49 protein-coding genes and 3 pseudogenes (2 of these 52 cut by a window edge) are annotated in these 57671 nt (G+C 39.8%); 7 read left to right on the top strand and 45 right to left on the bottom strand.

The genetic code is table 11. The features are described from left to right. The 5 genes from HFK82_RS05705 to HFK82_RS05685 form a co-directional block, all read right to left on the bottom strand. On the bottom strand, window positions 1–801 hold the 5' portion of the coding sequence (locus HFK82_RS05705; RefSeq protein ID WP_148525821.1) for an extracellular solute-binding protein. 462 nt of this gene lie to the left of the window's left edge; only the first 801 of its 1263 coding nucleotides appear in the window; its start codon is at window positions 799–801; its stop codon lies off the left edge, out of view. Between the two features lie 22 nt (window positions 802–823). After that, window positions 824–2287 (bottom strand): sucrose phosphorylase, encoded by a 1464-nt coding sequence (gene gtfA, locus HFK82_RS05700; RefSeq protein ID WP_148525823.1) that lies wholly within the window; start codon window positions 2285–2287, stop codon window positions 824–826. Beyond that, window positions 2280–3215, bottom strand: coding sequence for a carbohydrate kinase family protein (locus HFK82_RS05695; RefSeq protein ID WP_148525825.1), 936 nt, complete (start codon window positions 3213–3215; stop codon window positions 2280–2282). The genes gtfA (HFK82_RS05700) and HFK82_RS05695 overlap by 8 nt, the downstream gene beginning before the upstream one ends. 46 nt (window positions 3216–3261) lie before the next feature. Continuing rightward, on the bottom strand, window positions 3262–4680 hold the full coding sequence (locus tag HFK82_RS05690) for a glycoside hydrolase family 32 protein (protein ID WP_168261116.1): 1419 nt from the start codon (window positions 4678–4680) through the stop codon (window positions 3262–3264). 145 nt (window positions 4681–4825) lie between these two features. Beyond that, window positions 4826–5788, bottom strand: coding sequence for a LacI family DNA-binding transcriptional regulator (locus HFK82_RS05685; protein ID WP_168261115.1), 963 nt, complete (start codon window positions 5786–5788; stop codon window positions 4826–4828). Window positions 5789–5976: 188 nt separating this feature from the next. On the opposite strand from HFK82_RS05685, the gene HFK82_RS05680 reads away from it, so the two are divergent. The 3 genes and pseudogenes from HFK82_RS05680 to HFK82_RS05670 all read left to right on the top strand — a co-directional run. Beyond that, on the top strand, window positions 5977–7230 hold the full coding sequence (locus HFK82_RS05680; RefSeq protein ID WP_148525831.1) for an ISL3 family transposase: 1254 nt from the start codon (window positions 5977–5979) through the stop codon (window positions 7228–7230). Between the two features lie 169 nt (window positions 7231–7399). Beyond that, window positions 7400–8505 (top strand): IS3 family transposase gene (locus tag HFK82_RS05675; protein ID WP_168261114.1). Its coding sequence is split into 2 segments (ribosomal slippage): window positions 7400–7676 and window positions 7676–8505, totalling 1107 coding nucleotides; the frame shifts between segments, so codons are not numbered across the junction. A gap of 43 nt (window positions 8506–8548) precedes the next feature. Beyond that, window positions 8549–9562, top strand: a pseudogene (locus HFK82_RS05670) (site-specific integrase); the annotation flags it as partial. A gap of 325 nt (window positions 9563–9887) precedes the next feature. On the opposite strand, the gene HFK82_RS05660 reads toward HFK82_RS05670, so the two are convergent. From HFK82_RS05660 to HFK82_RS05560, 22 genes and pseudogenes are all read right to left on the bottom strand, one after another. Beyond that, window positions 9888–10172: a hypothetical protein gene (locus HFK82_RS05660; protein ID WP_232043651.1), complete on the bottom strand. Its 285-nt coding sequence runs from the start codon at window positions 10170–10172 to the stop codon at window positions 9888–9890. Window positions 10173–10241: 69 nt separating this feature from the next. Beyond that, window positions 10242–10376, bottom strand: a complete 135-nt coding sequence (locus tag HFK82_RS09150; protein ID WP_002889641.1) for a hypothetical protein — start codon at window positions 10374–10376, stop codon at window positions 10242–10244. Between the two features lie 45 nt (window positions 10377–10421). Next, complete coding sequence (cadX, locus tag HFK82_RS05655; protein ID WP_158185422.1) at window positions 10422–10760, bottom strand: Cd(II)/Zn(II)-sensing metalloregulatory transcriptional regulator CadX; 339 nt, start codon at window positions 10758–10760, stop codon at window positions 10422–10424. An 11-nt stretch (window positions 10761–10771) separates the two neighbouring features. Next, the gene (locus HFK82_RS05650; protein WP_168261113.1) at window positions 10772–11386 is read right to left on the bottom strand and encodes a CadD family cadmium resistance transporter; all 615 of its coding nucleotides are present in this window, start codon (window positions 11384–11386) and stop codon (window positions 10772–10774) included. 706 nt (window positions 11387–12092) lie between these two features. Further along, the gene (locus HFK82_RS05645) at window positions 12093–14162 is read right to left on the bottom strand and encodes a heavy metal translocating P-type ATPase (RefSeq protein WP_168261112.1); all 2070 of its coding nucleotides are present in this window, start codon (window positions 14160–14162) and stop codon (window positions 12093–12095) included. A 19-nt stretch (window positions 14163–14181) separates the two neighbouring features. Further along, entirely contained in the window at window positions 14182–14631 is a 450-nt protein-coding gene (locus HFK82_RS05640; protein WP_158185419.1) for a CopY/TcrY family copper transport repressor, read from the bottom strand. Window positions 14632–14878: 247 nt separating this feature from the next. Then, complete coding sequence (gene rpsI / locus HFK82_RS05635; RefSeq protein WP_154455316.1) at window positions 14879–15271, bottom strand: 30S ribosomal protein S9; 393 nt, start codon at window positions 15269–15271, stop codon at window positions 14879–14881. 22 nt (window positions 15272–15293) lie between these two features. Further along, window positions 15294–15740, bottom strand: coding sequence for a 50S ribosomal protein L13 (gene rplM / locus HFK82_RS05630; protein ID WP_154455317.1), 447 nt, complete (start codon window positions 15738–15740; stop codon window positions 15294–15296). Window positions 15741–15930: 190 nt separating this feature from the next. After that, window positions 15931–16887, bottom strand: a complete 957-nt coding sequence (locus tag HFK82_RS05625) for a ketopantoate reductase family protein (protein WP_168261111.1) — start codon at window positions 16885–16887, stop codon at window positions 15931–15933. A 114-nt stretch (window positions 16888–17001) separates the two neighbouring features. Then, the gene (locus HFK82_RS05620; RefSeq protein WP_168261110.1) at window positions 17002–17517 is read right to left on the bottom strand and encodes an NYN domain-containing protein; all 516 of its coding nucleotides are present in this window, start codon (window positions 17515–17517) and stop codon (window positions 17002–17004) included. Between the two features lie 30 nt (window positions 17518–17547). Then, window positions 17548–18297, bottom strand: a complete 750-nt coding sequence (rlmB, locus tag HFK82_RS05615; RefSeq protein ID WP_154454091.1) for a 23S rRNA (guanosine(2251)-2'-O)-methyltransferase RlmB — start codon at window positions 18295–18297, stop codon at window positions 17548–17550. A gap of 61 nt (window positions 18298–18358) precedes the next feature. Beyond that, a pseudogene (locus tag HFK82_RS05610) lies at window positions 18359–18916 on the bottom strand (NADPH-dependent FMN reductase). 70 nt (window positions 18917–18986) lie between these two features. Continuing rightward, entirely contained in the window at window positions 18987–19211 is a 225-nt protein-coding gene (locus HFK82_RS05605; RefSeq protein ID WP_168261109.1) for a hypothetical protein, read from the bottom strand. A 419-nt stretch (window positions 19212–19630) separates the two neighbouring features. Next, the gene (locus tag HFK82_RS05600; protein ID WP_167829241.1) at window positions 19631–20029 is read right to left on the bottom strand and encodes a Mini-ribonuclease 3; all 399 of its coding nucleotides are present in this window, start codon (window positions 20027–20029) and stop codon (window positions 19631–19633) included. Continuing rightward, on the bottom strand, window positions 20022–21368 hold the full coding sequence (gene cysS, locus HFK82_RS05595; RefSeq protein WP_154454094.1) for a cysteine--tRNA ligase: 1347 nt from the start codon (window positions 21366–21368) through the stop codon (window positions 20022–20024). The genes HFK82_RS05600 and cysS overlap by 8 nt, the downstream gene beginning before the upstream one ends. A 25-nt stretch (window positions 21369–21393) precedes the next feature. Next, window positions 21394–22011 (bottom strand): serine O-acetyltransferase, encoded by a 618-nt coding sequence (gene cysE / locus HFK82_RS05590; protein WP_154454095.1) that lies wholly within the window; start codon window positions 22009–22011, stop codon window positions 21394–21396. Between the two features lie 12 nt (window positions 22012–22023). Further along, window positions 22024–22773 carry an SseB family protein gene (locus HFK82_RS05585; protein ID WP_168261108.1) on the bottom strand — a complete coding sequence of 250 codons (750 nt, stop codon included), beginning with the start codon at window positions 22771–22773 and terminating at the stop codon, window positions 22024–22026. A gap of 72 nt (window positions 22774–22845) precedes the next feature. Continuing rightward, entirely contained in the window at window positions 22846–24978 is a 2133-nt protein-coding gene (gene pnp, locus HFK82_RS05580; RefSeq protein WP_168261107.1) for a polyribonucleotide nucleotidyltransferase, read from the bottom strand. A gap of 203 nt (window positions 24979–25181) precedes the next feature. Then, window positions 25182–25412: a GlsB/YeaQ/YmgE family stress response membrane protein gene (locus HFK82_RS05575; RefSeq protein ID WP_154454098.1), complete on the bottom strand. Its 231-nt coding sequence runs from the start codon at window positions 25410–25412 to the stop codon at window positions 25182–25184. A gap of 119 nt (window positions 25413–25531) precedes the next feature. Further along, window positions 25532–28213, bottom strand: coding sequence for a bifunctional acetaldehyde-CoA/alcohol dehydrogenase (gene adhE / locus HFK82_RS05570; RefSeq protein ID WP_168261106.1), 2682 nt, complete (start codon window positions 28211–28213; stop codon window positions 25532–25534). Between the two features lie 387 nt (window positions 28214–28600). Next, window positions 28601–28870, bottom strand: a complete 270-nt coding sequence (rpsO, locus tag HFK82_RS05565) for a 30S ribosomal protein S15 (RefSeq protein WP_003063161.1) — start codon at window positions 28868–28870, stop codon at window positions 28601–28603. A 159-nt stretch (window positions 28871–29029) separates the two neighbouring features. Beyond that, on the bottom strand, window positions 29030–30205 hold the full coding sequence (locus HFK82_RS05560; RefSeq protein WP_168261105.1) for an MFS transporter: 1176 nt from the start codon (window positions 30203–30205) through the stop codon (window positions 29030–29032). Between the two features lie 89 nt (window positions 30206–30294). Here HFK82_RS05560 and HFK82_RS05555 point away from each other — a divergent pair, with 89 nt between their 5' ends. Further along, on the top strand, window positions 30295–30939 hold the full coding sequence (locus HFK82_RS05555; RefSeq protein ID WP_168261104.1) for a cyclic nucleotide-binding domain-containing protein: 645 nt from the start codon (window positions 30295–30297) through the stop codon (window positions 30937–30939). A 67-nt stretch (window positions 30940–31006) separates the two neighbouring features. After that, window positions 31007–31621 (top strand): peptide deformylase, encoded by a 615-nt coding sequence (gene def, locus HFK82_RS05550; protein WP_168261103.1) that lies wholly within the window; start codon window positions 31007–31009, stop codon window positions 31619–31621. A gap of 58 nt (window positions 31622–31679) precedes the next feature. Here def and HFK82_RS05545 read toward each other — a convergent pair whose 3' ends face one another. From HFK82_RS05545 to HFK82_RS05490, 11 genes and pseudogenes are all read right to left on the bottom strand, one after another. Further along, the gene (locus tag HFK82_RS05545; protein WP_168261102.1) at window positions 31680–32225 is read right to left on the bottom strand and encodes an NADPH-dependent FMN reductase; all 546 of its coding nucleotides are present in this window, start codon (window positions 32223–32225) and stop codon (window positions 31680–31682) included. A gap of 72 nt (window positions 32226–32297) precedes the next feature. Continuing rightward, window positions 32298–32750: a MarR family winged helix-turn-helix transcriptional regulator gene (locus tag HFK82_RS05540; protein WP_168261101.1), complete on the bottom strand. Its 453-nt coding sequence runs from the start codon at window positions 32748–32750 to the stop codon at window positions 32298–32300. Window positions 32751–32817: 67 nt separating this feature from the next. Continuing rightward, window positions 32818–37212, bottom strand: coding sequence for a PolC-type DNA polymerase III (locus tag HFK82_RS05535; RefSeq protein WP_168261100.1), 4395 nt, complete (start codon window positions 37210–37212; stop codon window positions 32818–32820). A 195-nt stretch (window positions 37213–37407) separates the two neighbouring features. Next, complete coding sequence (locus HFK82_RS05530) at window positions 37408–39264, bottom strand: proline--tRNA ligase (RefSeq protein ID WP_206151238.1); 1857 nt, start codon at window positions 39262–39264, stop codon at window positions 37408–37410. Between the two features lie 136 nt (window positions 39265–39400). Then, window positions 39401–40663, bottom strand: coding sequence for an RIP metalloprotease RseP (rseP, locus tag HFK82_RS05525; protein WP_168261099.1), 1263 nt, complete (start codon window positions 40661–40663; stop codon window positions 39401–39403). Between the two features lie 87 nt (window positions 40664–40750). Then, on the bottom strand, window positions 40751–41545 hold the full coding sequence (locus HFK82_RS05520; RefSeq protein WP_168261098.1) for a phosphatidate cytidylyltransferase: 795 nt from the start codon (window positions 41543–41545) through the stop codon (window positions 40751–40753). A gap of 11 nt (window positions 41546–41556) precedes the next feature. Further along, entirely contained in the window at window positions 41557–42306 is a 750-nt protein-coding gene (locus tag HFK82_RS05515) for an isoprenyl transferase (RefSeq protein WP_168261097.1), read from the bottom strand. A 147-nt stretch (window positions 42307–42453) separates the two neighbouring features. Continuing rightward, the gene (gene yajC, locus HFK82_RS05510; protein WP_168261096.1) at window positions 42454–42819 is read right to left on the bottom strand and encodes a preprotein translocase subunit YajC; all 366 of its coding nucleotides are present in this window, start codon (window positions 42817–42819) and stop codon (window positions 42454–42456) included. 156 nt (window positions 42820–42975) lie between these two features. Then, the gene (gene galE / locus HFK82_RS05505) at window positions 42976–43974 is read right to left on the bottom strand and encodes a UDP-glucose 4-epimerase GalE (RefSeq protein ID WP_168261095.1); all 999 of its coding nucleotides are present in this window, start codon (window positions 43972–43974) and stop codon (window positions 42976–42978) included. 9 nt (window positions 43975–43983) lie between these two features. Beyond that, window positions 43984–45586, bottom strand: a pseudogene (locus HFK82_RS09310) (UDP-glucose--hexose-1-phosphate uridylyltransferase). Window positions 45587–45605: 19 nt separating this feature from the next. Then, window positions 45606–46778: a galactokinase gene (locus tag HFK82_RS05490; protein ID WP_058813612.1), complete on the bottom strand. Its 1173-nt coding sequence runs from the start codon at window positions 46776–46778 to the stop codon at window positions 45606–45608. A gap of 153 nt (window positions 46779–46931) precedes the next feature. On the opposite strand from HFK82_RS05490, the gene HFK82_RS05485 reads away from it, so the two are divergent. Then, window positions 46932–47930 carry a LacI family DNA-binding transcriptional regulator gene (locus HFK82_RS05485; protein ID WP_058813611.1) on the top strand — a complete coding sequence of 333 codons (999 nt, stop codon included), beginning with the start codon at window positions 46932–46934 and terminating at the stop codon, window positions 47928–47930. 36 nt (window positions 47931–47966) lie between these two features. On the opposite strand, the gene dexB is transcribed toward HFK82_RS05485, so the two are convergent. The 6 genes from dexB to HFK82_RS05455 all read right to left on the bottom strand — a co-directional run bounded on the left by dexB (window position 47967) and on the right by HFK82_RS05455 (window position 56428). Continuing rightward, complete coding sequence (gene dexB, locus HFK82_RS05480) at window positions 47967–49577, bottom strand: glucan 1,6-alpha-glucosidase DexB (protein ID WP_168261094.1); 1611 nt, start codon at window positions 49575–49577, stop codon at window positions 47967–47969. A 121-nt stretch (window positions 49578–49698) separates the two neighbouring features. Then, window positions 49699–51144, bottom strand: a complete 1446-nt coding sequence (gtfA, locus tag HFK82_RS05475; protein ID WP_014293867.1) for a sucrose phosphorylase — start codon at window positions 51142–51144, stop codon at window positions 49699–49701. Between the two features lie 112 nt (window positions 51145–51256). Continuing rightward, on the bottom strand, window positions 51257–52090 hold the full coding sequence (locus HFK82_RS05470) for a carbohydrate ABC transporter permease (RefSeq protein ID WP_168261093.1): 834 nt from the start codon (window positions 52088–52090) through the stop codon (window positions 51257–51259). A 13-nt stretch (window positions 52091–52103) separates the two neighbouring features. Beyond that, window positions 52104–52970, bottom strand: coding sequence for a carbohydrate ABC transporter permease (locus HFK82_RS05465; protein ID WP_154454112.1), 867 nt, complete (start codon window positions 52968–52970; stop codon window positions 52104–52106). 12 nt (window positions 52971–52982) lie between these two features. Further along, window positions 52983–54254, bottom strand: a complete 1272-nt coding sequence (locus tag HFK82_RS05460; RefSeq protein ID WP_168261092.1) for an extracellular solute-binding protein — start codon at window positions 54252–54254, stop codon at window positions 52983–52985. An 11-nt stretch (window positions 54255–54265) separates the two neighbouring features. Then, window positions 54266–56428 carry an alpha-galactosidase gene (locus HFK82_RS05455; protein WP_168261091.1) on the bottom strand — a complete coding sequence of 721 codons (2163 nt, stop codon included), beginning with the start codon at window positions 56426–56428 and terminating at the stop codon, window positions 54266–54268. Between the two features lie 109 nt (window positions 56429–56537). On the opposite strand from HFK82_RS05455, the gene HFK82_RS05450 reads away from it, so the two are divergent. Next, window positions 56538–57371, top strand: a complete 834-nt coding sequence (locus HFK82_RS05450) for an AraC family transcriptional regulator (RefSeq protein ID WP_143887853.1) — start codon at window positions 56538–56540, stop codon at window positions 57369–57371. Between the two features lie 45 nt (window positions 57372–57416). Here the strand turns inward: HFK82_RS05450 and HFK82_RS05445 are convergent, their stop codons facing one another. Then, window positions 57417–57671 carry the 3' portion of a hypothetical protein gene (locus HFK82_RS05445; RefSeq protein ID WP_239472517.1) on the bottom strand. It continues 297 nt past the right edge of the window, so 255 of the gene's 552 nt are visible here — the last part of the coding sequence; its start codon lies beyond the right edge, outside the window; the stop codon is at window positions 57417–57419.

The raw sequence follows: 57671 nt of genomic DNA, 5'->3' as shown, positions 1-57671 counted from the left end.
TATCAAAGCTTGCTCGGTATCAAAAGCTGTAATAGCATCATTATAAGACGCACCAGAAGCATTCGGCTGACCATTTTCTCTGATTAAATCCAGATAGTTTAATGTTTCTTTAAAAATTTTATCTTGTGGATTAATACTTGATAATGATGAATATCTAAGATAGTCTTGTGCTTTTTTACTACTACCACCATTTCCTAATACCCATGCAATTTGGCCGTAGCCCTTCAATGTCCAAGAATCAGCAGATGACAGAGATAAAGCGAATGGCACCTCTCCTTTAGCTTTGATTGTTTTAATTAAGTCTTTAAACTCTGCATACGTTGTTGGTTCTTTTAGTCCCAACTCTTTAAATTTTGTTGCATTGTAGAAGAAACCATAACCATTTACATTCAAAGGAATAGTATACTCTTTTCCATCAATAGCATAACTATCAGCAGTTCCCGGTTTAAGACGTTTCATGAAAGATTCATTGGACAAGTCTTCAAATAGACCTTTTTTAGCCCACATTTTAAATTCAGTATTAATAGGGAATAAGTGAACAATATCTGGAGTTTTATTAACAAAGACACGTGATTTTAACATTTCACCTGGATTAGGAACATTAGTAAATTTTACCTTTATATCCTTATTGTCTTTCTCAAAGTCATTGATAATACTCTGTAGTACATCTTTTGTCTCAGGCTTTTGCGAGAATACTTCAATCGTGGTCACTTTTTGTGATTCTTGTTGTGAACAAGCAACTAAAAATGTACTTGCTAGCGCTAAAATTCCAAATCCCAAAAGTAATTTTTTTACCTTCATAAGGTTACATCCTTTCCAGAACTTAAATATCAAAGCTTGCTTCTTTATTACCATCTAGGTAAGTTACTCTAGAAGTCTTATGAACTAGGTCAACGCTTAATCTACAAGCGACATCGTCTTTTTTCCAACTTAGTTCCAAAATATTATTTTGTGAACCATCTACTGAAAATTCACCATCAAAGGCAGCATAAGTATTTCTAAATTGGATTAATTTTACTAAGCGCTTAACTACAGAACTTTCAGCAGCTTGTGAAATCTCTGCTTCATCAAAATTGTGACGATTTATTTCACGACCTTCACCTGTTTTTTCCACAGCCTCATTATCATTTTTTCCTGCTAACAATCCCACATAGTAAATCTGAGGAATACCAGGAGCAAAGAGTTGTAAGGCTCTAGCAGCCAGATAAGTGTCATCATCCTCCCCAAATAAAGAATAGATAGTAGAGCGAATTTGATGAACATCAAATCCATCTGCATCTTTATGCTCCTCTGAAAGGATCAAACTCAAATTAGCTCCACGTTCAAGTGACAAATCAACTAATTCACGCGCTTCTTTACTATCGATAAGACCATCTAAATCAGGTTTAACCGGTAAACCATCATGACAATCTAACATCGTAAACTGCTTATGTGGTCTAGTTTGGAGATAGTGCGCTAGTGCTTCTCCATTTTCTCTACTCAAAGCTTCAAAAATTCGATAAGGTAAAATAAAATCATAAATCCAGCAACCATGCTCAGCTAGTCGGTATTGAATAGAATAATGCGAATGTACCTCTGGTAACAACTCAATCTCATAAGACTCCGCAACAGCCATAATCCAGTCTAAAAATTCATAAATATCCGGTTCAACAAAGAAACAAGATGTTCCTAATTTCTTCAACACGTAGCCCACCGCATCCAAGCGAACAATCTTAATCCCATTTTCATGGAAATGTTTAAAAATATCTATAAATAATTGCTTAACCTGCTCCGAATGCACATCTAAGTCAATCTGCTCTGAAGGTGTCGTTTTTCCAAAAGTAGTCCAAACCTTTTCAACCTCACCCGTCTTTTCAATCACAAATTCAGAATAAGGTTGTTCACGACGAAGAAACATTTGATCAATATCAGATTGAACAGGTTGACCATCCTTCCAGATTTTTTCAAGTGTTAAGAAATAATCAGCATACTGAGAATCACGCCCATTTTTCAAAAAATCTTGGAAATAAGGGGACTGTTGTGAAATATGATTCACCATGATATCAAGTAACAAATCATAATCTTCAGCTAAATCCTTAATATCTGACCAATCTCCAAACTTAGGATCAATTTCAAAATAAGTTAGTGGAGCAAACCCTCTATCACCAGAAGATGGATAAGGCGGTAAGATATGAATGCCCCCTTCAAAGACCTTTGGAAAATAGGTATCCAAATGATGTTTCAACGCCTTTAAATCACCGCCCAATGAATCTGGATAAGTAATCAGCTGTACCTTATTTTTAACCATTTAAAGCATCCTCCAATGACTCTAATTTCGGTAGATCTACTACCGCTCCCACATATCTTAATTTATAAGCAGATGTACGACTACCATCATCAACAGCATCCTCTATCTTATGCCCCTTACATAAACTAGTGTAAAAACCTGACCAAAAGGCATCACCAGCACCAGTCGCATCAACCACCTTCGTAGCTAGACTAGCTTTCTTAAGTCGTTGATCTTTAGTAGCAACAACTAAGCCATCCTTACCTAGAGTCATCACAACTAATTTGGCACCTAAATCCAAGAATTTTTGCAACTGATTATCGACTGTGTCGGGACCAAAAATACGCTCAGCATCATCTTCAGATGGTTTGATGATATCAATATCTTTCAACAACTGTTTAATATAAGCAATACCGTCATGTCCTTCTTCCCAGATATCTGGATGATAATTAGGATCAAATGAAACCAAGATACCTTCTTGCTTAGCCTGTTGAATCATCTTTTCAATAGTTGCACGAGAATGTGGTTGAGAAATAGGCCAAGATGAAAAATGAAGAATTTTACTGTTGGAAACCAAGTTTTTCAACTCATCTGTGTAGTCTATTTGAAAATCTGCCCCACGATAAAAAATCGGTAGCGGAGTTCCTTGAGTCTTATTCACCAAAACCATACTCGTTGAGGCATTTTTTTCTTGAATTAGGCCATCTTTAAGACCTCTTTCGTCGATTGTTTTCTTGAGAAAATCGCCTAGTCTATCACGACCAACAGCAGCTACTAAAGCTGAGCGTCCCCCTAAAGCTTTGATATTCATAGCAATATTGGCTGGAGATCCTCCAAAAAATGGATGGTAAGCACCGTCAAGCTCAATCATATCAATCAAAACCTCTCCAACAGTCAAAACATCTATATCATGAGTATTTAATGGAAGTTTTTTGTCTAATGTTTTCATAATATCCTTCTTTATTATCAATCGGTTGACAATTTATTTTAAAAAATTAATGAATAACTTGATCTAATTGGTAAACTACACAGTCTGTATCTGTTAATTCTCGATTCTCAAAAGTCAATTTAAGATTTCCCACCGGAAAAATACGGCTACTAAAAGTTACTTGACCACCTTGTAAAAAGATTTCAACAGATGATGAATCTAAGAACACCCTAACTTCGATAGTGTCTTCAATCTCTAAATTGGTTCGTCTTACTTGACCATTTCGAATGAGAGCTACCTTATTGTTATTATGATCAAAATCCAAAGATAGCTCTAAATCTTCTTGATCTGTAATCTTGATGCTTTGATGGTTACCTGTTTTTCCCATCTTTAGCAACACCTCAGCCTGGTGGGTATCAAGAGAAACTTCTTTTGAATTTAGGTGTTCCTGAATATGAGTAATTTCTTCTAGTCTCAGATTCTCAAGTTCTGCTACAGGACTTTGCCAAATCTTACCATCAGGACCAATACTTAGTTCTCTTGGTAATGTCAGCATTCCTGACCAACCATCAGCCTCCTCATAAAAGGGAGTCTCCCACATATCCAACCACGCTACAGCAATCCGTCTATGCTTATCATCTTCAAAAGTTTGCAAGGCATAAAAATCATGACCATGATCCATTTCATAAAATTGACCTGCCTGAAGATGATGCTCATCTTTGTCATAGCTGCCAATCATATAGCCTGTTTGGAAAATATTAGCAAATCTATCTCCTGATTGCTTCAATCCCATAGGGGAAAAACTCAAAACATACTGATCATCAAGAGGAAAGAAATCCGGACATTCCCACATGAACCCTAGTGGTTTAGTATCATTTAGAACCCCTACATATTCCCAGTCAAGTAGGTTATCAGATTGATACAAGATGACTCTCCCATGCTCATCAGGAGTTGCATTCCCTAAAATCATATAGAAAGTGTCATCTTCTTTCCACACTTTTGGATCTCGAAAATGATGAGCTGAATCACTTGGAGGTGCAGCAATTACTGGATTACCTTGGTATTTTTCAAAGTGAACCCCATCGCTACTAATAGCGATATTTTGATTTTCTGTAAAAATATCTGGCTCGTTTTCTCCAATGGTATAAACATGCCCTGTATAAATCAGATAAAGCTTATCCTCGTGTACAATAGCACTTCCTGAAAAGCAACCATTTTTATCATAGTCATTGCCAGGCTCTAAAGCAATCGGACAACGTTCCCAGTGCACCAGATCCTTACTCTTAACATGCCCCCAGTGCATAGGTCCCCACTTAGCACTATAAGGATGATGTTGAAAGAACACATGATATTCTCCCTTGAAGTAAACCAAGCCATTGGGGTCATTAAGCCAACCGGACTCTGCACTAATATGATAATGGGGCTTAAAGCGTCGCTCTATTTTGTTAGCCTCTTGCTCCACAAATTGATTTGGATCTTGTTTCATATCACTCCTCCATTTTCCGAGTGTTGCAAAGAAAGTTTTTGATAACGCTTTCTTTTGACTATATTCTACTGCTAATCTACCAAATTGTCAACCGGTTGACAAAATATTTTTTGAGATTTTCACCTCCTTAATACTCTTTACTAAATTAACTCAAATGAACCGGTAAAATAATTTCCATCTCATCTTCTGATAGTTCTTCACCATCGATTAATTTTTCCAAAGTGGTAATTAAAACCTTTGATAAATCCTCAATTGGCTGAACTACTGTAACGAAATCAGGATAAAGTCCTCGAATCAGCCTTGTTCCATCATAACCCACAATATCTATATCTTTTTGACTATGATTGCAGATATCTCTAATCATTAAAGCAGTCACATCATCAGTCGCAAAGATACCCTCTATCTCATTAGATGCTAAAAAAGTTTCTAGTCTCTGACGTTTTTCCCTAAAATCTAAATCAAAATCTAACTCAAAATACAAAGTAGACATACCTGCTTCTTTCATAGCAAGCTCATATCCACATTTACGATTTAAAGAGCTTGGTGATTGTTCGAACTGTGGAGAATGTACGTGAAAAACTTGACGATACCCCTTATCCAATAAATAACGCGTTGCCATCTTAGCCCCATTTAGGTTATCACTTTGGATAGTCGGAATTTTTTCTGAAACATTCCAATCAAAAGAAACGACAGGAGCAGTCATATCCTTATACAAATCAATATGTTGATTATTTCCGCACACAATAATGCCATCGACTTGATTACTAAGAAGCATCTTGAGATAGGCAATTTCCTTTTCACGATTATTATTAGTATTACAAAGCAATACCTTATATCCTAATTTAGATAGAGTTGTCTCCAAACAATAAATTAATTCACCAAAGAAAGGATTGGCAGTCGTAGGAAACAAAAGGCCGATAAGATGTGTTTTAGAACCAAACAAAGATCTAGCAACTTCATTTGGATAATAATTCAACTCCTCCATAGCATCAAAAACTTTGCGCTTAGTTTTCTCACTCAAAGATCCTCTGTTATTTAATACACGCGATACAGTTGTTTTAGAAACACCCGCCAGATGAGCTACATCCTCCAGTTTTGGTTTTGACATAAAAATCCCCCCAGAATATACATTATTTTTTAAATAGTTTCACTCATTATTGTAATCCTAATATAATTGGCTCTATAATTTCTGTAGTGGGTAATGCCACTTTTGAGATTATAGGGCTTTTTTGAGTAAAAAAAGTCCCATAAGACTTATAATAAGAAGCGACAAAACAACTCATTAGAAAGTGACTTATGGAACAGATTAATAATACCACAGATCTCATCGGAATTAAAGACAATAATATTACCATTCAAAAGGCTCTTGATTGTGGCAGCCACCGTGAAATCTACGCTAAACTAGATTATACTGCCCCTTTATGCCCCCATTGTCAAGGGACTATGATCAAGTACGACTTTCAAAAGCCTTCTAAAATCCCTATCCCAGACACTGCCTTTATGCCTACGGTACTCCTACTCAAAAAGAGGCGCTTCCAGTGCAAAGCCTGTAAACGGGTGACTGTCTCTGAAACCCCACTAGTTAAGAAAAATCATCAAATCTCTGAGCCCATTTGGAAAAAAATTACCGAGTCCCATACCAAAAGTATGACCAATTCTGCTATCGCTGATTTAGTTCATGTTTCTGTCTCAACCGTGCAAAGAAAACTAGTCCAGTTCACTTTCAAAGAGAACTATAACAGCTTACCAGAGGTCTTGTCTTGGGACGAATTTTCAAGAAACAAAGGAAAACTGGCCTTCATTGCCCAAGATTATCAGACTAGAAAAATCATCACAATCTTGGAAAATAATCGCCAAACGACGATCAAAAACTATTTCTACCAATACTCTAGGCAAGCTAGAGAGGCCGTCAAAGTCGTTACTTGCGATATGTCCGGAGCTTACATCCCCATCATTAAACAACTCTTTCCAAATGAAAAAATCGTCCTCGATCGCTTCCACATTATCCAGCACCTTAATCGGGCCATGATGGCCACTAGAATCGCTATCATGAAACAGTTTGATAAGCACGAGCTGCCCTATCGGATTATGAAGAATCACTGGAGAATCTTACATAAGGACAGTCGTAGACTATCTCAAAAACAGTTTTATTCTAGAACTCTTAGGGAAACAAGAACACCTAAAGAAATCATCGAAAAAGCTTTGACTTTCTCAAATGATTTCAAAGACCACTATAAGCTCTATCAACTTCTCCTATATCATTTTCAAGAAAAGCATGACGACCACTTTTTTTCCCTCATTCAAGAACATAAAAAGTTTGTCAATCCAGCGTTTATGAAGGTTTTCCAGACCTTCATCAGATACAAAGACCACATCACCAATGCTTTAGAATTACCGTTTTCTAACGCTAGACTTGAAGCCACTAACAAACTCATTAAAGACATCAAACGACAAGCATTTGGTTTTCGAAATTTCGACAACTTCAAAACAAAAATACTTATCACTTTGAACATCAAGAAAGAGAGGACCAAAGTCCTCTCTCGCATGTAATTATAAGTCAACCCACTACAGTTGACAAAGAGCCTGAAACCAAGGCTTTTTACTATTGCGATTTATCAAAAGGTTCTAGGCTTTTACGAGCAGAGAAACTGAATAGGTTACACTAAACTAGACAGAATTTATAAAGTGTTCTACACTTGAACCAATAAAGGAGAAAATTATGTCTAGAAAACCACGTCGTCACTTTACGGATGATTTTAAGCAACAAATTGTTGATCTTCACCAAGCAGGAAGAAAACGCAGTGAACTCATTCAAGAATATGACTTAACCCCATCTACTTTTGATAAGTGGGTAAAACAAGCAAGAACGACTGGATCGTTTAAGTCGGTTGATAATCTGACAGATGAACAACGTGAACTGATTGCCCTTAGAAAACGAAACAAAGAATTGGAAATGCAGGTAGACATCCTAAAGCAAGCAGCGGTGATTATGGCACAAAAAGGGAAGTAATCACTGCTAACAAGGATAAATACAGTGTTTCAGCTATGTGTCGCCTGCTAGGAATACCTCGGTCTAGCTACTACTATAAGGCAGCTGACCTTGTTGCTGAGTCAGAGCTTGAAGCGTCCGTTGAGAAGATTTTTTTAGAGAATCAGAAGCGCTATGGAGCTAGAAAAATCAAGCAAAAGCTGGAGCAAGAAGGGGTCACGGTATCACGCCGTCGTATTCGCCGCGTGATGAAACGACTAAATCTAGTGTCTCTCTATCAAGAAGCTGCTTTTAAACCTTATTCCAAGGGAAAAAATGAGGCACCAATCCCCAACCACCTCGACCGTCAGTTTGATGCCAAGAATCCCTTAGAGGCCATCGTTACCGATCTTACCTATGTTCGTGTCAAGAACCGCTGGGCTTATGTTTGCTTCATTATCGACCTCTATAATCGTGAAATTATAGGATTGTCAGTTGGTTGGCATAAGACAGCAGAACTGGTTAAGCAAGCCATCCAGAGTATTCCTTACGCTCTGACGAAAGTAAATCTATTTCACTCAGATCGTGGCAAGGAATTTGATAATCAGCTGATTGATGAGATGCTTGAAGCTTTTGATATTACTCGCTCGTTAAGCCAAGCTGGCTGTCCTTACGATAACGCTGTAGCAGAAAGTACTTACTGTGCTTTTAAAATCGAATTTATTAACCAAGAAAGTTTCCGTACGCTTGAGGAATTAGCTGCCAAAACGAGAGATTATGTCCATTGGTGGAACTATCATCGGATTCATGGCAGTCTCAATTACCAAACACCAATGGCTATTCGACTCATCGCTTAGAAAAACACTTTATAAAAATTGTACAGAAAAGTGTTGCCTTTTCACAATCCTCTTTTCCGATTTTTATCACAATATTTGGTGGGAATCCTATAAAGTAGGTCAAACAACATCTACCACAAAACCACCTTCACAAGCTACTATTGACGGTACAGAAATTGTCTTTAGAAAACATATCCTACCCTTGCTTGGAAATTATTCTATTGATTTTCTCAATCAAAATAAACAAGTTGTTTTGAACCTATTGACCCAAAAAGCAGAAGAATATGCCAACTTCAAAGTCATCAGAAGCTATGTTAACTCTATTTTTGATTGGGCTGAGGAATTAGAATATATCGAAACTAATCGTCTCTCTAGAACCATTAGCCGTATTAAGGCAACTAAAAAAATCAAACTACAAGAGGCTAAAAATGATGAAGATTTGTATCTGTCACAATCAGAACTACAAGCATGGTTCACAGCTTTTGAAGAAGATTTAGAAAACGACAAACTTCTATTCAAAGATTATGTGTTATTCTATACAACTTTTTTCTTAGGAGATAGAAAATCTGAAAGCTACGCCTTACAATGGAAGCACATTAACCTAAAGAAACAAGAAATTCAGTTAGTGAAAGCCTTGGATAAGTATAAAAATCCAAAATCAACTAAGGGTAATAAAAAGACAACTTTCCATATTCCTATTGAGCTAGCTGATTTACTCCGTGCTTGGAAAAAGCAACAAAAATTGGAATTAGCAAAATTCAATATTATTCAATCTGATGAACAGTATGTCTTTACTTATATTGACACAAAAGGAAACGTTAATAGTCTCTTACATGCTGATTATCTTAATAATAAGATGAAGTCAGTCGAACGCCGTCATAAGGAACTAATACACGCTACACCTCATAAATTACGTCATACAGGGGCAACTCTTGCCAAACAATCTGGCACATCACTAGAAGCCATTTCAGAGGCTTTAACGCATAGCGACACATTTACAACTAAGACCTATGTCAATACTTCAAATGTCATACCAATGGCTGTTGGTGAAATCGCCTACCGTAACCTTAAAAAGTAATGGTGTGAATTTGGTGTGAAAAGTGGTGTGAATTTTGCTAAAAATTACTAAAAAAACACTCCATGGTGTGAACCATGAAGTGCTGTAAAGTCTGTATTGTAGCTGGTTCTTAACGTTTTGAGAACTGGCTAGCTTTACGAGCTTTCTTAAGACCTGGTTTGGAAAGTATGGATTTCAGTTGGACTAAAAACAGCGTAATATCAAGGATTTTCTGAACAATATCTACTTTTTAATTTCATAAAATCTGAATCAATATTTTTAAAATAGGGGAATAGTTTAGGTCTCTAAGCATTAAAATAATACACCTAACTTTGGTCACCGTTTTTTAGTTATTCACTCTTTTTTCGGATAGTGTTTTTAAAGTTATGATGTAAAATGCCGCAATTAAAATACTATACATCATAATCGGAGGATAGAGAATTAGGGATAGAATCAATCCCACTCCTTTAATTATTAGGTCAGGTATCAATAACTTCCTATATTGTGCGGTAGCTTCAAGTAATTCTTTCTGATCTATATTGGGTTTATCAATTACTTTATGTAAAAACCAGTTTGCTACCGTTGAAACAATAACGATCAGTCCATAAAAGAGCTGTGCCGTATGATTCATGAAATGACTACTAACTATTCCAGTAGCATAAGGCATAAATGAAACAAAAAATAAAAGATACAAATTCTTTCAAATTCCTCCCTTTTCAACTTGGCTAACTTGACCTGCATTACCTAGGTCGCTTTGCTTTAAATTATACTTTTTTCTTAAACATTTGATACGAGTAGGTATTTCTTGTGAGTAATTTTCATCAAAAAATTTCATAGATAAGTCCTATATATAATCATGGTAAAGTAGTAAAAATAGTTGTTATCCTAGTTGATTAAAAAAGTCTTTGATTTCCTCATCTTTTATAAAATAATATATAATTTTCCCCTCTCTTCTAGTGCCCAAGATGTTTTGATTGGCTAGTTTACGAAGATGGTGGGATGCAGATGCCATACTGAGATCTAGTAAAAAGGCTATATCACAGACACAGAGTTCTTCAACAGCAAGGAGATAAAAGATGATATTTATCTGTTTACTATCGGTAAACTTTGATAAAATGCGAAGTGATTTTTGGACTTTTTCCTTTTCAAGGTAGTTCGTTGCGGTTGTAACATTTTGTTGATTTATAACATTCACTTGGCAGATACTATCTTTTTTCATAATATTTTCTCCTAGCTTAACAAAGTCCATAGCATGTCAAAAACGTTGTTTTCAATCAGGATATATATCCCCAGTCCTAAATAAACACTGGCAATAAACCATCTGCTATATTTTTCCAAAATTTCTCCAACAGAAGGGACTTGTGCCAATTTTTGGGCAGAAAAAACCAAGAGATAAATCATGACTAGAAAAGTAAGTAAAGTTACTATCAAATTCGTTAAATTTAAGGTAGTGAAATATGGGACAAAAACACCAATATTGTCAGCACCACAACTTGCAAAAGTAATCATAGCAACTAGAAAAATTAGGTTTTTATTATCTTTGCGCAAACCATCTTTTGCAATAGCTTCTCCATCAGAATCTCCTAAAAGCAAAACTTTGAGGCCTAGGAAAATTGGAATCAAACCGAGCAAACCTAAAATCTCTTTACTAGGAATATAATTTAAGACAAATGCAAAAAGCAAACTTAGGAATATTAGACTAACAGAGCCTAGAAATTGTCCTAAATAGATGTTAATGATGTCCTTTCTGCTTTTTCTTTTGGCAAAAAATAACATTAGGATAATAAGTAAGTCTACGGCTGTCCCAGAATACAGGATTATTGAAGTAACAACATTTTGAATCATAAAACACCTCATTCAAATATATTTTTGAATGTATTCTAACATTAAGCTTTGTAGATGTCAACTTAAAATCCACCAATTAATAATTGCATGTCAATATTTGTATTGTGAAACTAGTTTCAGAAATATATAGTCTTAAAGTATGTCCACTGCCAATGGTTTTTTCAATATTTAAGAGGAGATTTATAATGGTTCATTTCTATAAATTTATAAACGAGTTATATATTTTGTTTAACCAATTATTAACTATTTTTATCAATAATCACTTCATTAATTTGTACTTTTTAATTTTGATTTATTTTTCGTGCATATTTTATATGAATTTAATTCTAATACATTTTAAATAAAAAATACGCAATTTTAATTGGCACTGACCCCCGTAAATGAGAATTAAATAAAAACACCTCCAAGTTGGATTTGGTACAATATAATCAAATGCTCATGGAGGTGGCTTTTTATGGTTAAAAAACGTGTGGAGACGGTGGTATTATTGTCAAGAAAATAGAATAACAAGCTATAAAACTGTCGAAATAGGTGGCTTTTAGGATTTTAACAGAAATCAGTTCTATAATAAATTAAAAATCGTGTTGGTAGAAAAATCGTCTACTTCTACCAACACGATTTTACAAAGAGCCATTACTTACATCTCTTTTTCTCCTGTAAAACTATTGTATCTTGATACTTTAAGGAGTTTCCATCATTCAATCTGTTAACCGTTATTTTTTGGATCTAAACGTAATAACATAGCATTAATGGCGACGATGACTGTTGACACAGACATTAGGATTGCTCCTAATGCAGGGCTTAATGTGATACCAATAGGAGCCAAAATTCCTGCAGCTAGAGGGATAGCTATAAAGTTATAACCAGCTCCCCAAAATAGGTTTTGTTTCATTTTACGAGTTGTTTTGTGTGCTAAATCAATGAATGATCCAATATCTCCTGGATCGGATTGAGTCAATATGACATCAGCTGAATCCAACGCAACTTGAGTTCCAGCACCTATAGCTATACCAACATCTGCTAAGGCAAGAGAAGGAGCATCATTTACACCATCACCTACCATGATAACTTTCTTTCCTTCATCTTTAAGTGTTTTAACTAACTCATATTTGTCTTGTGGAGATTGATTTGATCTATATTCAATCCCTAAATCTACTGCCGCGCCTTGAGCCGCTTTTTCATTATCACCTGTTGCCATAATTGGTCGAATATTGTTCTTTTTAAGAGCTTTAATTAACTCTTTACTCGTTGGTTTTAATTCGTCCCCTAAAGCTACAGCACCAATGGCATCATCATTTTCTACTAAGACACTAAGAGTTGCTCCTTTTGGAGTATCCATATCAAGATTACGTCCATAGGCTTTTTGACTGATTAATTGGTAACGGTGCCCACCTGCTTTACCCTCTACTCCAGAACCGGAAATCACATCAATCGAATCAAAAGATGCTGGACGTATATTTTGCTGCTCGGCGAAACTTATAATTGATTGAGCAATTGGGTGGCTAGATCCTCCTTCAATACCTGCCAATAAGGCAATGATTTCCTCTTTTGTATATTTGTCATTAAGAAGTTTTACATCTAATACTTTAAATTCACCAGTTGTTAAAGTACCCGTTTTATCTAAAATAATCACATCTGCATCTTGAGCTATTTCTAAGGCTTGGCGGTCTTTTACTAGTAAGCCACGGCTAGCTCCTAAGCTTGTGCTACGGGCGGTTACCAATGGAATAGCCAGACCCAATGCGTGCGGACAAGCAATAACTAATGTAGTAATAGTAAATATAACTGCCGTTGGGATATCTCTAATAATCATCCACACTACAAAAGCAATTAGCGCGACAATAACAGCAATATAGAAGAGCCACCCTGCAACCTTTTGAGCAATATTTTCTGCTCTGGAAGGCTGACTTTGAGCTTGGCTGATTAAATTCTGAACTTGAGAGATGAAGGATTGATCACCTGTCTCATTAACTTTAATATAAAGAACCCCTTCTCCATTTGTTGAGCCTCCGATTACTTCATCGCCAGGGCCTTTTTTTACTGCTTTTGACTCCCCAGTTAGAAGAGCTTCATTTAAACGTGATTCGCCACGCTCGATAATCCCGTCTGCTGGCACATTTTCTCCGGCTTGAACACGAATTAAATCACCTACCTTTAAGTCAGCAACTGGTCGTGTTTCAATTGAATCGTCTTCTAATACAACGTGAGCATCTTTCGGCACTAACTTAGCCAATGCTGCTTGTGCGTCTCCTGCTTCTCCAATAGCTTTCATCTCAATCCAGTGACCTAATAGCATGATTAATAGTAATGAAGCAAATTCAAAGAAAAAGTCCATCACGTGTTCACCCGTTACGTAGGTAATGATCACAGCATAAATACTGTATAAATATGAAACACTTATACCTAAAGAAACGAGTGCCATCATTCCAGGTTTTTTTTGTTTAAATTCGTCAACTGCACCTTGATAGAATGGACGTCCGCCATAAATAATTAATATAGTAGATAAAATAGCTACTACAATATCAGAATATGGAAAAGTAAACTGGAATGGTAGTTTAAATCCATGCAAAGGGGAAAAGAACATAATAATGATTCCTAGTGGCAATGACTTTAAGAAAAGTTCCTTAAAGCTTCCGTGATGATGGTGGGCATGCCCACTGTGCCCGCTGTGATTATGCCCACTGTGCCCGCTGTGATTATGCCCACTGTGCCCGCTGTGATCATGCCCACTGTGCCCGCTGTGATTATGGGACGAATATTTGTTGTCATTATTCATTTTAAATTCCTCCTTATGCTTAATGATGATGTAAATGACATTCGCATTGTTCTTCTGGACAATTGCAATCCACTTCTTCTACTGCGAAAGATTTTTTCATCTCTAATATTTTTTCTAGTCGATCTATATCATCGAAGCTTAAAACATGATCTTCAATGATGCTTCCGATTACATTTCCGACATTCTTATTGCAAATACGTTTAAAAATATCTTCTGCATAATTCCTTACGGCTTCTTTCTCTTCAATATTGGCAGTGTAAATAAACTTTCTACCTTCTTTCTCTGTATTTAGTACGCCTTTTTCAACTAATCGACCTAAGATCGTTTTGATAGTGGATTGTGTCCAGTCCATTTTTTCTTGCAATACGGAAATGACTTTTTTACTAGTTACTCGATCATTTGCCCAAACTACACGCATGACTTCCCATTCTGCATCTGTGATATAAGTATTAAATTCTATTGTGCTCATTCTCCTTCCTCCTAGTTGTCTACAGATGTAAACGAATATCTTTAAAAGAAGTTTACCATTGTAAACGAATTATGTCAAGTCTTTTTATTAAATTCTCACTTTTTGGGGTCAGTCCCTTAAAACATGCTATTTTTATCATTGATAAATATTAATAGCTAACTTTCCGAAAAACAACTATTTTTTATACAAAAAAGACATCCAAGAGAAAATTCTTGAATGTCTGTAAACGTTGATAGTATCGTATTGATTAACGTTTTGAGAATTGTGATGCTTTACGAGCTTTCTTCAAGCCTGGTTTTTTACGTTCAACCATACGTGCGTCACGTGTAAGAAGACCTGCACGTTTAAGTGAAGAACGGAAATCTGGGTCAACTTGAAGAAGAGCGCGTGCAATACCATGACGGATAGCGCCTGATTGACCTGCGTAACCACCACCTACAACGTTAACGAAAACGTCGTATGAACCTTCAGTTGATGTTACTGCAAATGGTTGGTTGATAACAAGACGAAGGTCAGCATGTGGGATGTATTCTTCTACATCTTTTTTGTTAACTGTGATTTTACCAGTACCTGGAACTAAACGTACGCGTGCAACAGCGTTTTTACGACGACCAGTACCTGTGTATTGTGCTTGTGCCATTTAATAGATGCTCCTTTCTCTCTTAGATAAGTCCTTTGATATCAAGTACTTCTGGTTTTTGTGCAGCATGTGTGTGCTCGTTACCAACGAAGACTTTCAATTTCATACCTTGTGCACGTCCAAGAGTGTTGTGTGGAAGCATGCCTTTAACTGATTTTTCAATCAAGCGAACAGCGTTTTTAGAGCGAAGTTCACCTGCTGAGATTTGTTTCAATCCACCTGGGTACATTGAGTGAGTGTAGTAGATTTTATCAGTTGCTTTTTTTCCAGTTAATTTAACTTTTTCAGCATTGATAACAATCACAAAGTCACCTGTATCAGTGTGTGGTGTAAATGTTGGTTTGTTTTTTCCGCGAAGTACGCTAGCAACTACTGCAGAAAGACGTCCAAGAGGTACATCTGTTGCGTCAACAACGTACCATTTACGTTCAACTTGGCCTGGTTTGGCCATGAATGTTGTTTTGTTCATGAGTTCTCCTATACGAATTCGTTTTTGTTTACAAAGTGTGGGTGTTCCGAATCCACGAGTTATTTGAAAGGTTCCGGGGCCTTACAAATGGGGTAAACAATACCATCTATTATAATAACAGAAAAGATAGTAGTTAGTCAAGCATTACCTACTATCTTTTTTTATGTTTTGTATTTCTTGATAGCTTGATTTAACGGTATTTTCGGGTATTTTCCGCTAAATGAACCAAGTGTCTTAGAAAATCATGTGTTTTAGCTTGATAGCCGTATTTTTGCCCTAAATCATAAATGTAGCCATTGATATAATCCACTTCTGTTTGGCGCCCTTTACTCATGTCTTGATACATGGATGAGTAATGCAGTGGGCTTGTCACCTTGCTTACATAATGGATGGTTTGCCATTCTTCGTCACGACTGCCCAAGGGTTTTATGCCCGCTAAATCAGCAACATCGTAAGCTTCGTCAATCAGCTGACGACCTAGCTTTTCAGCCCCTTCGTAATCAATAAACTGCCCCATCCGAATTTCAAATAGCGTACAAATCGTATTGATGACTGAATTAAAGACTACTTTGGTGTAAAGTGTCCCTAAAAAGTTATCCGTGAGATGAGGGGTCAAATTGGAAGTTTCAAAATCAGCAACAATCTGTTTTTGGACAGCATCAAGATTGCCTGATTGGGCAGCTAGATTCACCGAACCCGATCCTGCTTTTCCGATGAAGTCAACATCACCCGCCCCTTTTAAGACTGTTCCAATCAAACAAGTTCCTGCCAAGACTTTTTCTGGTACAAAATAACGATTCAAGGCTTCAATGTGCCCCACACCATTCATTCCTGTGAAAACGTGCTGTTCTTCACGGAAAATATGTTGGCTACGCTCGAGCAAGGTTGCTAAGTGCATTTGCTTATCAAAAACCAGCAAAACATCAGGTTTACCTTTATACTCTTCAGGTCGCTGAAGGGGTATCGGCACCAAGTGCCTGTCTTTGCCATCGCGAGATTGGTAGACCCCACCTTGCTCTATCACGGTCTTTATATGCTCTTCCCAAGTGTCAATAAAATCCACCTGCGCTCCAAGATGCTCTTTAAGCAACAACCCAAAACGCAAACCCATAGCGCCACTTCCTAATACGGCATAAGTTAACTGCATAAAACTCACTCCCTTAATGCCCTACATTATATCACGTTTGTCAAACCAAAAGGGACCTAGCAGTTATACAAAATACTTATGGCTAACTATAACTTTTGAAAGGGCAGCAAAAACTTAGGACAAATCATTCAAAAATTGCTTGAGCTGGTCTAATTGGCTGTCATTCCAAGGGCGAAGTTTAGGCGTTGACAAATCAATCTGCTGTGACATTTTCCTCAAATTAGAGCCGATCTCGGCAACCCGCTGCTCCAACTCACGCGCCGACACGCGCAAGGCACCTTGTGAGAAAATCGTCCACTGCTCATTTAAATCGCTGGTTGCTACTTCCACCAAATGACGTGGTGTGTTTAATTCTGCTGCGGTGCGTTCAATATAAGCGTCAGCCGTTTCATCTTCTTCTGTAAAAATCACTTGGATTTTGTACTGGTCATAACGTTGGCGAACACCAGGGACGTATTGGGCATCAAACACGCAAATAATATCAATATGCTCAAAATGGGCATAGTTGTTAAGCCTGCGTAACAAGAGCGTTCTGGCAGCATCAAGCTGATTCTTTTTGAATAATTGACGTGTTTCTTGCCAAAAAGCAATCATATTGTAACCATCAACCAAAAGGATTTTTTGCTTCATTTTGTTTCCTTCCTAGAGGTTTTTGAGGGTTTAGCCTAATTTATGACGGAAAACCTCGTACATCAAAATCGCAGCTGCTACGCTGGCGTTTAGGCTCTGAACGTGTCCGTTCATAGGAATGGTTATCATTTCATCGACTTGCTTTTTGATATTTGGTGAAATGCCTTTTCCTTCGTTACCAATAATCAAGGCTAATTTCCCTGCGGTATTCCACTTATGGCTAGGGGTGCCGTTCATGTCCGTTCCAAACACCCAAAAACCTTGCTCTTTTAGTTTGTCTAGGGTTTGGCTGAGGTTGGTCACGCGGGCAACAGGAACATGTTCCACAGCACCTGTTGACGTTTTAGCCACAACAGGCGTCACTCCGACCGCACGGTGTTTGGGGATAATCACCCCTGCCACATTGGTTGCGTCAGCCGTTCGCAAAATAGACCCAAAATTATGAGGGTCATTTAAACCGTCCAAAATCAAGATAAGAGGATTATCCTCTTGATTGGCTTTATCTAAAATGGCATCCAAATCAGCATAAGAAAAAGCGGATACTCGCAAGACAAAGCCTTGGTGAACGGCGTGGTTAGTCATGTCATTCAAAGTTTTTTTAGGCACCCATGAAATAGACACTTTCTTGTCGGCAGCCAATTGTTTCATGCTTTCTACGTTTTTGCCGTGCAAGTCATCTTGAATGTAGAGTTTATTTCCAGTATTGGCGGCCAAGCTTTCTGTAACAGCGTGCACACCATAAACAATATCAGTCATGTCATTAAGTTCTTTTTTCTTCATAGGACTATTATAACACGAAAGCCAGTCCTCATACGAGAACTGGCTCAGTTTATTTAGTAGCTTACTTGTCATCTGCTGATATCGCAGCAAGAAGGTTTTTGATTTGGGTTTCTAATTGGTTTACAACATCATCAGAAACAACGAGTTTGTTATCTCCCCAAGCTTCTGGGTTAATTGGAACACCTGTGAAAGGTTCCACCACGCGTGTTCTAAGCCAATTCAACAAAGGGATGAGTTGTTCAAAGACATCTTCTGGAGATTGTCCGTTAGCCACACAAGAAGCTGTGACAAATTTATCTTGCAAGGCCGATGGTCCACGCAAGTCAGACAAATCCAAAGAACGGCTCAACCAATCCAAAGCATTTTTCAAGCTTCCTGGAATAGCATGGTTATAAGCTGGCGTGAAAATCCAAAGGGCATCTGCTGCCATCACTTGATCGCGAATAGCTTAGATTTCTGGTAAGACTGGGATTTCTAAATCTTGGTTCATTAAAGGTAAATCAACACTAAGATATGAAACGTCCACGTGTTTTGGCAATAGACTTTCTACTTTTTTCGCTAATTGTTCATTAAACGATCCTTTACGTAGTGATCCAACGATAAAGACAAGTTTAACCATAATGTGACTCCTTTTCTTTCGTTTTTTAGCAGTCTATCGCATCAATTTACAAAGTCAAAGACAAAAATCATTATTTGTCGAGTAAAATACTTTCCAAACCGCTGGTCATGGCAAGCTGAATCATAGCAGCTACTTCTTCAACCGAACATTCATCAGGCTTGGTCAATTGCCATTTAATCGTGGCTAAGGTGTTTGCCGCAAATAAGGTCTCAAAGTAATGAAGCCGATACTGTGGCACATGAGGGTACTTGTGCGAAAAAATATCCAAAATAACCTTTTCAATCGTGGCTTGCATTTCCCTGTCAGGATGGTATTTGGGAAAATCCAGCGAAAAATCACTTTGAGCAAGTCTTTTTGCTTGGGTAAATTGTCAAAATAACGCACCACAAGTGTCAAATCTAAATTTCCCGTTTCCAAGGATTCTTTCAGTTCCTGCCCATACTGAGTGAGGTAGTCCTCGCAAATGCACTGAACCAACTCCTCTTTTGACTGGTAAAACAAACAAAAAGTTGTTCGATTGATATTGGCCAGAGTTGTGATATCCGTTATTCTGATTTTGGAGTAGGGCTTTTCTAGCAACAAGTCCAGCATAACGGTCTTGATTTTTTGGTCTGTAAATTCTGATAACACCCGATTTTTCATCGTCACCTCATTAGTCAAAAGACACAAAGAAAGATTAGCCTCGCTTTGACTGACCAAGACTAATCTTTTATCTCAATTCTCGTTTTCAATTGTTTGAATGCACCAATCAATGAGCTCTTCCAGACGCTCAATTTGGTCTGTCATGTGCAGATAGCCCATCACGGCTTCAAAACCTGTTGACATCCGATAAGTCACAACGTCCGCATTTTTTGCTTTGGTGTGACTGTTGGTGTTGCGACCGCGTTTGTAGATATCTTCTTCTTTTTCGGTCAATAGCTGCGCTTCTAGCATCAGATTGATAAGGTAAGCTTGGGCTTTGGCAGACACGTACTTAGTTGCCTTGCGGTGCAATTGATTGGGTTTGGTTAAGCCTTGAAAAATCAAGTGCTTGCGAATGTACATGGAATAAACCGCATCGCCTTCAAAAGCTAGGGCAATACCGTTGATGAGATTGACATCTACCTTAGTCACGTGTCCACCTCACCCCATCTTTGGTATCTAGCAGTTTGATACCTTGTGCGGCCAATTGGTCACGAATGGCATCGGCAGTCGCAAAATCTCTGTTGGCACGCGCTTCTTGGCGTTTTTCAATCAAGGCTTCGATATCCGCATCCAAGACTTCTTCTTCAAAGACAATACCAAAGACAGCCAGCATAGCCGCAAAAGTATCCTTAACCGCTTGGTCATAATTGCCTGAGTTAATCCATTTTGCCATGTCAAAGACAACAGTGATACCATTTGCGGTGTTGAAATCATCGTCCATAGCCGCTTCAAAATCAGCCTTGAAAGCCGCCAATTCAGCTGAATCAACTGCTTGACCTAGAGGCAAGGTATACGTATTTTTCAAATATTTCAAATTGACAGAAGCGTCATGCACGGCTTTTTCTGTGAAATTGATAGGTTTGCGGTATTGTTGGGTGGCAAGGAAGAAACGCAACACTTGCCCGTCCACTGTTTTCAACATATCGTGGACTGTCACAAAATTACCCAGCGATTTTGACATTTTTTCATTGTCCACATTGACAAAACCGTTGTGCATCCAGTAGTTTGCAAAGGTCTTGCCAGTCTTGGCTTCTGATTGGGCAATTTCATTGGTATGGTGCGGAAATTCCAAATCGGCTCCCCCACCATGAATATCAATGGTATCGCCAAGAAGGGTTGTCGCCATAACCGAGCATTCAATATGCCAACCAGGACGCCCCTCACCCCAAGGACTTTGCCAAGACACGTCGCCAGGTTTGGCTGCCTTCCAAAGCGCAAAATCCAACGGATTTTCCTTAATATCGCCTTCGCCGTCCACACGACCACTGGCCCCCACTTCCAAATCAGCTAGGGTTTTGTTGGCCAGTTTAGCATAATTATGGCTTTTGGCTACACGGAAATACACGTCGCCACCAACCTCATAGGCAAATCCCTTATCTATCAAAACACTGACAAAATCAATAATCTCGTCCATGTAATCAATAACACGTGGATTTTTAGTAGCAGGCTTGACGCCTAGTTGTTTCACATCTTCCAAGAAAGCAGCGATGAATTTGTCTGAAAAAGCCTTGGTATCCATACCAGCTTCAGCCGCACCTTTGATGATTTTATCATCCACATCCGTGAAATTAGAAATGTAGTTGACCTTGTAGCCACGGTATTCAAAATAGCGGCGAATAGTATCAAAAGCCACCACGCTACGTGCATTTCCAATGTGAATGTAATTGTAAACCGTTGGTCCGCAGACGTACATATTAACCGTATTTTCGGTTATGGGCACAAATTCACGCAAACTTCGAGTCATTGTATCATAAATCTTAATTGTCATCTTTTTTCTCCACTTGTCGTTTGGTCTAAAGTTTTGACGAATGCAAGCTTTGATAACGGGCTTCTTCCAACTTAGACGTGTAGTATTCGCGATTTTCTTCCATATCGTGAATAATCGTTTCGTCTTTTTTCCCGTGAACACGCACCACTTTTGCTGGCACCCCAACAACGGTCACATCTGCTGGCACATCTGAAACCACAACAGCAGCCGCACCGACTTTCGCATTTTTTCCGATTTCTATAGGACCAATCACTTGGGCGTGGGCGGACACTAGGGCTCCCTCACGCACGGTTGGGTGGCGTTTACCAACGTCTTTTCCCGTACCACCAAGGGTAACACCATGGTACAGCATAACACCTTTTTCAACAATGGCCGTTTCCCCAACGACAAGCCCTGAACCATGGTCAATAAAAACGCCCTCAGCAATTTCAGCACCAGGATGAATTTCAATTTGCGTCCAAAAACGCCAAAACTGACTGTGCATCCGCGCCAACAATTTAAAGCCGTGTTGCCACAAAAAATGGGATAAGCGATGGGCCGCTAAAGCTTTTATACCAGGATACGTTAAGATAATTTCCAGAGAGTTACGAGCTGCTGGATCATTCTTCTTAACGATTTCAATTGTTTCTTTCCACCAACCCATAGACACTCTCCTTTACTCATCAATTTCTGACCAATTCACTAAAATTTGTTGTTCGTCAAACGGATTGATCACCACACCAACCGTTTCGTCAATATCGTTTTCACCATGTCCTGGCTGGTAAATTTCCGCTAAATTCCAAACCAAAATGCTGCCCTGTGCTTTACGGAAAGGCAAACCAAACTCATCGTGGTTATACCATTTTGCAAAACTTTGCAGGTTTGAAAAGGCAGGCACGTAGCTTTCCCCGTCAGGTGTTGACATGGTTGGGAACATACGGTCAAAGCTTTCGTCATCACGTGGATGCACAAAAGCTGGCACCAGATAGAACTTATCAAGCACATCCGCAGCGAGATTGTCATCCCCCATGAGCTTGTTTAAAATCGTGGTGTAAGCATTTAAAAATTGAATGAATTCGCTGCTCTTGAAAATGGTTGAATTGCCAAAATCACCTGATTTTTTCAAGTTAAAGACAATACCGTACAAGCCTTTTTCAATTACTTCTCTTAAAATGTCAATGGTTAGGCGTTCCACCCACTCTTGTTCTCTAGCACTGGCTTGGTCTTGTTTAAAAGTTTCTAGATCCTCTTGATCTGTAAAGACTGGAGTGACTTTTTGCCCTTCTACCTCAACGGCATAAGGCTCTTTGCTCGCCAATACTGGAGTATTGTGTAAAGCATTGACTAAAGCAACGCTATCTAAAAAGTTATCTGGTGCGTTGACAAAAGCACGCAAACGCAAGTCCAGTTCATTTTGATTTGTCATATTTCTATCCAAAATGGATTATCCACGACCTCTTTGTCAGAGAGCTTGGATAAAGCCACTATTCCTTCTTTTTTAGTCTGTTTCTTTTGGTGTACGCTCAACACGTTTTGGGCGTGGCAAGAGGGCTTTCATCGAAGCATCCACACGTCCTTTGTCGTCAACTTTGATGACTTTGACGTCAACTTCTTCACCGACTTCTAGGACATCTGCCACATTTGCCGTGCGAGTCCATGAGATTTCTGAAATGTGAACAAGGGCATCTGTCTTGTCAAAGAGGTTGACAAAGGCGCCGAATTTTTCAATACGAACCACCTTGCCACGGTAAACTTCACCGACCTTGGCTTCACGCACCAAACCAGCAATAATCTCTTTGGCACGGTCAATAGCTGCTTGGTCTGAAGAGAAGATCGATACATTTCCATCTTCGTCAATGTCAATCTTAACACCTGTTTCTTCGATGATTTTATCAATAGTTTCGCCACCTTTACCGATAACCACCTTGATTTTATCCACATCAATCTTAATGGTATCAATTTTTGGTGCAGTTGGTGCTAATTGAGCACGTGGTTCTGGAATAGTTGCCTCAATCAAGTCAAGGATTTCAAAACGCGCTTTTTTCGCTTGAGCAAGGGCCTCTTGCAAGATTTGTGGGGTAATGCCTTCAATCTTGATATCCATTTGAAGGGCCGTAATCCCTTCGCGAGTTCCCGCCACTTTAAAGTCCATGTCACCAAAGTGGTCCTCAAGACCTTGAATGTCCGTCAAAATAGTGTAGTTGCTACCGTCAGAAATCAAACCCATGGCAATCCCTGCAACAGGAGCTTTGATTGGCACACCACCTGCCATAAGCGCCAAGGTTCCCGCACAAATTGATGCTTGTGATGATGACCCATTTGATTCCAAGACTTCGGCAACAAGGCGAATCGCGTATGGGAATTCTTCTAAGCTAGGAAGAACTTGGGCAAGCGCACGTTCGCCAAGTGCACCGTGACCAATTTCACGACGGCCTGGAGCCCCATAACGTCCCGTTTCACCCACCGAATATTGTGGGAAATTGTAGTGGTGCAAGAAGCGTTTTTTGTATTCTGGGTCAAGACCATCTACAATTTGAGTTTCTCCCATTGGAGCAAGGGTCAAGACAGACAAAGCTTGGGTTTGCCCACGAGTGAAAAGCCCTGAACCATGCACTTTTGGCAAGAAATCAATTTCAGCATCCAAAGGACGAATTTCATCCACACGACGACCGTCAGGACGAATTTTATCTTCGGTAATCAAGCGGCGGACTTCAGCGTGTTCCATTTGTTCAAGGATTTCAGCCACGTCACGCATGATGGTTTCAAAGTTTTCATCCTCAGCGTAGCGTTCTTCATAAACGGCTCTGACTTCTTCTTTGACAGCTTCTGTTGCGGCTTCACGCGCTTTTTTCTCTTCCACTTGCACCGCTTTTTGCAAGTCAGTATTGTAGGCAGCAATAATTTCAACTTGCAAGTCAGCGTCCACTTGCAACAATTCCACCTCAGCTTTTTCTTTACCAACTGCTGCCACGATTTCTTCTTGGAAGGCAATCAATTCACGTACAGCTTCGTGTCCTTTAAGAAGGGCTTCCAACATGATATCTTCTGACAATTCTTTGGCGCCTGATTCTACCATGTTGATGGCATCTTTGGTCCCTGCAACAGTCAATTCCAGAAGAGAAAGCTCTTTTTGTTCGGCTGTTGGATTGATGATAAAGTCACCGTCGATATAAGCCACTTGCACGCCAGCGATTGGGCCATTAAATGGGATGTCTGAGATAGACAAGGCAAGCGAGCTGCCAAACATGGCTGCCATTGGAGCGCTAGCATTTTCATCGTAAGACAAAACGGTGTTAATCACTTGGACTTCGTTCCGAAAACCTTCTGCAAACATAGGACGAATAGGACGGTCGATCAAGCGGGCCGTTAAAGTGGCATCTGTTGTCGGACGCCCTTCGCGTTTGTTGAAACCACCTGGAAATTTCCCAGCAGCGTACATTTTTTCTTCGTAGTTAACTTGAAGTGGGAAGAAATCCCCCATAGACATCTTCTTAGACATGACCGCAGCGCTAAGAACGGTTGATTCACCATAGCGTACCACAACGGCACCGTTGGCTTGTTTGGCTACTTGTCCAATTTCAACTACAAGGGGTTTCCCCGCAAAAGTCGTTTGAAAAGTTTGTTTTGACATGATTATTCCTCATAAAACCTTTATTTTGATACGCCCGTTTTCTACAAAAACCAACCTGTAAAAGCCAACAATCTTACAAACTCGTCTTTGCATAAAACTACGTATCCCTATTATTTTATCATAATTAAACAGAAATTTCAGACTCTTATCGTCAATTTTTCAAAAAGAGGCTAGGATAGCGCTACCCCAACCTCTTATAGTGTTTATCTAAATAACAAATCCACAACAGCAATAACAATAATAGCCCCTAAAACCGAAGGTAAGATTGCCATGCCTGCTAGAGAAGGTCCCCAGTAACCAAATAAGGTTTGACCAACATAAGAACCAACCAAACCAGCAAAAATGCGGTAGATACAACCCATGGATTCCCCTCTATTTGTAATGCTACCAGCAATCATACCAATCAAGGCACCAACTATCAATGACCCAATCATCTTTTTGTGACCAACCTTTCTTAAAAACAGTTTCTAACATATCTTTACCCATTGTATCATAAAAGCCTCCCAAAAAAACATGGGAGGCTTCATTTATAGACGGCTTTAAACAACCGACATTAGAACATGTCAATCAAAAGTTGTTTCAATTCTGAGATGTATGGTTGACGTGGGTTAGCTGGTGTACATTGGTCATCATAAGCCAAGCTTGCCAAACGATCTACTGCAGCGTCAAAGGCTTCTTTGGTTACGCCGTTTGCAGAAAGTGATGGCTCAACATCAACAGCACGCATCAACTGGTCAATACGTTGGCAAAGTGCTTCTACCAATTCAGCATCGTCTTTACCTTCTAGACCGATGTAACGAGCAATGTTTGCGTAGTCTTGTTGTGCACGGTACTCTTCGTAACGTGGGTAAACAGAGCGTTTCACATTACCAGTTACCCCGTTGTAGCGGATAACATGTTGCATTGCGATAGAGATAGCTAGACCGTGTGGAAGGCCGAACTCACCACCTGTTTTGTGAGCAAGTGAGTGATTGATACCTAGGAAGGCATTACCAAACGCCATACCTGCAATCGCTGCTGCGTAGTGCATGTTTTCTTTCGCTTTTTCACCACGAAGCGTTGGGTTCTTAGGATCGTAGTTATAAGCATCTTCAAGGTTTTCCATAATCAATTTGATTGCTTCAAGTGACCATGGACGTGTGAAGTCAGAAGCCATAACAGATACGTAAGATTCAAGGGCGTGTGACAACGCATCAAGACCTGACCAAGCTGCTGTACGTTTTGGCACAGTCATAACGAATTCTGGGTCAACAATGGCAACTTGTGGTACCAATTCATAGTCAGCAAGTGGGTATTTCACGTGAGTGTAATCATCTGTGATAACAGCAAATGGTGTGATTTCAGCACCTGTACCTGAAGTTGTTGGGATACAGAATAGACGTGTTGCTGTTTGGTGTTTGAATTTCACGATACGTTTACGGATATCGATGAATTTTTGTTGCAATTCTAGGAAGAATTCGCTCACTGCATCGTAGCTATCAAGGAATTCAGCACCACGGTCAAGAGATACTTCGTAAATCAAGCGGGCAATTTTAGAAGCGTCAATGGCAGATCCACCACCGATAGCAATAACAGTATCTGGTTTGAATTCGCGCATTTGTTTTGCAATTTCAATAGTTTGACCAAGTGTTGGGTCTGGTTTGATTGTTCCGTAAAGTGATGTTTCTACTTTTTCATCACGAAGTGCCAATTGGGCATAAACAGTATCAACGAAACCAAATTGAACCATTCCTGGGTCAGCAACGATCAACGCGCGTTTCATTGGCTCATACTCATCTTGCAAGTATGAAATAGCATTCTTTTCATAGTAAGTTTTTTCTGGTAAGCGAATCCATTGTGGACGGTTACGACGTTTAGCAACCGTTTTAATATTGAGGAGATCGCCAGTTGAAAGGTTGTGTGACAATGAATTTTTCCCCCATGATCCTGTTCCTAATGTCAAGCTAGCTTTAAGTGCGTCAGTGTAAACATCACCGATACCACCAACTGAGTCTGGTTGGTTAACCAATACACGTGAAGCTTTCACAGCGTCTCCATAGACAGCTACAAATGGATCTGCTTGAGAACCGATTTGGATGCCAACGTTGTGCCCAGCACCCTGATAGTCAAGAAGAGCTGATACAATTTCGATACCTTCTTCGCGTGTTTCTGCTTTGTAAACTGAAAGAAGTGGAGAAAGTTTTTCTGATGATAGCTTTTCACCTATGTTAGCTTTGTCAAGTTCGAACAAGAGAACATCTTTGCCTTCTGGAAGAGCCACACCTGCTTTTTCACAAATCCAAGTTGCAGGCATTCCGGCAACTGGTCCGTTTACACCGTGGTTAGCGTTAAAGACGAAGTCTTCAATTTTCTTGTAGTCTGATTTAGGAACAAGGTATGCCCCTTTTTCTTGCATTTTTTGCATCCATGTATCGTAGATGTCTGCAGCAACAACCGCTGAGTTTTCAGTAGCACAAATCATACCATTGTCAAAACGTTTAGACATCAACAAATCTTCAACCGCACGGTCAATATCAGCAGTTGAATCAACGTAAACAGCACCGTTACCTGCACCTACACCCATTGATGGGTTTCCTGATTTAAGGGCTGCATTAACCATACCAGGTCCACCAGTAGCCAAGATTGACGCAATGTTTTTGTTTTGGATAAGAGCTGATGTGTTCGCAAGTGATGGTGTTTCAATCCATTGAACAATGTTTTCAGGAGCCCCTGCTTTAACGGCTGCATCGTATAAAATTTTTGCCGCATGAGCTGAACATTTTTGAGCTTGTGGGTGGAAGGCAAACACGATAGCGTTACGTGTTTTCAAAGCCACCAAAATTTTGAACATTGTTGTTGATGTTGGGTTAGTTGTTGGAACAATCCCTGCCAAAACACCTAGAGGAGCTGCAATTTGGATGCTGCCTGCAACCTTGTCTTCCCCAATGATACCAACTGTTTTTTCATTTTTGATACGTTCGTAAACGTACTCAGTTGCAAAGTGGTTTTTGGTATCTTTATCTTCAACAACACCACGACCAGTTTCTTCGTGTGCTTCTTTTGCAAGTTCCAAAGATGCTTCTGAACCTGCAAGTGCCATCGCTGCTACAATTTTGTCAACTTGTTCTTGTGAGTAAGTCGCATAAATACGTTCAGCTTCAAGCGCTTTTTCAACTAAAGAACCTGTGTATTGTTGTGCCAATTCTTCAGCGCTCAACTCATTTGTCTTTACTTCTGCATTGTTTGTTTCAGCCATTAAAAGCCTCCTTTATAATACCTTAAAAATTAATATTGTTATCGAAGAAAAATCTTACGATATAATTCCGTAACTTAGAGTCAAAACAGGACAACACTTAAAACTGATCAAGAGGTCTAAGTGGCGTTCAGCCGATCATCAAGTAAAAGGAATCATCACCAACACTTTGTGTTATTGTGATATTCTTCACTAATTATATTAACGTTTTTTAAATAAAATGTCAAGCTGTTTTTTGTAAGCTTTTTCATTTTTATTTTTATAGTCTTGTAAAGGGATACATTTTCCCAAGTAAACTAATATACTTTTAATGTTTTATTCTTAAAAAAGCACAGAAAAAAACCTGCCAAAAGCATAGGCTCTTGACAGGCTTTGGACAGTCGTTTGTGATTAGCGACGAAGTCCAAGTGATGCGATCAATTCGCGGTAACGGTTAACGTCTGTACGGCGAAGGTATGCCAAAAGGTTACGACGGTGACCGATTTTTTTCATCAATCCACGGTAAGTAGCGTGGTCTTTTTTGTGTTGTTTAATGTGCTCGTTAAGGTGGTTGATTTCCCAAGTAAGAACAGCTACTTGAACTTCAACTGAACCTGTGTCACCTTCGTGACGTGCGTATTGAGCGATAATTTCATTTTTTTTCTCTTTTGAGATTGCCATATCTTTTCTCCTTTATAATGCTTCATCCGAGTCATAGGGTTTGGCGTTTCCTATAACCAAGAAAAAGTTACTTGTCTTACGACACCGATTATTGTAGCAGATAATGACTGATTTTGTCAAAGATTTTTTCTCTATCTCTCAAAAATACCTGCTCTTTTTTTACGAATTAACACACACCGTTTTGCGTGAAAAGTAAGCTTTTAAAGCTAAAATCAAACTAATCACCAAGCTAATCACACCATAAATGATAAAGGCAAAGGTTGGGTGTGGGTTAATTTTTGAAAAGAGGTTTAAGGTAATGGCCGCACTGGCTCCTCCAAAGTTACAAAAGAGCAAAATCAAGGTTGTGGCATCACCAATGAGCTGAGCAGGCATTTTATTAGAAACAACGTTAAAGACGGTTGTCACAATGATACTATACAAGAAGCCTGATAACATAGCACCTAGTAGCATAATCCAAAGGTTTTGAGCAAAACCAAGCATAAACAAACCAAGGGCAAATGGAATAAGCGACACGGTAATCAAGTGTCTGTTGAAATAAGACAACAAGCTCTTAAAGAGGAAACCTGACAAAATCCCCATGAGCATCATACCACTTAAAATCATACTGGCTTGGCTAGGACTTCCTAGGTGCAATTGGTCGATAATAACTGGAATACGAAGGCTATTGGCACTATTGATGTTAATCACAAAACCAGCGAGCAACGACAATCCGACAATAAAGAAAATGTCATCTTTGGTGAATTTGGCTGAAGAACGTTCTTGAACCACTTTTTCCGTTATGCGTTTTTTGGGAGAAAAAAGAAGGTAAAAGAACAAAACAGGCAAAGCAAATAGGTAGATGATAAAAGCCCAAGACCAATCAATCGGAACCAAGAAACCAACGATTCCTGTTAAAAAGGCACTTCCCAAAACTTCAAAAGACCCACGCAAACCAAGCATTTGGGCGCGTTCGTGTCCCTCATAGGTTTCGCTGATGATACTAATGGCACGAGAGTTAATCAAGCCAATCCCAATTCCCAACAAGATACGTGATACCACCACAAGGCTGTAATCTTGACGAACGACAGGCAAACTACCACCAAAAGCAATTAAAAGCAAACCAATGATAACACTCACACGTTCAGACAAGACACGATTTAAAAAAGGATTTAAAATCAAAATGCCCATGATTGTAAATGAGGTAATCGAAAAAAGAAACTCAACTTGGCTTGTCGCATAGCCTTGTTGTTGATAAGTCGCGATCATTTGCGGTAATGCTGTCGAGGTTGAGAAGGTCGAAACGAGCATCAGAGATAAAGATAATAAGCTCAATTTCTCTAAAAAGGTTTTCATAATAACTCCTTACTTGTTTTTTTGGCTAAAACAAGTATAATCAATGTTGACACATAAAAATAGGACTTTTGTCACATGAGGAGGGTTACGTGTCGCTAGAAGCGCTTACCAAAGAATACCAGTTAAAGTCGATTTTTCCAGAACACTATTTTGATAAATTACACGTTTTTAGGCTACCTGCTGGGGAAGCCATTTGCCACCAAGGGGAAGAGTTGACGGCTCTTTCTTATTTTGTGGAAGGCAAAGTCAAAATTGTCCGTCGTTTGTTTAACGGCAAGGAGCACATTTTAGACATCAAAGACAAGCCAACCTTGCTTGGGGATATTGAGTTATTGACTAATCAGCCTGTGGTATCATCAGTGATTACACTTGAGGACTCGGTGGTGGTCCAACTTCCCTTGGCGGGCATTCGCGAGGAATTGCTGGCAGATAATACCTTGCTATTAAACCTCAGCAAGGGCTTGGCGCAATCGCTTTACGACCAAAATATCCGTGCTTCGACCAACCTAAATTACACCTTGAAAGAACGCTTAGCCACACATATTTTAGCGGTGGAGGACAAGGGCTTATTTACCTTAGAATTAAAGAGTCTGGCGGATTCGTTTAGTGTTAGCTACCGCCATTTGCTGCGCGTGATTCATGAGCTGATTGATTTGGGCATTATCGAAAAAGAAAAACCCTACTACCGCATCAAAGATATGAGCCAGTTAATCGCCCTCAAAATCACGAATTAAGCCTTTAGCTTTCTGCTTGCCTTGTTTTGTGCTATAGTGTTATTAGAGAATGAAAAGAGGAGGAATTATGTCTGCTATTAAAAAATTAGTCAAACCGAGTCATTTAATCAATATGGATGATATCATTCGTGAGGGAAATCCAACCCTTCGTGCCGTTGCGCAAGACGTAACTTTCCCATTGTCTGACGAGGAAATCATCCTAGGCGAAAAAATGCTACAATTCTTGAAAAATTCACAAGACCCTGTAACGGCTGAAAAAATGGGTTTGCGTGGTGGTGTTGGTTTAGCCGCTCCACAATTGGACATTTCAAAACGCATTATTGCTGTTCTTGTGCCAAATCCTGAGGACAAAGACGGCAACCCACCAGAAGAAGCTTACAGCTTGCAAGAGGTTATGTACAACCCTCGCGTTGTAGCACATTCTGTGCAAGATGCTGCGCTTGCTGATGGTGAAGGCTGCTTGTCTGTTGACCGTGTTGTCGAAGGCTATGTTGTCCGTCATGCACGCGTTACTGTGGAATATTTTGACAAGAACGGTGAAAAATACCGCGTTAAATTAAAAGGGTACAATTCAATCGTTGTGCAACACGAAATCGACCACACAAACGGTATCATGTTCTACGACCACATTGACCCTAAAAATCCATTTGCCGTTAAAGAAGGCATGCTCATTATTGACTAATAAGCATCGAAAAAACGACTTTGCCCCTCATGGGCAAGGCCGTTTTTTCATTGACATTTTAATCTAAAGCTGCTAATAAAGCCGCTGCTTGCTTGTCAAGATCAACTAACACTTCGGCTGTTGGAACAAATACACCATCTGCCCAAGCTGAATCGTTGATATGTGACATGGTGATGTTATCAACAAATTGGGTACGGATAAATGGAAGCAAGGCGCGGTAGCTTTCTGCCACTTGTTCGTGGCCGCCGTTTGCTACGATGGAAACGGTTGTGACTTTTTCGTTGATTGCTGATGGTCCACGTGGGTCAGATAAGTCTAACGCACGAGATAGCCAGTCCAAAAGATTTTTAACAGAACCTGGAATAGCAAAGTTATAAACAGAAGAAAAGATCCAAATCGCATCTGCGTCTAAAACAGCTTGACGAGCATCTTGGACTGCTTTTGGCAAATGAGCCTCTAAATCTTGTGAAAAGACTGGAACTTGTGACCAATCAAGGTATCTAACTTCTGCTTTGCCTGTCAAGGCTTTTTTGGCGTTCTCAGCCAATTGTTCATTGAAAGATCCTTTGCGCAATGAACCAACAATAAATAATACTTTTTTCATACGTTTTCTCCTTAATACAAGCGATAACTCGTTTATCACTACATAGTAATTTCCATAGGCTTATTGTATGCTTTATTTTGGCTTTTGTAAATGATTATGCTCACGCGGTTTGAATTTTTTGAGCAAGCGAATGAGTTCAAGCTGTTCTTGAGGGGTGAGAACGGCAAAGGTTTCCTCGATTTTGGTGATGTGGTGCGGCAGGGCACGATCAATGACTTGGCGTCCTTCCTCTGTCAGCGTGACTAAATAAGCACGTTTGTCATTAGGGCAAGTGGTGCGCGTGACCCAGCCTTTTTTCTCCATATTTCTGATGACAACAGTCATATTGCCCGAAGTCGCCAAAATGCTTTCCAACAGCTCTCCGATTTTCATAGGCCCCTTGCTATAAAGCACATCCAGCACGCTAAATTGGGTCGGGGTGAGGCCGTCGGCTTTAAAGGTTTCTGACACCGTGGTATCAATGGTCCGAAAAGCCTTACGCATGACGACCATGGCTTTCACAGCTTGATTTGTTAATTCAGACATCTTTTCTCCTTGCTTTTACGAAAAAACGAACAAAATGCCTTTGCTCGTTTTTAGGGACGCTTAACATCTATAAAAAGTCATCAAATAAACTTAACTGGTTATCTTCTGGCATGTTGCCAAGAATGCCCATTTCGTCCATTTTATCAACCAATGTAGCAGACACGCCACCACGTTTTCTGAGTTCCATTTTTGAGAGGAATTCGCCTTCTTCACGCGCCTTGACAATTTGTTTAGCAACGTTTTCACCCAATCCATCCATGGCAATAAATGGTGGTATCAAGGTGTTGCCGTCAATGATAAACTCAGTTGCATTGCTACGGTAAAGGTCTAATTGACCAAAGGTGTAGCCACGCTCAAGCATTTCATTGACCAATTCCAAGGTGGTGTATAGGTCGATTTCCACGTTAGAGGCTTCGTTGGCCTTGCGTTTGGCAGCAATATCCTCCATGCGTTCTTTCACCACATCAAGACCTGCACTCATGGTTTTAAGCTCAAAAGCCTTGGCACGAATTGAAAAGTAGGCACAGTAATAATACAAAGGATAATGTACCTTGAAATAAGCCACGCGGAGCGCCATCAACACATAAGCCGCTGCATGGGCTTTAGGGAACATGTACTTGATTTTTCCACAAGACTCAATGTACCAGTCAGGCACATGATTGTCACGCATGGCAGTGATATAGCCATTGCGCTCTTCGTCTGAAATTTTCAGCCACATGCCCTTACGCACGCGCTCCATAATGGTAAAGGCCATTTTTGGCTCCAAACCTGCGTGCATGAGGTAAACCATGATATCGTCACGACATCCGATAACGGTTTTTAGAGTCGCAATGCCCTCTTTAATCAAATCTTGGGCATTTCCCAACCAAACATCAGTACCGTGTGAAAGCCCTGATAACTGGAGCAATTCCGCAAAAGTGGTCGGATGGGTTTCTTCGACCATGCCTCGAACAAAGTTAGTCCCAAACTCTGGAATTCCCAGCATACCTGTCGGCGTTCCAATTTGTTCTGGTGTGACACCAAGCACCTCTGTACCAGAAAAGAGGGCCATGACATCGGGATCATCTGCTGGAATGTCTTTGGGATCAATGCCTGACAAGTCCTGTAATTTTCGAATCATGGTCGGATCATCATGACCGAGAATATCGAGTTTCAAGACGTTTTCATCGATATCATGGAAGTTAAAGTGCGTGGTCTGCCATTCCGCTGACAAATCATCGGCTGGGTATTGAACAGGGGTAAAATCGTAAACATCCATGTAGTTTGGAATAACGACGATCCCTCCTGGGTGCTGTCCTGTCGTCCGTTTGACACCAGCTGCGCCTTGTGCCAAGCGTTCCACCTCAGCTTCAGGGTAGAATTTACCATAATCACGCTCATAGCCTTTGACAAATCCGTAAGCCGTCCTATCCGCAACAGTACCAACGGTTCCTGCACGAAAGGCATATTGTTCCCCAAAAATATCACGCACATCCAAGTGAGCAGATGGCTGGTCGTCCCCTGAGAAGTTCAAATCAATATCGGGTACCTTGTCCCCATCAAAACCAAGGAAGGTTTCAAAAGGAATGTCGTGGCCATCTTTTTTGTAACGAGTGCCGCATTCTGGGCAATCTTTATCTGGCAAATCATAGCCAGACCCCACGGAACCATCTGTGATGAATTCTGAGTGTTGGCAATTTGGGCAGACATAGTGCGGAGGCATAGGATTAACCTCGGTAATCCCAATCATGGTCGCCACAAAACTTGACCCAACAGACCCACGCGAACCTACCAAGTACCCACGCTCATTGGAACGGATAACCAGCATCTGTGACGCCAAGTAAATCACGGCAAAGCCATTCCCCAAAATAGACGTCAGTTCTTTTTCAATCCGCAAATCAATGATATCGGGCAATGGGTTGCCGTAAATTTCAAAGGCTTTTTGGTAGGTCATCTCCGCCACGCGCTCTTCGGCTTTATCAAGGAAAGGCGTGTACAAATCTTTTTTGACCACTTCAATCTCTTCAAAACGGTCTGCAAAAGCATTGGTATTGGTTACGACGATATCATAAGCCAACTCCTCACCCAAAAAGGCAAACTCATCCAGCATTTCATTGGTGGTGCGGAAATGAGCCTTAGGCAGTGGAGCAGGCTTGGCATCTTCACCACGACCGATAGGACGGTTAATCATGGCCCCTTGCCCTAAGCTTCGGACAATAATTTCACGGTAAATCTCATCCTCAGGCTCGATATAGTGCACATTTCCTGTCGCTAAAACGGGCTTATTCAAACGGCGGCCTACCTCGATCAAATCCCGAATGACCTGATGAATGCCTTCTTCGTCCTTAATGGTGCCATGAGCCAGCAAAGGAGCATAAATAGCTGGCGGCATCACTTCGATAAAATCATAGTATTGTGCCACCTTGACCGCTGCATCAACCCCCGATGACAAGACCGCATCAAAGACTTCTCCTTCCGAACAAGCCGTTCCTACAAGCAAGCCCTCGCGGTGAGCATCTAAAACTGTTCTTGGAATACGCGCCACACCTTCAAAATATTTCACATTTGACAAACTGACCAGCTTGAACATATTTTTCAAACCTGTTTGGTTTTGCACGTAAATAGTGGCGTGCTTGACACGGGCTTTTTTGTAAGAATCCTCAGCAACCAGCTTGGTGTTTAAATCCATCATATTGGTCAAACCGTGCTTCTCACGGGCTTCCTTCAAGAAAATAAAGAGCAGGCGACCCGTAGCTTCCGCATCGTAATTGGCCATGTGGTGATGCTCAAGCGATACTTGGAAACGCTTGGTCAATGGTCCCAAACCATGGCGTTTGTACTCTGGATAAAGATTGCGGGCGAATTCCAGCGTGTCAATGACAGGCTGGGTAATCGTTGGCATACCGTGACGCTCATAGTTCGCATTCATAAAACCAACGTCAAAGGTGGCATTGTGAGCAACGAGAATGGTATCTTTGCAGAAATCTTGGAACATCTGCAAGACTTGTTCAATTGGTTTAGCATTGCGGACATGATTATCCGTAATCCCTGTCAACTCAGTTGTAAAGGCAGATAAATGGTGCCCTGGATTGATAAATTCATCAAATTGCTCGACGATATTACCCTTGTACATCTTAGACGCCGCAATCTGAATCAAATCGTTATTGACCGCAGAAAGTCCTGTGGTTTCCACGTCAAACACGACATAAGTCGCTTCGTTTAGGTCCAAATCAGCAGGATTGTAAGCAATTGGTACCTTGTCCTCAACGATATTGGCTTCCAAGCCAAAAATCGCCTTAATTCCATTTTTTCTAGCCCTATGATAACCATGCGGGAAACTTTGCACATTGCCGTGGTCGGTAATGGCAACAGCCTTATGCCCCCATTTCGCAGCAGTATCAATCAATTCTTCCACGGTTGGCAAGGCATCCATGGTGGACATATTGGTATGAGCGTGAAATTCCACTCGTTTTTGACCTTCTGGCATGAGGTCCTTGCGCTCATGGTGCACAATTTCTTTGACATCTTGCACATTCATGGTCAAGGCATGGGTGAAGCGGTTGTTTTCCACATTTCCACGCACACGCAACCAAGCACCTTTGGCAATCATATCGTATTTTTTTAATTCATCATCGTCTTTAGCCCATTTTTGCAAGGCAAAGCTAGAGGTGTAGTCTGTCATTTTGAAATTGATGATGTGGCGGCCTGTTCGTGTGGTCTTTTTCTCCACATCAAACACCATTCCCTCAAAAACGATACGATTTTCTTCCGTGGTCACTTCGACCATTGGCGTGATTTCAGCCTTTTCAAATCCTGCTTGACGCTGTTTAGCACGTTCTCTAAAGTCAGGGGCTGGTTTTGGTGCTTCTTCAACTGGCGGCATGGTTGCTTCTAATGATTTCACGGCTTCACGGTTGTCCTGCACCGCTTTTTCCACTATAGCCTCACGATTAGAAGTAAAATCCTCCGTCAAGGCTTGCGTCATTACCTCATCCGAATGAATATCAAAAGCCACCCGACCAAAGCCAAAGGCTTCAAATTGACGCGTGAGATTGGGCAGATGATTTTTGCGAAAATGCTCATTGTTGACAAAAGCTGGCGCTTCAATCACCACTTTTTGCCCATCATAAGCCACTTTTAATTTGCTAAAAGACGCTTTAAAACTCGCACTGTCACAAGGTGCGTGTTCAAAAGCCTCCTCATAATAAGCTTGCAATAAGGGTTGTGAAAAATCAACCGTTTCTGCTTGAATGTCAAAGGTCGCCTTAATATCGGCTTGTTTGAAGGTCTGAACCAAACGATAAGACAGTTCACGGTAGATTTCAATAGGCAAAATTTCTGCAAATGAAAAATGGAATTCCCAAAGGCGAGAAACAGAATGCACCTTGACCTCACGAATATCGGCAGATGAAAAAGCAGGCGATTGTCGCATTTCAAGCGGCATCTCAATTTGCTCCATCAATTTCTTAAACAATTCTGACATCATGCGTAAACGACCTCAATTCCAAAAACTAACTAGCCACAAGGACTGAATAAAAGAGGAAACACGTGTCATGTTTCCCTTTGTCAAAAGCGTATTTTTTTCATTTTACCATAAAATAGGACTTTTTTCGATATTAAGCTGCCCCTTTTGGGTAAAGACAAAACAATCTGAACCCAAGGTCCAGATTGTTAAGGATTATTGTTCTTTGGTTAAAATATCAAGGGTTTCAATGAGGTTTTCTACATTGACTTCAATAGTGTCACCAGTTGCCTTGATTTTCACTTCGACGATACCATCTTCAGCTTTTTTACCAACAGTGACACGGATTGGCAAACCAATAAGGTCGCTATCTGAGAATTTAGAACCAACGCGTTCATTACGGTCGTCAACTAAGACTTCGTAACCTTTAGCAACCAAATCTGCTTCAACTTTAGCTGTCAATGCTTGAGCAGCTTCGTCTTTCACATTGACAGTGATGACGTGCACATCAAATGGTGCCAATTCTTTAGGGAAGTTAATACCCCACGCAAAGCGGTAAGCACCTTTTGGTGTTTTCGTCACAAAGAGGCGAGCGTGTTGTTCAATCACAGCTGACAAGATACGGCTAACTCCGATACCGTAGCAGCCCATAATAATTGGCACAGCACGACCATTTTGGTCAAGAATCGTTGCACCCATGCTTTCAGAATAACGCGTTCCCAATTTGAAAATGTGACCAATTTCAATACCACGCGCAAATTTAAGCGTTCCTTTACCGTCTGGTGAGATTTCACCTTCTTTGACTTCGCGAATATCAACGTATTCTGCCTCAAAATCACGACCTGGGTTGACACCTGTTAAGTGGTAACCATCTTCACTTGCCCCAACAACTGCATTTGCCACATCTTGAACATTGCGGTCAGCCACGATACGCACATTTTCTGGCAATTGAACAGGTCCAAGTGAACCAAAGTTTGCTCCAAAGACTTTAACAGCGTCCTCTTCGCTAGCTGGGTCAAGGAAATCAGCCCCAAGATAGTTTTTCAATTTCACTTCGTTGACTTGGTCATTACCAACCAAAAGCGCCACTACAGGCTCATTATAAGCGATGAATAGAAGGGTTTTAATGGTTTGGCTTTCTGGCACGTTTAAGAAAGCAGCCACTTCGTCAATGGTTTTGCAATTTGGTGTTTCCACACGTTGAACGTCTTCTTGAGCAACCACTTTTGTTTTTGGTTTGTATTCGTTGCTTGCCATTTCCAAGTTAGCAGCGTAAGTTGACTCTGTTGAGTAAGCAATCGTATCTTCACCTGATACCAACCATGACGCCAATTCTTTCTTGATATCTTCTAAAACATCTTCAGGAATTTCGTCCATTGAGGCAATAGACTTGTCAAGAACTACCCAACGGTCAAGGTCTGTACGGTCTGGTGTAATCGCCATAAATTCTTGAGAATCTTTACCACCCATGGCACCACCGTCACCAATAATACCTTTGAAATCAAGACCCGCGCGCGTGAAAATAGCTTCATAAGCTTTGCGGTATTCTTCGTAAGTCACATCCAAACCATCGTAATCCGCATGGAAACTGTAACCATCTTTCATGATAAATTCACGCGTACGAAGCAAACCATTACGAGGGCGTTTTTCATCACGGTATTTTGATTGGATTTGGTAGAGATTTAACGGCAATTGTTTGTAAGATTTAACCGCATCACGCACCAAGCTAGTGAAGGTTTCTTCATGTGTTGGACCAAGGATAAAGTCAGATTTGTCACGGTTTTTCAATTTATAAAGGTCTTCACCGTAAGTTTCGTAACGACCTGATTCACGCCACAAATCAGCGGTTAAAAGCGCTGGTGCTAACATTTCAACGGCACCGATTTTTTCAAATTCTTCGCGCATAATGGCTTTGAATTTCTCAATCGTACGGTTCGCTAAAGGAAGGTAGGCATAGATACCAGCTGATACTTGGCGAACGTATCCAGCACGAACCATCAAAGCATGGCTAATAACTTGGGCATCACTTGGCATTTCGCGAAGTGTAGGGATAAGCATTTGTGATTGTTTCATAACACGATAATGGCGATTTTCATGAAAATAAGCAAGCTTTTCATCTAACCTTAGCTTACTTATCCTCTTGTTCATGGCAAAATCGCCTAAATTCCTTTCCAAAATAATTATAGTAACGAATTGTAGTCAGCTGCCTTTAGAAAAAGACACGCATGATATCATTCCATGTGACCGCAATCATCAAAACAAACAAGATGGCAACTCCTGCCAAGGTAATATACGTTTCTGTTTCTTGTTTTAGCGGTTTTCCTCTAACCATTTCAATCAGATTCATCAAAATTTTACCACCATCCAAAGCTGGGATAGGGATCAAATTGGCAATACCTAAATTCATTGACAAGGTCGCTAACAAATAAACAACAGAGATTAAACCGTTTGATGCGGCTTGGCTAGACGCTTCGTAGATAGCAACTGGACCACCTAGCTTGTCTAAGCTAAATTGGGAAATCAGGCTTCTCAAGGCACTTAAAATCATTGTCACACTTTGGCCAGCGAGTTTAAAGCCACCTGTCACCTTGTCCCAAAAACCTGTTTTTAGACCAGGGGAAACGCCGATGAAATAACTGCCATTGTTCTTTTTCGGACGAACAGCCACATTTTCAACCGAACCTGATGTGGTCTTGACAGTCACGTCAATGGTATCACCCTCTGACAAATGGTCGGTCGCTTTTGAAACGGCATCAGACAAGCCATCCCAATTTGAAACCTCGTAATTGGCGATTTTTAAAATACGGTCACCACTTTTAACACCAGCTTCCTGCATGGCACCATCTGGCGTCACTTGAATCACGTTAGACGCTGTGTTTGGAACCCCACCTTGCATAAAGACAAGGACGATAAAAGCAATTGTTCCTAAAATAAAGTTGTTTAGAGGCCCTGCAAAGTTAGTGATTAAACGTCCCCAAACAGTCGCATTTTGATACTGAACATCAAGGGGAGCGATACGAATTTCCGTACCATCCTCTTCCACGATGGTTGCATCATGATCAACGGCGTAAGTTTTGGTTTCGTCCAATACCAAACCAGTGATTTCAAGTTTGTCTTCCAAATCATACGATGTCACATTCATTGGAAGAGCAGTGCGGTCCAATTGTTTTTGCGATAAATTGATACGCGTCACCACACCGTCTGCGTTTAGCGTGAGGCTGGCAGGCGTTCCTGTTTTAATGTCAGTTGTATCCTCACCCCAGCCTGCCATTCGCACATAACCACCTAAAGGCAGGATACGAATGGTATAAGCGGTACCTTCTTTGTCAATATGCGAGAAAATCCTAGGACCCATTCCGATTGAAAATTCTCTAACCAAGATACCAGATTTTTTGGCAAAATAGAGATGCCCAAATTCGTGAACCACCACTAAAATACCAAAAACAATAATAAAGGTTAAAATTCCGAGCATTTGACTCCTTTCCATACGGCAGGAAAAATGATAGAATTCCTATTCTTCTAACAGAACAGGAATTATCAATACCCTATTAAATCGTGTTTAAAATAGACCAAAAAGGTGCATAATTGGGAAAACAAAAATCATTGAATCAAAGCGGTCCAAAATACCACCATGCCCAGGAATCAATCTTCCAGAGTCTTTCACCCCAAAATGACGTTTGATGGCACTTTCCACCAAGTCACCAAATTGCCCAAAAACACTAAATAAAGCAACGTAAAGCAGCATCGCCAACAAATGATGCGGCGCATAAACGGCTTTATCAACCAGCATAAAGACAAGTGATACCACCATCGCACAAACCACACCGCCTAAACTACCTTCGATGGTTTTATTAGGCGATACTTTTGGCAAGAGCTTACGCGTACCAAAACGGCGACCAATCATGTAAGCGCCAATATCCGTCGCCCACACAATAAAGAGGGCAAACAAGACTTTATCCAGACCGCTCATTCGAGCAGCAACAAGATTTTGGAAACCAATACCAACGTAAAGGCTTGAGGCAATCGGATAAGCCGCGTCCTCAAACGAATAGTCATCGCTGTTGATAACCGTTCCTGCTAACAATAAGAAAACCAAAATCCCATAAACTGAGAAACTCGAATCAATCGGCAATGATGGGAAATAGTGGTCCAAAGGCACCGTCAAAACAAAAGCACCCAGCATGGCTAAAGCCCCTTCAAGTGAGAAGAATTCTAGCCCCTTCATGCGTAACATCTCAGCGACACCAATCATCGCTAACAGACCTACAAAAACCTGAAAAGATAAGCCGCCCCACAGTAGAAAAGGCAGAAAAATAACTAAGGCAATTGCCCCCCAAATGACACGTTGTTTCATGTTAGCCCTTTCTATATTCCACCAAAACGACGCTGACGCTCGTTATACGATTCAATAGCTTTCACCAATTCGTCCCCTTTAAAATCAGGCCACAAAACAGGTGTGAAGTAAAACTCACTGTAAGCCGATTGCCAAGGCAAGAAATTGCTCAGACGCAACTCGCCACTTGTTCTGATAATCAAGTCTGGGTCACGATACAAATATGGTAAATGATTGGTCATCAAGTGATTGGCAATCACTTCTTCTGTGATATCATCAGGACTGATATTAGCCTCCAATACTTCTTGCGCAATCATTTTCACCGCTTCTGTGATTTCTGCACGACCACCATAATTCAAGGCAAAATTTAAAATCAAGCCTGAGTTGTGTTTGGTTGTTTCGCAAGCACGATTCAAAGCATCTAAAGTAGCTTCTGGAAGTCGCTTGGTATCCCCAATCACTTGCACCCGAACGTTATTGGCATTCAATTCTGGGACGTATTTATCAAAGAATTCCACAGGTAAATTCATGATGAAGGACACTTCGCTTTCAGGACGTGACCAATTTTCAGTTGAAAAAGCATAAACGGTTAAAATCTTAACACCTAGCTGTGACGCTTTTATTGTGACTTCTTGAAGGGCATCCATTCCCGCTTTGTGCCCCATCACACGAGGCTGCATGCGTTTTTTTGCCCAACGACCATTACCATCCATGATAATCCCGATATGGTTGGGAATCTTATCTAGATGAGGCGTTTTTTCTTTTCTTCTAAAATTAAACATAAAAATTCCTTACCAAGTATATGCTCGTTATATTTTATCATAAAACGCGTATTTTTTCTCTACTTATTACCCAGTTTTACATAGTTTTTACCCACAATCCTCAGGCCAAAAGAAAAAATCAGATGGTTTTTCCATCTGAATTGATTTTTAGTCTTCGCTTTTAACCGCTGTATCAGAATCAGAATCTGCTTCAATAGCTTGATCTTCTTCAACTGGTGTTTCCACTTCTTCGATAACAGTTGTTTCAATGGTATCTTGAGCTGCTTTGTTTACAACACGTTTCAAAGCGCTTAATTCAAAAGTCAAATAAATACCATCAACGTCCAAGACCATTTTTTTGTTATCTGTATCCACTTCGTCAATGATACCGTAAAGACCACCGATTGTAACGATTTCATCACCTTTATTTAAAGCATTAAGCTGATCTTGACGTTCTTGAGCTTGTTTGCGTTGTGAACGTTGCATAAACCAAAGCAACCCAATCATCACAACCAACATAATAATTGTTCCCATATCTATCCTCCAAAATTATAAGGTCAAATTTTACTATACCAAAATTACCTACCCAACGCAAGAATTGACCGTAAAAATGTCCGAAATCAAGGCGTTTTTCATCCTTTTTCTAGCATCAGAAGAAAGCACCAAGTTTAGACTTGATGCCTTAACATTTTATCTGTCGTTATAGCCATTTGGATGGCTTGAATGCCATGCCCAGGCTGAAGCGATGATTTTTTCAATATCATCAAATTGTGGTTTCCAACCAAGGATTTCACGCGCTTTTTCTGATGACGCTACCAAAGTATCTGGGTCACCAGGACGACGCCCTGCCAATTCTGCTGGGATTTCCTTTCCTGTCACCTTACGAGCTGCTTCAAGCATTTGCAAGTTTGAAAAACCTGTTGATGAACCAAGGTTAAAAGCAGTTGATGGATTGCCCTCACGCAAGTATTTGACTGCTAAAAGGTGAGCATCCGCCAAATCAAATGGATGAACGTAATCACGAACATTCGTTCCATCTGGAGTGTTGTAATCATTTCCAAAAATCATGATTTTGTCACGCACACCTTGCGCCACTTGTAAAATGATTGGTAACAAGTGGGTTTCAGGTCCATGATCTTCGCCGATAGACCCATCAGGTTTCGCACCCGCAACGTTGAAATAACGAAGAGGCACAAACTTAATACCATAAGCTTGGTCAGACCATTTCATAATGGTTTCCATCATTAACTTACTTTCGCCGTAAGGATTGATTGGGCGTTGAGGCGTTGTTTCCTTGATTGGAATTTCATCTGGGATCCCGTACGTTGCTGCTGTTGATGAGAAAACAATGTATTTAATACCAAATTCATTCATCACTTCAAGCAATTTAATCATGCCAGCAGTGTTGTTATCAAAGTATTTCAATGGTTTTTCCATTGATTCTGCAACCAATGAATAAGCTGCAAAGTGAATGACAGCATCCACATCAGGATTTTCTGTGAAAACCTTACGCATGAAATCTTGATCAGCAAGATCTCCTTGATAGAATTTTGCGTCAGGATGAACCGCTGCACGATGTCCTGTCACCAAACTATCGACAACAACAACTTTTTCTTCACCTTTTTCAATTAAACGATCAACCATGTGAGAGCCGATGTAGCCAGCTCCACCAAGCACTAAAATTGACATTTATTTCTCCTATTCTAACCCAATGCCATTTACAAAACGCATAAAGGCTTTTTGACCTTTTTCATCACGTTTGTAAACACCGGCATCTTCTAGAACACGAACAAAAACGTGTCCAACTTCTTCTTGTACAATATTATGCACTGTATCAGCCGTAATATCCGTACGTTTTTTAATCTCATCTGCCCAATCTTTATGATAGTCAGCGATTTCATTATACTGGTTCAAAAGATATTTTTCAACTTCTAGCAGTTCATCTTTCAGACGTGGCGGTAAAATAGCTAACCCCATAACTTCGATAAGTCCAATATTTTCCTTTTTAATGTGTTGCACATCAGCATGTGGATGATAAACACCGTCTGGAAATTCAGCTGTCGTGTGATTGTCTCGAAGAACGATATCCAGTTCAAATTGACCATCACGTTTGCGTGCAATTGGAGTAACTGTGTGATGTGGTGTGTCGCCTGTATAAGCTAATACATCAACACTTTCGTCAGAATAATCGTACCATGCCAAACGAATTTTTTCAGCCAACTCAACCAAGCGTGCCTTGTTTTGACTACGTAAACGAAGCACTGACATTGGCCATTTGACAATACCTGCTGTCACATCAGAATAACCTTTAAAATGAAATTCATTGTCCAGCTCGGCTATTTCCATTGGAAAGACATGACGACCACCTTGATAGTGATTGTGTGTCATCGTATAACTTCGTATAATGTATGCTATACGATGCTGTCACATCAGAATAACCTTTAAAATGAAATTCATTGTCCAGCTCGGCTATTTCCATTGGAAAGACATGACGACCACCTTGGTAGTGATTGTGTGTCAAGATCGACCCACCGACGATTGGCAAGTCTGAATTTGACCCAGCAAAGTAACCTGGGAAAATATCGACAATATCAAGTAACTGCGCAAAAGTATTTTTACTGATAACCATCGGCACATGCTCAGTATTTAGGATAATGCAATGTTCATTAAAATAGGCATATGGTGAGTATTGGAAGCCCCATTTTTCATCGCCAAGATTCAAGCGAATGATGCGGTGATTAGCACGCGCTGGGTGATTAATTCGACCTTGATAGCCTTCATTTTCCATACATAACTGACATTTTGGATAAGAAGACGCCTTGGTTAACTTAGCAGCAGCAATTGCTTTAGGGTCTTTTTCAGGTTTTGATAAATTAATCGTAATCTGAATATCACCGTATTGTGACGGCGTCGTAAAGGCAATATTTTTGGCAATAGCAGCGATTTTAATGTAGTCATTACGTTTGCTTAGGTCATAAAAATCTGCGACAGCTTGTTGAGGAGATTTAGCATAAGTGTCCCAGAAACGACGATTCACCTGACTCGGGATTGGTGTGATGAAGTTCATCAATTCAGCACCCAAGCAATCTTTTTCTGCCATTAATTCGCCGACTTTGCCATTTTTTACAGCTAAGTCAACCAACTCTTCTTTGAGAGCAATTAAATCTGTTTCTTGCGTTTCTTGCTCTGCTCCATCCTCACCCACAAGGGCTAGGACACGGTTACGCAAGTAAAACATATCATCTTCTGTATAGTCGCTTGCTTCAATTACCTTAGCGACAAAAGTATCTAAAAGTTTCATTTTATCTCTCTAATCTTAATTATTTTCTAGATAAGACACGTGAACCACCAGCGATTTCAGCAATGTAGAAAGCTGGCGCATAACCAACTGTTTCAGTGTAAACTTGCCCAACGTTTTTAGTAAATTCATCAACTTTATCTTTAGCAACAATAGCAATACCGCAGCCACCGAATCCCGCTCCTGTCATACGAGCTCCGAGAACTCCTTCTTGTTGCCAAGCAGTGTGAGCAAGGGTATCAAGTTCGATACCTGTTACCTCATAATCATGCTCAAGTGAGACATGTGAGGCATTCACCAAACGACCAAATTTTTCAAGTTCACCAGCCATCAAAGCTTCTTTGGCTTGAAGGGTACGTTGATTTTCCCAGACAGCATGGCGGGCACGTTTGAGACGATTTTCATCTTTAATAAGATAGCTATATTCGTCAAAACTTTGCAAATCAAGTTCACCCAATGTCTTGATATCAAGCACTTGGTTAAGTTCTTCTACTGCTTTTTCACATTCTGCACGACGTTCGTTATATTTTGAATCAGCAAGCTCACGACGTTTATTAGTATTCATGATGACAATGACATTGTCACCAAGATCAAGTGGAACAAGTTCATATTCTAATGTATTTGTATCAAGGTAGATAGCTTGTTTGTCAGCACCCATACCGATGGCAAATTGGTCCATGATACCAGAATTTACTCCGATAAATTTATTTTCTGTTTGTTTACCAATTTTTACTAAGTCTAAACGTTCAACTTCAAGGTCAAATAATTCTTCGGCTACGATACCGACCAAAAGTTCTAGTGAGGCTGATGATGACAAGCCAGAACCATTTGGAATATTACCGTTGACGTAAAGTTCAAAACCACTATCAATTTTGTGACCAGCTTCTTGCAAGAATTTAATGACACCTTTTGGATAATTTGTCCAGCTATCTTTCTTATCAAAAGTAAGATTATCAAGTGACACTTCAATAATACCTAAATCATCAAAGTTAGCTGAATAAAAACGTAAAACTTTATCATCACGTTTACGAGCTGCCCCGTATGTTCCAAGAGTGATAGCTGCAGGGAATACGTGACCACCGTTGTAGTCAGTGTGTTCACCAATTAGATTAATACGACCTGGTGAGAAAAATGTAGCATCGGCTTCTGTTCCAAAAACATTAATAAAAGCTTGATTAAGTTCTTTCGTATTCATGAGGGTCTCCTTTTTTTATTGCTTTATTATGATTACGGTTTCATTTTACTGTCTTAGTTAAAACATGTCAATTATATTTACTAAAGTTTTACTTAAAAGCTTTATTTTTCCTAATGATGTGATATAATACTATCAAGAAAGAAGGGATGACCTATGGCTACATTAAAAGATATCGCAAAGCTAGCAAATGTTTCATCAGCGACCGTCTCACGTGTCCTTAATAAAGATAAAACCCTCTCAGTTGGTGAAGAGACACGTCACCGTATTTTGACAGTTGCTGAAGAATTAGGTTACGAAAAACACAAACGCAACACAAACATCACACAAGAACGTCAAAAGATTGCCATTGTCCAATGGTATAGTGAACAAGAAGAGTTAAACGACCTTTACTATTACAGCATTCGTATTGGTCTTGAAAAACGTGCTCAAGAACTGGGTTATGACGTTGTACGCTATTTTAACAATGATATTCTAACGATTTCAGAAAGTGTTAGCGGGATTATCGCTATTGGTAAATTTTCAGACCAACAAATTCACAGTCTAGAAAATCATTCAAAAAACCTAGTTTTCGTTGATAGTGATACTTTAAATGCTGGTCACCCTTGCGTCACTACGGATTTTGATAACGCCGTTGTCAAAGTTCTCGATTATTTCATGAAAAAAGGATTTACTAAAATCGGGATGATTGCTGGGGAAGAACGTACAACTGATCAAAAAGAACTCATTGTCGACCAACGTTTCCGTACCTTTAAAAACTATGCTTACGAAAATAATCTCTATAACCCTGACTATGTCTTTGTAGGAGATTTTTCTGCCCCATCAGGATACGCTTTGATGAAAGAAGCTATCGAAAAATTGGGCGACGACCTTCCACAAGCTTTCTTTGTTGCAAATGACACTCTAGCCATAGGTGCCCTTCGTGCGCTTCAAGAAGCTAATATTGCTGTTCCTGACCGCGTCAGCCTCATTTCTTTCAATGACACACCTCTAACGAAGCAGGTCTTTCCTGCTCTATCCAGTATCACAGTCTATACTGAAGAAATGGGACGCACAGCTGTTGATATCTTAAATCGCCAACTTATCAAACGCCACACCGTCCCAACAATGACAAGACTAGCTACCAACTTGACTTTACGTGATAGCACAAAATAAATCTAAAAACAGCTCCTAATTAGGAGCTGTTTTTTACTACCCAACTTTTACGCAGAAAGCATCCCATGGTTGGAGTTCATGATTTTCAAAATCTATTAACTCTGAGGTGTTACTGATGATAGTTTCTTGATAAGAAAGAGTTGTTTCAAAGGCTTGGACTTGATTTGATAAGTTTGCGACTACTAAATAAGTTTCATCTGCTGTTTTTCTAAGATAAGCAAAAACCTTATCTTCTGTATCCAAAAGTTCAAAATCCGCATCAATCAACCAATCGTTTTCTTTGCGAAGTTTGATGAGTTTTTGGTAAGTGTAGAAAATGGAATCTGGATTGTCTAGAGCTGCTTGTACATTAATTTCTGTGTAATTGGGATTAACTGGTAACCAAGTTTTATCAGCTGTTGAAAATCCTGCATTCTTGCCATTATCCCATTGCATCGGTGTTCTAGCATTGTCACGTCCAATCATGCGAATGCTATCCATGACTTCTTCTGGTGTCTTATCATTTTCAAGGGCTTCTTTGGCAAAATTTAGTGACTCGATATCATCAATTTCTCCCAAATCTTTGAAAGGATAGTTAGTCATGCCGATTTCTTCTCCTTGGTAGATGTAAGGCGTTCCTCGCATCAAGTGTAAGGAAATGGCTAGCGCCTTGGCTGATTTTTCACGATAATCGTCAGTGTCACCCCAGATAGAAAGCACGCGCGGCAAATCATGATTGTCCCAGAAAAGGGAATTCCAGCCTTGACCAAGTTCCAGTTCTGTCTGCCATTTGTTGAAAATAGCTTTGAGAGCAGGAACATTTAGCTCTTTTTCGTATTCCCATTTTGAAGCGTTTGGCTTGTGTTGAAGACCGATATGCTCAAATTGAAAGACCATGGACAATTCTTTCTCAGCTGGCGATGAATACTTCTTAGCAATTTCCGGAGTTGCTCCCCAAGTTTCACCAACCGTTAACAAATCTTTTCCGGCTAAAGTTTTTTGGTGCATTTCTTTAAGGTAGTCGTGCAATTTTGGACCATTATTTGAGATTAAGCGGTCAGGAATCTTCCCAATCATGTCAATCACGTCCATACGAAAACCAGAAATACCTTTGTCAATCCAGCGATTCATCATATCATAAACAGACTGGCGTAACAGCGGATTTTCCCAATTCAAATCAGGTTGTTTCTTGCTGAAAAAGTGCAAATAATATTGCCCAGTTTTGCGATCATATTCCCAAGCAGAGCCACCAAAAATAGAATCGAGCTCATTAGGTTTATTACGCCAAATGTAAAAATCACGATACTTACTATCAGGATTTTCATGCGCTTCAACAAACCAAGCGTGCTCATCTGACGTGTGATTAACCACTAAGTCCATAATGATGCGGATACCACGCGCTTTTGCCTCTTCTAGCAATTCTTCCATATCAGACATATCGCCAAAAATATCAGCAATCGCCTCATAATTTGAAATGTCATAGCCATTATCATCCATTGGAGACTGGTAAACTGGAGAGAGCCAGATCGCTGTAATTCCGAGCTTTTGCAGGTAATCAAGCTTACTGATAATTCCTTTTAAATCACCAACTCCATCACCGTTTGAGTCCTTAAAAGATTTTGGATAAATTTGATAAATCGTTGCTTTGTGCCACCAATGTTTTTCCATAACGCACCTCATTTTAGAATTCTTTGTCTCTATTTTAGCTTTTTCTTTTGTTTCACGCAATCGTTTGCATTACTCAAACCTAGATGCAGAGAAAAGCAAGGATAATCCCTTGCTTTTAGCTTTATAGAAAGGTAATTTCTTGACCGTTTTCTGTGATATGATAAGTCAAATCTTTTAGATTAATCTTTGCTTGTGCGACAACACTACTGCCTTGATTACGGCGTGTAATAAGAATTGTGTGACTATCAAGTTCATCAACTTCAATACTGCCATCCAGGTCAAAAGCAGCCGATTGATTACGGAAAGTAAATAATTTTAGCAAAGCTTGAACAACTGGACGTTTGACTTCTTCTGCAATTTCGCTACTGCTATAATAATGACGATTAATATTGCGACCTTCTTTTGTTTTTTCTAACAATTCAAGATCATTTTTACCAGCTAAAAAGCCAACATAATACACTTGTGGAATGCCTGGCGCGAAAGCTTGAATCAAACGAGCTAAGAAATATTTCTTGTCATCATCCCCAAGCGCAGAATAGTAAGTTGAATTGATTTGGTAGATATCAAGATTATTATACTCGGCTGTTGAATATTTTCGGTTGACGTTGGCACCTACTTTATAAAGTTCATTTGACGTGTAATCAATTTCCTCATCCGTCAAGATATCTTTGACATCAACAACTCCAATACCATCGTGCGTATCAAGTGTCGTAAATTGTTTCATTGGAGACATTTTAAGCCATTTCGCCAAACGATTAACATTTCCGCTGTAAAGGCTATAAAGAACCACCATCGGAAGGGCAAAATCATAAACATAGTAATCGTGCTCAGCGATTTTAAACTGAATCGAATAATGCTCGTGAATTTCTGGAAGTAACTCTGTACCAGATTCCGCAGCAATGCTACGGACTTTATCAAGCAATTCCCAGATTTCTGGTTCTACAAAGAAATCATTAGTATCTAATTTTTTAACTGCATAAGCAAAAGCATCTAATCGAATAAGGTCGCAACCATTTTCAGCTAAATGCGCGATGGTCTTTCGAATGAAATCCATGGTCACGTCTTTTGTCACATCAAGGTCAATCTGCTCTTCACCAAATGTGTTCCAGAGATGCTCAACTGAACCGTCCGCAAAGTGAATTTCTTGTTTTGGTGCGCGGTCTTTACGCTTGTAAATCAAATCCACATCAGCTTGTGTCGGACGATTTTCTGGCCAAAATTTATCCCAGTTAAGAAACATATCCTTGTAAGCACTAGCTTCGTGCTTTTCTTGATAATCTTTGTAATATTTTGATTGACGAGAAATATGGTTAATCATGAAATCAAACATGAGATAATACTTCTCACCCAATGCCTTCACGTCATCCCAATCCCCAAATGCAGCATCAACCTCATCATAATCGACTGGCGCAAAACCACGGTCACCTGTTGACGGGAAAAATGGCAAAAGATGAACCCCGCCGACAGCTTCTCCAAAATACTTGCCAAGATTTTCATTTAATTCTTTCAAATTCTTTCCCAGACTATCTGAGTAAGTAATAAGCATTGTTTTATTTTGTATTGTCATAGTTACTCCTTTACCCTTTTGGATTTTAGCACCCAGCAAAAGTTGAACTCGGGCTACGGGCTGGGTGAAAAAGATGAGCCTCCTTGTGTCTTAATGACACTGCGTCGACTCCTTATTTCACTGCGCCGTTGCTCATTCCTGAAATGATATGTTTTTGGAAAATGAGGTAAACGATTGTGATAGTAATAATACCAACGACGTATGATGCAAAGCTTGGTCCGTAGTCGCTGAGGTATTGTCCTGTGTAGTTGTATTGAAAAAGTGGCAATGACCAAGAGTCTGATGATTTATTCAGCATCAAGAGTGGAAGCATGAAGTCATTCCAAAACCAAAGTGCATTGATAATCAAAGTTGTAGCGTGCATTGGTTTTAACATTGGAAAGACGATTTTGCGATAAGTTGTGAATTTATCAGCACCATCAATCTCAGCTGCTTCATCCAAACTGTCAGGAACACTTAACTTGATGTATCCGACATACAAGAATAAGGTTTGTGGTACAGCATATGTTAAGTACAAGATAATCAAACCCAAAATATTAGTCAAGCCAAGTCGACTCATCATTACTGTGATTGGAATCATGATAACTTGAAATGGCACAAAAATTCCCAAAATCAACAAACTGTACATGATATTGAAAGCACGTTTTTTGCTCATATTACGAGCAATTGAATAAGCAGCCGCAGGAATAAATAAAGTCACCAAAATCACTGATACAACGGTGATAATCGTTGAATTTAAGAAATAATGTCCGATGCCATCAGCAAGCAAGCGTGTGTAGTTGCTTAGAGTGACAGGATTTGGAAAAGCAAAGAAATGTTGCATGATATCCTTAGTTGTCTTAAATGAACTAAAGACAGTTGCTAATAAAGGAATCAAAATCAGAATTGAACCCGCAATTAAGAGCACATATTTCCAAAAAGTATTATAACGTTCTTCTTTTTTCATCTCTCACTCACTCCTATACTTCAAAACGACTTGATAATTTAAGTTGCAACACTGAAACAAGAACAATGATGGCAAAAAGAATCAAGGCAATTGCGTTAGCATAACCGTATTGGTTACTTGAAAAGGCATAATTGTAAACCAAAAGTCCGATTGATGTTGTTGAATTACTTGGTCCACCACCAGTCAAAGCAAAGATTTGGTCAAAAGCTGTTAAGCCACCTTTTAGTGCCATGATAAAGACCATAGAAATACTTGGTAACAGATATGGTAATTCAATGTTCCAGAACGTTTGTTTGCTGTTTGCGCCATCGATTGCGGCCGCTTCTGTAATCTCACTTGGAATGGTTTGAAGACCAGATAGGAAGAGAATAATCGGCATGGCAACACCTTGCCACAACATAACAAAGATTGCTGCAAAAACAGCACCGCCAGTTGTTCCTAAAAGACTTGTTTTCAAAAATTCAATGTTCAAAGCTTCACCGATAGCAGGCAAACCATAGTTAAAAACCTGTTTAAAAATCAAAGACACTGTCAACCCTGACAAAACAGCTGGGAAAAAGAACCAAGCTCTAAAGAACGTTTGACCTTTGATTTTAGCATTCAAAGCACGCGCCACCCAGATACCAATCACAATTTCACCGATAATTAACGCAATGGTCAAAATCAAAGTAAAGCCAAGAGCTTTAAAGAATTTGGTATCCGTTAGCAAGATTTTATAATTGTTGACACCAACAAAATCAAAATTGTAAGTCAATCCAGTCCAGTTTGTAAAACTGTAGAAAGCACCTTGAATCATTGGGAAATAGAAGAAAATTGCTTGTAAAATCAAGGGAACAATCAAGAACACCCAGCCCCAATATTTATTTAAAAATTTTCGCATTCTAGTTTCCTCCTACTTCGTCACATCGGCTTTCATCGGATTGAAAAAGACATTTAATTCATCTGTATATTGCTTAGCATCTTTGCTCATCAAATAATTGGTTGTCAAACTAAAGAAGTCTTCTTCGCTTGTCCAATTTTCACCAAGCCAAACATAGTGCTTATCTGTAAAAGCTAATTGATAAAGCGGAGCAAGGGGAGAGTTCTCGTCTTCAACCACACCATTTACAGATACTGGTGAGCCATCGACGTCATAATATTTTTGCATTGCTTTAGCTGAAGCCATATAAGAAATGAATGCTTCACATTCTTTTTTATGCTTAGTTGATGATGAGATAGATAAGGCCAAATCACCTGCACCGACAGTTACTTCCTGACCAGCTTTTTCACCAGGAAATGCAAATGTTGATACTTCAAAATCTGGATTTTGTTGCTCGATGGCAGCTAAAGCCCATGAACCACCAGGCATCATCAAGGCTTTTCCAGTTGCAAACGCCACTACAGAATCATTGTAAGAAGCACCTTGCCAGTTAGTTTGTTGATTACCCTTATCAGCAAGCAAATATAGACGCGTTAGCACCCCTTTAACCTCACTATCTGAAGTTGAAATAGAATTAACAGGAGAAAAACGAAGATAATCATTTGCCTTATCACCACTGCCAGTCACACTGATATAGGCTAATTGGTGATAACCATTTAAAGTCCAACCTTCACTGCCAGCGAGCGCAAATGGTGTTTCACCGTCAGTTTTAATTTGTTTAACAAGTGTTTCAAATTCATCCCACGTTTCTGGAACTTTGAGGCCTAATTCTTCAAATTTTGTCTTGTTAAAATAAATCCCTGAAACGTTGGCTGATAGCGGGACGCTATAAATTTTGCCGTTGACAGCATAATTTTTTTCGTAATGATTTTTGATGTTTTCAAGGTATGATTTTCCAGTCATATTCTCAAAGTAACCTGCTTTTGCCCACTCTTTAAAATCAACGTTCTGAGGGTAAATGTTAATGACATCTGGAGCATCGCCTGCAAGCATACGTGTTTTTAGGACGGTACCAGCACTTGGCACACTGGTCATTTTAACATGGATCTTTGGATTTTCTTTTTCAAAATCCTTAATGATTTCTTTTAGCGTATCAACCATTTCTGTTTTTTGGTTGAAATATTCGATAGTTACCTTGCCATCATTAGAGGAATCACTGTTTTTTGAACAAGCTGTCAATGTCAAAGCAGCTGCCGCTGTCAACATTGCCACTCCAGTCACTATTAATCGTTTAGGCCATTTCATGGAAAACCTCCTTATTGTTTCACGAAATAGTATTGTTTACTGAGGTAATCACCTTGTGGGAGAATCGTTGTGAGGCCCGCATACATGAGCTCTGCCCCTGAGAAGACTTGATCTATCCCTTGTAGTTGGTAAGTTGCCTCTTCTTCCAATCCTTTCAACTTAAGTGTTGTTTCAATGATTTCAATGGTTGAAAGTGTGCGAACATAAGTGACAACTACCTTATCTTCATAAACAAATTGAACCGCTGCTTCATTTGACCCTTCTTCTGGATTAATCAAGCGATATTGCTTACCAAATTGAATCACTGGACGAATGTCTTTGTAGTGAGCAACTTGAGCAGTAATTACATCTTTTTCAGCTTGTGGCAAGCTAGTCAAATCAAGTTCATAGCCAAGATTTCCCATCATGGCAACATTACCGCGAGTTTCAATCGGTGTTGTGCGTCCCATTTGGTGATTAGGACTTGCTGATACGTGAGAGCCCATTGAAATGGTTGGGTGAAGGTAACTCGAGCCGTATTGAATTGGCAAACGTGAAATGGCATCAGTATTGTCACTAGCCCAAACTTGTGGGAAATAGCGCAGCATACCAAGGTCATTTCGACCACCGCCACCTGAGCAAGATTCAAAGAGAATGTTACTATGCTTTTCTGTCAAATAAGACACCAAATCATACAAACCTAGCATGTAAGCATGAGATTGCATTTGGGTCGCAAGATAAGTATCACCATTTCCGATATTTGTGATGTTACGGTTATAATCCCATTTAACATAATCAATAGTATTTTCTGTTAAAATCTTATCAATAGCTGCCTTGATGTAGGCTATGACATCAGGATTTGCAAGGTTGAGCACCAATTGATTACGAGAATAAGTATGACCACGACCTTCAGCTTGAATAGCCCAATCTGGATGCGCACGATAAAGGTCACTATCAACAGAAATCATTTCTGGTTCAAACCACAAACCAAATTTCAAACCTTTGGCATGCACTTCAGCAATCAAGTCATTCAGAGGTCCACCGAGTTTTTCTTCGTTGACAACCCAGTCACCAAGCGCACGATTATCATCAAATCGATTACCAAACCAACCGTCATCAAGAACAAAAAGCTCGATACCAAGTTTGCTTGCTTCGTCAGCTAAATCAAGCAATTTTTCTTTTTTGAAATTAAAATAAGTCGCTTCCCAATTGTTAATGAGAATTGGACGTTCAGCATGTGCAAATTGTTTTGGCATGATGTGATCTTGAATGAACAATTGACTTTCTTGAGTAAGTTTTCCAAGACCTTGATTTGAAAAGGTCATCAAAGCCACTGGTGTTTCAAAGCTATCGCCAGCTGATAGTTGCCAAGCAAAATTATCATCGTTGATTCCGATACCTAAACGAACTTCGTTCAATTGATTTTTTTGGACAAAAGCTTGGAAATTACCGCTGTAAAGCAGTTGAAGAGCTAAAGCCTGACCAGCATCTTCTGTTGCTGTATGCTCACATAAAATCATGGCAGGTGTATGGGAATGACCTGAAGCACCGCGATTTGAAGCAACTGTGAAAATACCTTGTTCAACTTTTTGACGACGAACCGTTTTTTCACGTGCATAAGCACCTTGCAATGTCACCACATCATAAGCAGAAGCTGGCACATCAAGCATGGTTGACAAAGCACGATTGATAACAACTGCTTTATCTGATAAATTTCGAACCTCAGCATGAGTTGAAATAGTGCTGCAATCAGCATAAGCAGTGTAGTAAAGTTTTAATTCTAGCGCAGCGACTTTGTCTTCAAGTGTCAAAACTAAAGTTTCGGCATCTTCTGTTGAATGTGGATTAGGTAATCCTGTTGCTTCTTTTGCACCATGTAAAATCTCACTAGATGTTAACTTAAATTGTGTCAATTCGTTATTAGCGTGTGCTATTTTTAGAGATGGTTGTCGGAAATCTCCGAATCCATGAACACCAAAAACTTGGCGTTGTGTATCATAACTAAAGGTGCGGTTATCTGGAGTTGGATTTCCTGAAAAAGCGTGGTCCTTCTCCAAAATAGCGTTTGAGCCGTGATATTTGGCGATTTTGCCTCCAATATGACGAAGAAGCAAATCCCCTTCTTTATTTTCGATAATCATTGACATCTCTTTACTTTGAATGTAAAAAAGATTCCCTTCGATGCGAATTCCCATGATAATTCCTCCCTTTGTTTACTAAAATTTTACTATCATTTATTTACCTCTTGAATGGTATCATGTTGGGCAAATATGGTAAAATGTTGTTTATAAAGGAGTTGATACTTTGAATATTCTAAATACCTACAACGAATTTGGCACGAATAATTTTGACCTGAACGTCGACCATTATGGTGCTGAGATTTGTGATAAAAACTACTCTTTTGGACCTACTGTTAGGGATAACTACGTCCTTCATTTCATTGTTGATGGCAAGGGAACTTTCAAAATTGATGGCACAACGACCGAACTTAAAACAGGTGATATGTTCATTTTGCCAAAAGAAAAAGTGACCTTCTACCAAGCTGATAGCAAGCACCCTTGGACTTATCTTTGGGTTGGATTTAGTGGCTCAAAAGCTGAAAGCATCTTAAATAAAACACAACTTCTTGAACACTATTTTTGTCATTCAACGCTCAACTCTAAAATCCTCGATCAGCTAGTCAAATTAACACAATTCCGTGATCAAAAACTCGATGACATTACAGAGCTTCAGCTGATTGCTGAACTTTACAAATTGCTAGCGTTTCTAATAGAAGAATTTCCAAGCAAAGCAATGTCTGATAGCAGTATTTTGATTCAAAATTACATCAAGCAAGCTAAAAAAATCATTCACACACAATATGGAAAACCATTAAAAATTAGTGATATTGCCAAAAAGCTCAATCTAAATCGCTCCTACTTGTACAAGATATTCAAGGAAGAAACAGGTTATTCTCTCAAGGATTATCTCATCCAAATCCGCATGGAAAAAAGTGCTGATTTGCTTACCAGCACGACTTTTCACATCTCAGAAATCGCAAACGCTGTAGGCTTTCCAGACGCTCTTGCCTTCAGCAAGGCTTTCAAAAAACATTTCGGACAAAGTCCAAGCAATTACCGAAAAGCGCTGAAAAAATAAAATAAAAAACTCCCCCAAGAACTAAATTCTTGGGGGAGAAATGTTTTAATCAACTTTCACTAGTCGGACGTTATCGATATTTAGCCATTTGTTGGCTGATGATTTGACGTAAACGCCAACTTCACATTGTCCGTTTGTAATTTGAATGTTGTCAATGGTATAGGTTTTCCAAGTACTTGAGTCTTTGAGAGAGATTTTTTGTTCACTGCCACCATAATTTTTAATATAAAGTTCTGCAGTTTCAAGACTTGTATCACCCATAGCATCGATGCTTAATTTGTAAGTACCTGAGCTGAGATT

Origin of the sequence: Streptococcus alactolyticus, assembly GCF_012277075.1 — a bacterium.
Lineage (GTDB): Bacteria > Bacillota > Bacilli > Lactobacillales > Streptococcaceae > Streptococcus > Streptococcus alactolyticus.
Note: the sequence above shows the minus strand (reverse complement) of the source record. Positions and strands in the feature narration are given on the sequence as shown.

Coding starts and splice junctions, on each gene's coding strand:
- cadX (WP_158185422.1), bottom strand. CDS start 10,760: ATGAAAAAAGATAGTATCTGCCAAGTGAATGTTATAAATCAACAAAAT.
- HFK82_RS05680 (WP_148525831.1), top strand. CDS start 5,977: ATGGAACAGATTAATAATACCACAGATCTCATCGGAATTAAAGACAAT.
- HFK82_RS05650 (WP_168261113.1), bottom strand. CDS start 11,386: ATGATTCAAAATGTTGTTACTTCAATAATCCTGTATTCTGGGACAGCC.
- rlmB (WP_154454091.1), bottom strand. CDS start 18,297: ATGAAGAAAAAAGAACTTAATGACATGACTGATATTGTTTATGGTGTG.
- galE (WP_168261095.1), bottom strand. CDS start 43,974: ATGTCAATTTTAGTGCTTGGTGGAGCTGGCTACATCGGCTCTCACATG.
- gtfA (WP_014293867.1), bottom strand. CDS start 51,144: ATGACAATACAAAATAAAACAATGCTTATTACTTACTCAGATAGTCTG.
- gtfA (WP_148525823.1), bottom strand. CDS start 2,287: ATGGTTAAAAATAAGGTACAGCTGATTACTTATCCAGATTCATTGGGC.
- HFK82_RS09150 (WP_002889641.1), bottom strand. CDS start 10,376: ATGAAATTTTTTGATGAAAATTACTCACAAGAAATACCTACTCGTATC.
- pnp (WP_168261107.1), bottom strand. CDS start 24,978: ATGTCAAAACAAACTTTTCAAACGACTTTTGCGGGGAAACCCCTTGTA.
- HFK82_RS05640 (WP_158185419.1), bottom strand. CDS start 14,631: ATGAGCACAATAGAATTTAATACTTATATCACAGATGCAGAATGGGAA.
- HFK82_RS05575 (WP_154454098.1), bottom strand. CDS start 25,412: ATGATTGGGTCATTGATAGTTGGTGCCTTGATTGGTATGATTGCTGGT.
- cysE (WP_154454095.1), bottom strand. CDS start 22,011: ATGGGTTGGTGGAAAGAAACAATTGAAATCGTTAAGAAGAATGATCCA.
- HFK82_RS05620 (WP_168261110.1), bottom strand. CDS start 17,517: ATGAAGCAAAAAATCCTTTTGGTTGATGGTTACAATATGATTGCTTTT.
- HFK82_RS05515 (WP_168261097.1), bottom strand. CDS start 42,306: ATGTTTAATTTTAGAAGAAAAGAAAAAACGCCTCATCTAGATAAGATT.
- HFK82_RS05455 (WP_168261091.1), bottom strand. CDS start 56,428: ATGGGAATTCGCATCGAAGGGAATCTTTTTTACATTCAAAGTAAAGAG.
- HFK82_RS05490 (WP_058813612.1), bottom strand. CDS start 46,778: ATGAATACGAAAGAACTTAATCAAGCTTTTATTAATGTTTTTGGAACA.
- HFK82_RS05485 (WP_058813611.1), top strand. CDS start 46,932: ATGGCTACATTAAAAGATATCGCAAAGCTAGCAAATGTTTCATCAGCG.
- HFK82_RS05520 (WP_168261098.1), bottom strand. CDS start 41,545: ATGAAACAACGTGTCATTTGGGGGGCAATTGCCTTAGTTATTTTTCTG.
- HFK82_RS05465 (WP_154454112.1), bottom strand. CDS start 52,970: ATGCGAAAATTTTTAAATAAATATTGGGGCTGGGTGTTCTTGATTGTT.
- HFK82_RS05530 (WP_206151238.1), bottom strand. CDS start 39,264: ATGAAACAATCACAAATGCTTATCCCTACACTTCGCGAAATGCCAAGT.
- HFK82_RS05605 (WP_168261109.1), bottom strand. CDS start 19,211: ATGCAAGCCACGATTGAAAAGGTTATTTTGGATATTTTTTCGCACAAG.
- rpsO (WP_003063161.1), bottom strand. CDS start 28,870: ATGGCAATCTCAAAAGAGAAAAAAAATGAAATTATCGCTCAATACGCA.
- def (WP_168261103.1), top strand. CDS start 31,007: ATGTCTGCTATTAAAAAATTAGTCAAACCGAGTCATTTAATCAATATG.
- HFK82_RS05660 (WP_232043651.1), bottom strand. CDS start 10,172: ATGAATCATACGGCACAGCTCTTTTATGGACTGATCGTTATTGTTTCA.
- HFK82_RS05535 (WP_168261100.1), bottom strand. CDS start 37,212: ATGTCAGAATTGTTTAAGAAATTGATGGAGCAAATTGAGATGCCGCTT.
- HFK82_RS05460 (WP_168261092.1), bottom strand. CDS start 54,254: ATGAAATGGCCTAAACGATTAATAGTGACTGGAGTGGCAATGTTGACA.
- HFK82_RS05560 (WP_168261105.1), bottom strand. CDS start 30,205: ATGAAAACCTTTTTAGAGAAATTGAGCTTATTATCTTTATCTCTGATG.
- HFK82_RS05470 (WP_168261093.1), bottom strand. CDS start 52,090: ATGAAAAAAGAAGAACGTTATAATACTTTTTGGAAATATGTGCTCTTA.
- HFK82_RS05645 (WP_168261112.1), bottom strand. CDS start 14,162: ATGAATAATGACAACAAATATTCGTCCCATAATCACAGCGGGCACAGT.
- dexB (WP_168261094.1), bottom strand. CDS start 49,577: ATGGAAAAACATTGGTGGCACAAAGCAACGATTTATCAAATTTATCCA.
- yajC (WP_168261096.1), bottom strand. CDS start 42,819: ATGGGAACAATTATTATGTTGGTTGTGATGATTGGGTTGCTTTGGTTT.
- rplM (WP_154455317.1), bottom strand. CDS start 15,740: ATGAACAAAACAACATTCATGGCCAAACCAGGCCAAGTTGAACGTAAA.
- HFK82_RS05585 (WP_168261108.1), bottom strand. CDS start 22,773: ATGACAAATCAAAATGAACTGGACTTGCGTTTGCGTGCTTTTGTCAAC.
- HFK82_RS05540 (WP_168261101.1), bottom strand. CDS start 32,750: ATGTCTGAATTAACAAATCAAGCTGTGAAAGCCATGGTCGTCATGCGT.
- HFK82_RS05545 (WP_168261102.1), bottom strand. CDS start 32,225: ATGAAAAAAGTATTATTTATTGTTGGTTCATTGCGCAAAGGATCTTTC.
- rpsI (WP_154455316.1), bottom strand. CDS start 15,271: ATGGCACAAGCACAATACACAGGTACTGGTCGTCGTAAAAACGCTGTT.
- cysS (WP_154454094.1), bottom strand. CDS start 21,368: ATGACAATTAAGATTTATGATACAATGACTCGAAGTTTGCGTGAATTT.
- HFK82_RS05690 (WP_168261116.1), bottom strand. CDS start 4,680: ATGAAACAAGATCCAAATCAATTTGTGGAGCAAGAGGCTAACAAAATA.
- HFK82_RS05685 (WP_168261115.1), bottom strand. CDS start 5,788: ATGTCAAAACCAAAACTGGAGGATGTAGCTCATCTGGCGGGTGTTTCT.
- adhE (WP_168261106.1), bottom strand. CDS start 28,213: ATGGCTGAAACAAACAATGCAGAAGTAAAGACAAATGAGTTGAGCGCT.
- HFK82_RS05695 (WP_148525825.1), bottom strand. CDS start 3,215: ATGAAAACATTAGACAAAAAACTTCCATTAAATACTCATGATATAGAT.
- HFK82_RS05625 (WP_168261111.1), bottom strand. CDS start 16,887: ATGCAGTTAACTTATGCCGTATTAGGAAGTGGCGCTATGGGTTTGCGT.
- rseP (WP_168261099.1), bottom strand. CDS start 40,663: ATGCTCGGAATTTTAACCTTTATTATTGTTTTTGGTATTTTAGTGGTG.